General features: G+C 68.5%; 50 protein-coding genes (1 of these 50 running past the window's edge). 24 read left to right on the top strand and 26 right to left on the bottom strand.

What is annotated here, in order from left to right; all coding sequences use genetic code 11:
• The 7 genes from CFP71_RS05770 to CFP71_RS05740 form a co-directional block, all read right to left on the bottom strand.
• A protein-coding gene (locus CFP71_RS05770; RefSeq protein ID WP_167406008.1) for an SDR family NAD(P)-dependent oxidoreductase crosses the window boundary here: on the bottom strand, window positions 1-612 show its 5' portion. It extends 177 nt beyond the left edge of the window; only the first 612 of its 789 coding nucleotides appear in the window; its start codon is at window positions 610-612; its stop codon lies beyond the left edge, outside the window.
• A gap of 2 nt (window positions 613-614) precedes the next feature.
• Window positions 615-2324, bottom strand: a complete 1710-nt coding sequence (locus CFP71_RS05765; RefSeq protein ID WP_093932787.1) for a hydantoinase B/oxoprolinase family protein — start codon at window positions 2322-2324, stop codon at window positions 615-617.
• Window positions 2321-4381 (bottom strand): hydantoinase/oxoprolinase family protein, encoded by a 2061-nt coding sequence (locus CFP71_RS05760; RefSeq protein ID WP_093932786.1) that lies wholly within the window; start codon window positions 4379-4381, stop codon window positions 2321-2323. The genes CFP71_RS05765 and CFP71_RS05760 overlap by 4 nt, the downstream gene beginning before the upstream one ends.
• A complete protein-coding gene (locus tag CFP71_RS05755; RefSeq protein WP_167406007.1) occupies window positions 4378-6009 on the bottom strand; it encodes a thiamine pyrophosphate-binding protein in 1632 nt (543 codons plus the stop codon). Before CFP71_RS05755 ends, CFP71_RS05760 begins: the two co-directional genes overlap by 4 nt.
• 100 nt (window positions 6010-6109) lie before the next feature.
• Window positions 6110-6736: a pyridoxamine 5'-phosphate oxidase family protein gene (locus tag CFP71_RS05750; protein WP_093932785.1), complete on the bottom strand. Its 627-nt coding sequence runs from the start codon at window positions 6734-6736 to the stop codon at window positions 6110-6112.
• A complete protein-coding gene (locus CFP71_RS05745) occupies window positions 6729-7886 on the bottom strand; it encodes an NAD(P)/FAD-dependent oxidoreductase (protein ID WP_093932784.1) in 1158 nt (385 codons plus the stop codon). Before CFP71_RS05745 ends, CFP71_RS05750 begins: the two co-directional genes overlap by 8 nt.
• Entirely contained in the window at window positions 7870-8883 is a 1014-nt protein-coding gene (locus tag CFP71_RS05740) for a glutathione S-transferase family protein (RefSeq protein WP_093932783.1), read from the bottom strand. The genes CFP71_RS05745 and CFP71_RS05740 overlap by 17 nt, the downstream gene beginning before the upstream one ends.
• A 96-nt stretch (window positions 8884-8979) precedes the next feature.
• On the opposite strand from CFP71_RS05740, the gene CFP71_RS05735 reads away from it, so the two are divergent.
• On the top strand, window positions 8980-10356 hold the full coding sequence (locus CFP71_RS05735) for a WS/DGAT/MGAT family O-acyltransferase (protein WP_093932782.1): 1377 nt from the start codon (window positions 8980-8982) through the stop codon (window positions 10354-10356).
• Window positions 10357-10433: 77 nt separating this feature from the next.
• Here the strand turns inward: CFP71_RS05735 and CFP71_RS05730 are convergent, their stop codons facing one another.
• On the bottom strand, window positions 10434-11420 hold the full coding sequence (locus tag CFP71_RS05730; RefSeq protein WP_093932781.1) for a PQQ-dependent sugar dehydrogenase: 987 nt from the start codon (window positions 11418-11420) through the stop codon (window positions 10434-10436).
• A 315-nt stretch (window positions 11421-11735) separates the two neighbouring features.
• Between CFP71_RS05730 and pqqA the strand changes: the two genes are divergently transcribed.
• From pqqA to pqqB, 5 genes are all read left to right on the top strand, one after another.
• Window positions 11736-11831, top strand: coding sequence for a pyrroloquinoline quinone precursor peptide PqqA (pqqA, locus tag CFP71_RS05725; RefSeq protein WP_007033797.1), 96 nt, complete (start codon window positions 11736-11738; stop codon window positions 11829-11831).
• 103 nt (window positions 11832-11934) lie between these two features.
• Entirely contained in the window at window positions 11935-12615 is a 681-nt protein-coding gene (gene pqqC / locus CFP71_RS05720; RefSeq protein WP_093932780.1) for a pyrroloquinoline-quinone synthase PqqC, read from the top strand.
• A 2-nt stretch (window positions 12616-12617) separates the two neighbouring features.
• Window positions 12618-12890, top strand: a complete 273-nt coding sequence (gene pqqD / locus CFP71_RS05715; protein ID WP_093932779.1) for a pyrroloquinoline quinone biosynthesis peptide chaperone PqqD — start codon at window positions 12618-12620, stop codon at window positions 12888-12890.
• On the top strand, window positions 12881-13969 hold the full coding sequence (pqqE, locus tag CFP71_RS05710; RefSeq protein ID WP_093932778.1) for a pyrroloquinoline quinone biosynthesis protein PqqE: 1089 nt from the start codon (window positions 12881-12883) through the stop codon (window positions 13967-13969). Before pqqD ends, pqqE begins: the two co-directional genes overlap by 10 nt.
• A complete protein-coding gene (pqqB, locus tag CFP71_RS05705) occupies window positions 13966-14829 on the top strand; it encodes a pyrroloquinoline quinone biosynthesis protein PqqB (RefSeq protein ID WP_093932777.1) in 864 nt (287 codons plus the stop codon). Before pqqE ends, pqqB begins: the two co-directional genes overlap by 4 nt.
• Here the strand turns inward: pqqB and CFP71_RS05700 are convergent.
• Window positions 14826-15800: an aldo/keto reductase gene (locus CFP71_RS05700; protein WP_167406006.1), complete on the bottom strand. Its 975-nt coding sequence runs from the start codon at window positions 15798-15800 to the stop codon at window positions 14826-14828. The genes pqqB and CFP71_RS05700 overlap by 4 nt on opposite strands.
• A gap of 109 nt (window positions 15801-15909) precedes the next feature.
• Here CFP71_RS05700 and CFP71_RS05695 point away from each other — a divergent pair, with 109 nt between their 5' ends.
• Window positions 15910-16428 carry an ArsR/SmtB family transcription factor gene (locus CFP71_RS05695; RefSeq protein ID WP_093932775.1) on the top strand — a complete coding sequence of 173 codons (519 nt, stop codon included), beginning with the start codon at window positions 15910-15912 and terminating at the stop codon, window positions 16426-16428.
• On the top strand, window positions 16425-17645 hold the full coding sequence (locus CFP71_RS05690) for an MFS transporter (RefSeq protein WP_093932774.1): 1221 nt from the start codon (window positions 16425-16427) through the stop codon (window positions 17643-17645). Before CFP71_RS05695 ends, CFP71_RS05690 begins: the two co-directional genes overlap by 4 nt.
• Before the next feature lie 49 nt (window positions 17646-17694).
• Here CFP71_RS05690 and CFP71_RS05685 read toward each other — a convergent pair whose 3' ends face one another.
• Entirely contained in the window at window positions 17695-19071 is a 1377-nt protein-coding gene (locus CFP71_RS05685) for an amidase (protein WP_093932773.1), read from the bottom strand.
• A 7-nt stretch (window positions 19072-19078) separates the two neighbouring features.
• Entirely contained in the window at window positions 19079-20068 is a 990-nt protein-coding gene (locus CFP71_RS05680; protein ID WP_093932772.1) for a D-2-hydroxyacid dehydrogenase, read from the bottom strand.
• 100 nt (window positions 20069-20168) lie between these two features.
• Between CFP71_RS05680 and CFP71_RS05675 the strand changes: the two genes are divergently transcribed.
• The 3 genes from CFP71_RS05675 to CFP71_RS05665 are packed head-to-tail and all read left to right on the top strand — an operon-like array spanning window position 20169 to window position 22420.
• A complete protein-coding gene (locus CFP71_RS05675) occupies window positions 20169-20909 on the top strand; it encodes a maleate cis-trans isomerase family protein (protein ID WP_093932771.1) in 741 nt (246 codons plus the stop codon).
• Between the two features lie 44 nt (window positions 20910-20953).
• Window positions 20954-21724: a maleate cis-trans isomerase family protein gene (locus CFP71_RS05670; protein ID WP_093932770.1), complete on the top strand. Its 771-nt coding sequence runs from the start codon at window positions 20954-20956 to the stop codon at window positions 21722-21724.
• A 3-nt stretch (window positions 21725-21727) separates the two neighbouring features.
• Complete coding sequence (locus CFP71_RS05665; protein WP_093932769.1) at window positions 21728-22420, top strand: GntR family transcriptional regulator; 693 nt, start codon at window positions 21728-21730, stop codon at window positions 22418-22420.
• Window positions 22421-22424: 4 nt separating this feature from the next.
• Here the strand turns inward: CFP71_RS05665 and CFP71_RS05660 are convergent, their stop codons facing one another.
• The 3 genes from CFP71_RS05660 to CFP71_RS05650 form a co-directional block, all read right to left on the bottom strand.
• Window positions 22425-22901, bottom strand: a complete 477-nt coding sequence (locus CFP71_RS05660) for a DUF4262 domain-containing protein (protein ID WP_093932768.1) — start codon at window positions 22899-22901, stop codon at window positions 22425-22427.
• A gap of 446 nt (window positions 22902-23347) precedes the next feature.
• Window positions 23348-24439, bottom strand: a complete 1092-nt coding sequence (locus CFP71_RS05655; RefSeq protein WP_093932767.1) for a tartrate dehydrogenase — start codon at window positions 24437-24439, stop codon at window positions 23348-23350.
• A 26-nt stretch (window positions 24440-24465) separates the two neighbouring features.
• Window positions 24466-25929, bottom strand: a complete 1464-nt coding sequence (locus CFP71_RS05650; RefSeq protein ID WP_093932766.1) for an NAD-dependent succinate-semialdehyde dehydrogenase — start codon at window positions 25927-25929, stop codon at window positions 24466-24468.
• An 88-nt stretch (window positions 25930-26017) separates the two neighbouring features.
• Between CFP71_RS05650 and CFP71_RS05645 the strand changes: the two genes are divergently transcribed.
• Window positions 26018-27268 carry an aspartate aminotransferase family protein gene (locus CFP71_RS05645; RefSeq protein WP_093932765.1) on the top strand — a complete coding sequence of 417 codons (1251 nt, stop codon included), beginning with the start codon at window positions 26018-26020 and terminating at the stop codon, window positions 27266-27268.
• Window positions 27268-27765 carry a DUF3830 family protein gene (locus CFP71_RS05640; RefSeq protein ID WP_038508763.1) on the top strand — a complete coding sequence of 166 codons (498 nt, stop codon included), beginning with the start codon at window positions 27268-27270 and terminating at the stop codon, window positions 27763-27765. Before CFP71_RS05645 ends, CFP71_RS05640 begins: the two co-directional genes overlap by 1 nt.
• A gap of 66 nt (window positions 27766-27831) precedes the next feature.
• Here CFP71_RS05640 and CFP71_RS05635 read toward each other — a convergent pair whose 3' ends face one another.
• Window positions 27832-28818 carry a hypothetical protein gene (locus CFP71_RS05635; RefSeq protein WP_093932764.1) on the bottom strand — a complete coding sequence of 329 codons (987 nt, stop codon included), beginning with the start codon at window positions 28816-28818 and terminating at the stop codon, window positions 27832-27834.
• A gap of 149 nt (window positions 28819-28967) precedes the next feature.
• Between CFP71_RS05635 and CFP71_RS05630 the strand changes: the two genes are divergently transcribed.
• Window positions 28968-31955 (top strand): BTAD domain-containing putative transcriptional regulator, encoded by a 2988-nt coding sequence (locus CFP71_RS05630; protein WP_244199562.1) that lies wholly within the window; start codon window positions 28968-28970, stop codon window positions 31953-31955.
• Here the strand turns inward: CFP71_RS05630 and CFP71_RS05625 are convergent.
• Window positions 31939-32727, bottom strand: coding sequence for a Calx-beta domain-containing protein (locus CFP71_RS05625; protein ID WP_093932762.1), 789 nt, complete (start codon window positions 32725-32727; stop codon window positions 31939-31941). The two genes, CFP71_RS05630 and CFP71_RS05625, sit on opposite strands and share 17 nt — an antisense overlap.
• A 190-nt stretch (window positions 32728-32917) precedes the next feature.
• On the opposite strand from CFP71_RS05625, the gene CFP71_RS05620 reads away from it, so the two are divergent.
• Window positions 32918-34300 (top strand): FAD-binding oxidoreductase, encoded by a 1383-nt coding sequence (locus CFP71_RS05620; RefSeq protein WP_093932761.1) that lies wholly within the window; start codon window positions 32918-32920, stop codon window positions 34298-34300.
• A gap of 12 nt (window positions 34301-34312) precedes the next feature.
• Window positions 34313-35866, top strand: a complete 1554-nt coding sequence (locus CFP71_RS05615) for an acetolactate synthase large subunit (RefSeq protein WP_167406013.1) — start codon at window positions 34313-34315, stop codon at window positions 35864-35866.
• A gap of 49 nt (window positions 35867-35915) precedes the next feature.
• Here CFP71_RS05615 and CFP71_RS05610 read toward each other — a convergent pair whose 3' ends face one another.
• From CFP71_RS05610 to CFP71_RS05590, 5 genes are all read right to left on the bottom strand, one after another.
• Complete coding sequence (locus tag CFP71_RS05610) at window positions 35916-37343, bottom strand: MFS transporter (RefSeq protein ID WP_093932759.1); 1428 nt, start codon at window positions 37341-37343, stop codon at window positions 35916-35918.
• Window positions 37344-37400: 57 nt separating this feature from the next.
• Window positions 37401-37895 (bottom strand): DUF3761 domain-containing protein, encoded by a 495-nt coding sequence (locus CFP71_RS05605; protein WP_093932758.1) that lies wholly within the window; start codon window positions 37893-37895, stop codon window positions 37401-37403.
• Window positions 37896-37968: 73 nt separating this feature from the next.
• The gene (locus tag CFP71_RS05600) at window positions 37969-38721 is read right to left on the bottom strand and encodes an SDR family NAD(P)-dependent oxidoreductase (RefSeq protein WP_093932757.1); all 753 of its coding nucleotides are present in this window, start codon (window positions 38719-38721) and stop codon (window positions 37969-37971) included.
• 9 nt (window positions 38722-38730) lie between these two features.
• Entirely contained in the window at window positions 38731-39618 is an 888-nt protein-coding gene (locus CFP71_RS05595) for an SRPBCC family protein (protein ID WP_167406005.1), read from the bottom strand.
• Window positions 39611-40168 carry a helix-turn-helix domain-containing protein gene (locus CFP71_RS05590; protein WP_093932755.1) on the bottom strand — a complete coding sequence of 186 codons (558 nt, stop codon included), beginning with the start codon at window positions 40166-40168 and terminating at the stop codon, window positions 39611-39613. Before CFP71_RS05590 ends, CFP71_RS05595 begins: the two co-directional genes overlap by 8 nt.
• Window positions 40169-40266: 98 nt before the next feature.
• Here CFP71_RS05590 and CFP71_RS05585 point away from each other — a divergent pair, with 98 nt between their 5' ends.
• The 3 genes from CFP71_RS05585 (at window position 40267) to CFP71_RS05575 (ending at window position 44217) form a co-directional block, all read left to right on the top strand.
• The gene (locus CFP71_RS05585) at window positions 40267-41343 is read left to right on the top strand and encodes a sensor histidine kinase (protein WP_093932754.1); all 1077 of its coding nucleotides are present in this window, start codon (window positions 40267-40269) and stop codon (window positions 41341-41343) included.
• Complete coding sequence (locus CFP71_RS05580) at window positions 41340-42008, top strand: response regulator (RefSeq protein WP_093932753.1); 669 nt, start codon at window positions 41340-41342, stop codon at window positions 42006-42008. The genes CFP71_RS05585 and CFP71_RS05580 overlap by 4 nt, the downstream gene beginning before the upstream one ends.
• A gap of 109 nt (window positions 42009-42117) precedes the next feature.
• Entirely contained in the window at window positions 42118-44217 is a 2100-nt protein-coding gene (locus CFP71_RS05575; RefSeq protein WP_093932817.1) for an MMPL family transporter, read from the top strand.
• 83 nt (window positions 44218-44300) lie between these two features.
• Here CFP71_RS05575 and CFP71_RS05570 read toward each other — a convergent pair whose 3' ends face one another.
• On the bottom strand, window positions 44301-46472 hold the full coding sequence (locus CFP71_RS05570; protein WP_093932752.1) for a 3-hydroxyacyl-CoA dehydrogenase NAD-binding domain-containing protein: 2172 nt from the start codon (window positions 46470-46472) through the stop codon (window positions 44301-44303).
• Window positions 46473-46482: 10 nt separating this feature from the next.
• Window positions 46483-47694: an acetyl-CoA C-acetyltransferase gene (locus CFP71_RS05565; protein ID WP_005150611.1), complete on the bottom strand. Its 1212-nt coding sequence runs from the start codon at window positions 47692-47694 to the stop codon at window positions 46483-46485.
• A gap of 146 nt (window positions 47695-47840) precedes the next feature.
• On the opposite strand from CFP71_RS05565, the gene CFP71_RS05560 reads away from it, so the two are divergent.
• The 5 genes from CFP71_RS05560 (at window position 47841) to CFP71_RS05540 (ending at window position 54235) form a co-directional block, all read left to right on the top strand.
• Entirely contained in the window at window positions 47841-49034 is a 1194-nt protein-coding gene (locus CFP71_RS05560) for a TetR/AcrR family transcriptional regulator (protein ID WP_093932751.1), read from the top strand.
• Window positions 49035-49069: 35 nt separating this feature from the next.
• Window positions 49070-50281: a low temperature requirement protein A gene (locus tag CFP71_RS05555; RefSeq protein ID WP_093932750.1), complete on the top strand. Its 1212-nt coding sequence runs from the start codon at window positions 49070-49072 to the stop codon at window positions 50279-50281.
• Between the two features lie 110 nt (window positions 50282-50391).
• Window positions 50392-51687: an acyl-CoA dehydrogenase family protein gene (locus CFP71_RS05550; RefSeq protein WP_093932749.1), complete on the top strand. Its 1296-nt coding sequence runs from the start codon at window positions 50392-50394 to the stop codon at window positions 51685-51687.
• Between the two features lie 181 nt (window positions 51688-51868).
• A complete protein-coding gene (locus tag CFP71_RS05545) occupies window positions 51869-53077 on the top strand; it encodes an acyl-CoA dehydrogenase family protein (RefSeq protein ID WP_005150627.1) in 1209 nt (402 codons plus the stop codon).
• 150 nt (window positions 53078-53227) lie between these two features.
• Window positions 53228-54235, top strand: a complete 1008-nt coding sequence (locus tag CFP71_RS05540; RefSeq protein ID WP_093932748.1) for an MASE1 domain-containing protein — start codon at window positions 53228-53230, stop codon at window positions 54233-54235.
• A gap of 3 nt (window positions 54236-54238) precedes the next feature.
• Here CFP71_RS05540 and CFP71_RS05535 read toward each other — a convergent pair whose 3' ends face one another.
• From CFP71_RS05535 to CFP71_RS05525, 3 genes are all read right to left on the bottom strand, one after another.
• Complete coding sequence (locus CFP71_RS05535) at window positions 54239-55294, bottom strand: alpha/beta fold hydrolase (RefSeq protein ID WP_093932747.1); 1056 nt, start codon at window positions 55292-55294, stop codon at window positions 54239-54241.
• A 117-nt stretch (window positions 55295-55411) separates the two neighbouring features.
• A complete protein-coding gene (locus CFP71_RS05530; RefSeq protein WP_093932746.1) occupies window positions 55412-56275 on the bottom strand; it encodes an SDR family oxidoreductase in 864 nt (287 codons plus the stop codon).
• Between the two features lie 129 nt (window positions 56276-56404).
• A complete protein-coding gene (locus CFP71_RS05525) occupies window positions 56405-56917 on the bottom strand; it encodes a GNAT family N-acetyltransferase (protein ID WP_093932745.1) in 513 nt (170 codons plus the stop codon).
• Window positions 56918-57359 lie beyond the last annotated feature (442 nt).

Here is a 57359-nt window from a genome sequence, read left to right as displayed (position 1 = left end):
CGCGGTCAACTGGTGTTGCTTGGCTTCGAAATCCTCCGGTGACATGAGCGTGCCGCGCAGCATGTCGGTGTCGATGGCGCCCGGGTTGACCGTGTTCGCGCGGATCCCCTGGTGCGCGTGCGCGACGGCGATCGACTTCGTCAGGCCGACCAGCGCGTGCTTGGTCGCGTTGTACACCGGGTCGGCGGGGCGGCCCATCACCCCGCCGTTGGACGACGTCGTGATGATGCTGCCCGCCTTGTTCGCGATCATGTGCGGCAGCACCGCGCGCGTGCCGAGGAAGGCCGCCCGCACGTTCAGCGCGAAGATGTTGTCGAACTCCGCCAGTGTCGTGTCGGACAGGGGTTTCCCGAGGTGGATGCCGACGTTGTTGAACAGCACGTCGATCCGGCCGCCGGTTTCGGCGAGCACTCCGCGCACGAACTCGTCGACCTGGTCTTCGTCGGTGGCGTCCACAAGGGAGTGCGCGGCGCCCTCGACCGTTTCGGCGGTTTCGCGGATGTCGCTGGAGAACACGGTCGCGCCTTCGGCGACGAACTCCTTCACGGTGGCGAGCCCGATGCCCCTCGCCCCACCGAAGACCACCGCGACCTTGCCTGCCAGCCGGCCCATGCTCATTTCCTCCCTCTCAGCGAAACCGCCGTGTAGTCCTCCGGAAGCCGCACGAGCGCCTCGGGATCTCCGTGGTAGGTGACTTCGACGCCGTAAAGTTCACGCGCCGCTCTCGGCGTGATGTACCTGTCGACGACGTCGGCGAGCACGGCCTCCGGATCCCGCTCGAACGGGTCGCCGTAACCACCGCCGCCCGGGAGGAACACGTCCACCACGTCGAACGGCTTCAAGTCCACCCTGCTCTTCGATGGCAACGGGCCACGAGTCAGCTCGAAACGGCCGACGGCTCCATCATGCCCCGAGTCCACACCGGACGCAGGGCGAAGCACGCGATCGACGTTCCCGTTGACACTCCAGGAAATCTCGCCGCGCGCCGCCATCGTGGTGCACTGGCCCAGGCCGCCACGCCACTTCCCGGCACCACCGGAGTCCGAGCGCAGCACTCGCTCGCCCTGGATCAGCGGGGCCATCGTCTCGATGACCTCCGTCGGCGTCGACCGCAACCCGCTCGGGAATCCGGTGGTGCTGAGACCATCCTTTGTGGACCGTGCGCCGATTCCGCCGGTCTGGAAGACGTTGAGCATGAACTCGCGGCCTTCGGCGTCGGTGCCGCGCCAGATCGTCATCCACAACGCGTCCGCGCTGTGCGCCAAAGCGTTGCCTGGCAAAGCTTCTCGCAGCGCGGTGATCAGCAGCGAGGGCAGGAAGTGCCCGATCAGATGCCGCGACGCGACCGGCGCGGGCGGCGTGCAGTTGAGCACCGATCCCTCCGGCGCGGTGACGTGCACCGGCCGGAACGAACCCGCGTTGTGCGGCACTTCCGGCGAAATGGCCGCCTTGACCGCGAACGAGGCATACGCCCTGGTGTAGTTCAGGACGACGTTGATCCCACGACGGCTCTGCGGCGAAGACCCGGCGAAGTCGAGGTGGATCTCGTCGCCGTCGATGGTCACGGTGACCTTGAGGACGACTTCCTCGTCGTCGAACCCGTCGGTCGCCAATTCGCTGGTGTAGGTGCCGTCCGGTAGTTTCGCCAGCGCGTCCCGCAGCGCGCGCTCGGACCGGTTCATGATCTCCGCGGCGACGTCGTCGAGGGTGTCGAGAGCGAATTCCTCCAGCAGCCGCACCAGACTCGCGGCGCCGACCTCGTTCCCGGTGACCTGCGCGTACAGATCGCCGATGGTCTCCTCCGGGGTGCGGACGTTCGCGCGGATCAGCAGTTCGAGATCCGCGTTGACCTCGCCCGCGCGCAGGAACTTCATGATCGGCAGGCGCAGGCCCTCTTCGAACACCTCGGTGGCCTCGGCCGAGACCAGCCGTCCGCCGATGTCCGGGGCGTGGCAACAGGAAGCGAACCACGCGACCAGCCGTCCCCGCAGGAACACCGGCGTCGCGACGGTGATGTCGTTGATCTGCCCGGCCGTCTGCCAAGGATCGTTGGTGAGCAGGACGTCGCCGGGTTCCAGGGTCTCCGGCGGGTACGCGGCGACGAAGTGCCGCATCCCGGTCGCCATCGCGTTGATGTGGCCGGGGGTTCCGCCGACGGACTGGCCGATCATCTCGCCGCGCGAGTCGAACACCGCGCAGGCGAGGTCCAGTGATTCCCGCACTACGGACGAGAATGCCGTGTTGACGAGGGCGTTCTGCTGTTCGGCCAGGATCGAGTGCAGCCGGTTTCCCAGCACTCCCACCAGGATCGGGTCCACGCTCACACCGTCACCACCAGACTGGCGTCTTCGCCGACCACGCAGTGAGCATCCGGAGGAACGACCACAGTGGACTCTCGCTCCTCCACGATGGCCGGTCCCTCGACGCGATCGCCTGGTTTGAGCCGGTACCGGTCGAACACCGCCGTGTCGACAAAGCCACCCTCGGCGGGAAAGTACGCCGGACGAGTTCCCTTGCGCGCGTCGCCTTCCGCCTCGGCGCCCGCGAGTTTCAATGTGACTTCGGGTGCCGGACCGCTGGAAACGACGCGCCAGTTGAGCACCTCGACTCCGACGTCCGGCCCGATCCGCCGGTACAGCGTCCGATAGGTCGCGGTGAACGCGTCGACCAGCGACTCCGGCCACTTCCCCGGCTCGACCGGCACGCGGATCTCATAGCCCTGTCCGGAGTACCTCATCTCGGCGATCCGGCGATGCGTCACCCGAGCACCGTCCACACCGGACTTCTCCAGCAGTTCCCTGCCTTCGGCCTCCATCTCGGCGAACAAGGCGTCGACCTGTTCCCACGAGAGATCGAGAACCGCCGAACGAGCGGAGCGCACGAAGTCGAAGGCCAGCGGCGCGGTGAGGAATCCCGCCGCGCTCAGCACCCCGGCCGCCGGCGGGGCGACCACTTCGGGTGCGCCGAGTGCGCGCGCGACGCCGACCCCGTGCACCGGTCCGGCGCCGCCGAAGGTGAACATCGGCAGCTTCGCCGGATCCTTGCCGCGCTCGACGGCGTGGACGCGGGCGGCGTTGGCCATGTCCTCGTTGACGCTGGTGTGGATGCCCCAAGCGGCCTCTTCGACGCTGACGCCGAGCGGTCCGGCGATCTTCGAGCGGATCGCCTCTCGCGCGCCCTCGGCGTCCAAAGTCATTCCGCCGCCGAGGAAATACCCGGGATCCAGGTAGCCGAGCACGAGGTCGGCGTCGGTCACGGTGGGCTCGGTGCCGCCGCGCCCGTAGCAGACCGGGCCGGGCTCGGACCCCGCCGAATCCGGGCCGACGGTGAGCAGGCCGAGCGCGTCGATGCGGGCGATCGAGCCGCCGCCGACGCCGATCTCGATCATGTCGGTGACCGGGACCTTGACCGGCAGCCCGGATCCCGGCAGCAGCCGGTACTTCCGGTCCACTTCGAACTCGTGCGTGACCAGTGGCGCGCCGCCGGAGATCATGCACAGTTTCGCCGTGGTGCCGCCCATGTCGAAGGCCAGCAGATCCTCGATCCCGGCCGCGGACCCGATCGCGGACGCGGCCAGCGCCCCGCCCGCCGGACCGGATTCGAGGATACGGATCGGGTACCGCGCGGCCGTGTCGACGGTCGCGATGCCGCCGTTGGACAGCATGATGTGCGGCGACGGCCGCACCCCGGCCTCGTGCAGGCGCCGTTCCAGGTCACGCAGATAGCGTTCGGTGAGGTCCTGGACGTAGACGTTGGCGACCGTGGTGGACGTGCGTTCGAACTCGCGGATCTCGGGGACGACCTCGCTCGACAGCGCGACCCGCAGCCTCGGCGCGACGTCCGCGAGCACCTCGGCGGCTCGCCGTTCGTGCGCGGGATTGGTGAAGGCGTGCAGGAAACAGATCGCCACGGCGTCGATCCCGCGAGCGTCGAGCTCGCGACCGAGCCGCGCGACGTACTCCTCGTCCAGTCCTTTGTGGACTGTCCCGTCGGCGAGGATCCGCTCGGGGACGTCGAAGCGCAGGTGACGCGGGACCAGCGGCGTCGGCAATTCGATGAGCAGGTCGTACAGTTCGTAGCGATGTTCGCGCCGCATCTCCAGGACGTCACGGAAACCGGCGGTCGCCAGCAGCGCCGTGCGCGCCCCTTTACGTTCGATGAGCGCGTTCGTGACCAGCGTCGTGCCGTGCACGAACTGCTCGACGTCGCCCGCGTCCAGCCCGGCACCGGCGAGTGTCCTCTTGAGACCTTCCTCGACGGCGCGAGCGGGTTCGTCGTGCGTCGTCAGCACCTTGCCGACGGCGACGACCCCGGTCTCGTCGAGGACGCAGAGGTCGGTGAACGTGCCACCGATGTCCACACCGACGCGGAGCCCGGTCACGAAGACCCCTTGCGATACCACCGCGGCGAGGTGTTGAGCGGCGGCGCCATCTTCGCGCGGACGACCAGCACGTTCGGTTCGTCGGACTCGACGAACTCACCGAGCAGCCGCCGGAACGCGCGTCCGAATCCGGAGACCCGGTCCGCGTGCACGCCGAAAGACCTCGCGAGGCCGACGAAATCGGGGCTGTCCCAGTCGACGCCACGGCGCGGCAGCCCCGCGCGATCCTGGTCGTAGCGAAGCATCCCGTAGCCGCCGTCGTCGACGACGATCGTGGTGACCGGCAGCTGTTCCTGCGCCAGCGTGTGGAGATCGCCGCAGCCGAACAGGAAACCACCGTCACCGGTGACACAGATCGCGCGGCCGCCGCCCGCGGCCCCCGCGCCGAGCGCGGCGGGGAAACCGTAGCCGAGCGTGCCCCAGCCCATCGGGTACGCGAGCTTGCGCGGGGCCCGGACGCGGTGGAACCCGCCGATCCAGTACCCGGCCACGCACATGTCCGCGACCACGACGGCGTCGGGCGGCAGCACTTCGTCCAAAGTGGACAAGAGGTCCGCGGCTTGCGGCTCCTCTTCCTTGATCCGCTGCCGGACCCGGGCGGAGACCTTGGCGAGCCTGCCGACGAGCGCCGCGATCCCGGACCGTTCCTCGACTTTCAGCGCCTCGGTGAGCACGCGGGCGTCCCCGACCAGCGTGATGTCCGGCTGGTAGTTCTTGGCCGCGTCGTCCGGGTCGACGTTGATCGCGATGAGCTTCTTCGGCTGCGGCATCAGCCAGTTCTGCGTCATCAGCCCGTCGAAGTCGGTGCCGATGGCGAGGACGACGTCGGCCTCGTCCCACAGCGCGCCGACCTCGGGCGCGTGCACCGGGTTCGGGGCGAGACAGGGGTGGTCGACCGACAGGAGCCCGCGCGCGCCGAACGTGGTGAGCACCGGAGCGGCCAGCCGTTCGGCGAGCTTCCCGATCGCCTCGCCCGCCTCGGCGCGCAGCGCGCCGCCTCCCGCCCAGATCAGCGGCTTGTCGGCGGCCGCGAGCAGCGCCTCGGCCTCGGTGAGATCCGGGATCTCGGCCGGCCGGGCGTGCGACCTCGGCGGACGGCGGGCCGGCGTCCGTTCCGACAGGAAGTCGGTGGGGATGCCGAGGTAGACCGGCCCGCTCTGCGGCTGGAGCGCGAGCCGGGCCGCGCGGTGGAGGGTGGCGGCGACCTGGTCTGCGCTCGGGACGGTGAACCCGGCCTTCGTGACCGGCGCGAACATCGCCTGCTGGTCCGACGTCTCGTGCAGCACTCCGCGGACCACGCCGGGCCGCCGCAGCGTGGACGGGATGTCGGTCGCGATGATCAGGACGGGCGCGGCCGAAGCCATCGCCTCGCCGGCGGCGGCGAGCGTGTTCGCCGCGCCGGGTCCCGTGGTCACCAGCGCGACGCCGAGCTTGCCCGTCGCGCGGGCGTATCCGTCGGCCGCGTACCCGGCGGTCTGTTCATGCCGCACCCCGACGAGCCGGATGTCCGTATCGGCCAGCGCCTCCCATAACGGCAGGTTGTGCACCCCGGGGAGACCGAAGACGACTTCGGTCCCCAGAGCGGTCAGCGCGTCGGCCAGATGCTGGGCTCCGGTGGGTGAAGGCACCCCGCCGATAGTGCCAGATCGTTCAACGATCCAGCAACCGTCAGCCACTGACCTCGTGAGTGGTTAAGGACGGTTCTAACCATCCTTACCACTCACGAGGTCAGTACAGGCTGGCCGCGTACCGGTCCGGCGCGTAGTACGCCTCAAGGTCGGCCATGCTCTCCTCCGGCCGCTCGAAGGTCTTCGCGATCTCCGCGCGCGAAGGCATCGCCTCGGGCGTCCAGCTCTCCGGCGACCAGAGCTTCGACCGCATGAACGCCTTCTGGCAGTGGTGGAAGACCTCGTCGATGTCCACCACCAGCGCGAGCTTCGGCCTGCTGCCCTTCACGATCATGTCGTCGAAGAACGGCGCCTCCCTCACGAGCCGCGCGCGGCCGTTGACGCGCAGCGTGTCGCCGCGGCCGGGGATCAGGTAGATCAGCCCGACGTGCGGGTTCGACAGCACGTTGTGGAAACCGTCGGCGCGCCGGTTGCCCGGCCGCTCCGGGATGGCGATCCGGGTATCGCTCAGCACCAGCGTGAACCCGGCGGGGTCGCCCTTCGGCGAGACGTCGCAGGTGCCGTCCGCCGCCGACGTCGCGATGAGCACGAACGGTGACTCCGCGAGCCACTGACGGTCCATTTCGTGCAGCTTCGGGCGCGCCTTGTTCGCGGTGCGCTCCAGTGGCGGCGGCAGGATCTCGCGCAGCTCGGCGGTGGTGGTGATCTCGACGAAGTCCTCAGACAATGTTGTGCTCCCTCGTCACGGCCCGGTCGCCGGCGAACCGGCGGACGTCGAGCCCGGTGATGTCGATGGCCGGGACCCGCCCCAGGTAGAGGTCCCGGACGAGCTCCCCCACGGCGGGGCCCATCTGGAACCCGTGTCCCGAAAACCCGGTCGCGTAGAAGAACCGCGAAAGGTGGACGCTTTCCCCCACGATCTGGTTGCGGTCGGGCGTGACCTCGTACAGCCCGGCCCACCCGCCGCGGATCCCCGCGTCGAGCACCGCGGGCACCCGCCGGGCGGCGATCTCGGCGAGCTTCGGCAGCCAGTCGCCCGGCTGGTACCGGGTGTCGAAGCCGGGGTCGCCGTCTCCGTCGCAGAAGGACATCGCCAGGCCGAGGCCCTCGCGGTGGAAGTAGAAGGCCGAGGGCATCTCGATGGTCAGCGGCACCGATTCGGGCAGGTCCGCGACCGGTCCGGTGAACACCACCTGCCGCCGGTACGGCCGCACCGGGAGGTCGACACCGGCGAACTCGCCGATCCGTCCCGACCACGCGCCCGCCGCGCAGACCACCGCGTTCGTCCGCACGAAACCGTCGCCGGTCCGGACGCCGGTGATCTCGTCGCCGTCGCGTTCGATCCCGACGACCTCGACGCCGGTCTTCAGCACCGCGCCATGCCCGCGGGCGGCCCGCGCGTAGCCCTGGACCGCCGAGTCCGGGGTGGCCTTGGCGTCGTCCGGCGACCACAGCGCCGCGACCACGCCTTCGGTGTCGATCAGCGGGGAGAACCGCCGCGCTTCGGCGGGCTCGACGAGCCGGCTTCGGACGCCGTAGGAGTTCTGCAACGCGGCACAGTGCTCGAACTCGGGCAGGTCCGCGGGGTCGGTGACCAGGTACAGGTAACCGTCGCGGCGGAAGTCGATCTCGGTCCCGTACGTCTGCGCGAACGAGGCGTACTCGGCCAGCCCGCGCAGCCCGATCTCGATGTTGACGCGTGTGGTGAACGACGACCTGATCCCGCCCGCCGCCTTCGCCGTCGAGCCCGCGCCCAGCGTGTCGCGTTCGAGCAGCAGCACCGAGACCCCGGCGGCGGCGAGCCGGTACGCGCAGCTGACCCCGATGATGCCGCCGCCGATCACGACGACGTCGGTACGTTCAGGAATTGGCTCCATCCGTGTCCTCGATCCGTTCGTCCTCGGGCGGCGGTCCCGGCGGCGTGCCGTCGCCGAACGGGCGCCCGCCCAGCTGCTCCCGGTGATGCGGCGTCGTCCAGCCGGACAGCTCCGGTCCCAAAGGGACGATCCGCGTCGGGTTCACCTGCTCGTGCACCTCGTGGTAATGCCGCTTGATGTGGTCGAAATCGACGGTGTCACCGAAACCCGGCGTTTGGAAGAGGTCGCGGGCGTAGGCCCACAGCACCGGCTGCTCGGTCAGCTTGTTCCGGTTGCACTTGAAGTGTCCGTGGTAGACGGAGTCGAATCGGACGAGCGTGGTGAACAACCGGATGTCCGCTTCGGTGATCGTGTCGCCGACGAGGTAACGCTGCCTTTCGAGCCGGTCGGAAAGCGCGTCCAGCATGGCGAAGAGCCGGTGGTACGCGTCGTCGTACGCGCTCTGCTTGGTCGCGAACCCGGCCTGGTAGACGGCGGCGTTCACGTCGGCGAAGACACCCACGTTGACGTCGTCGATCTCGCCGCGCAGCCGCTCCGGGTAGAGGTCGGGCGCGCCGGGGCGGTGGTGGCTGGTCCATTCGGTGGAAAAATCGAGCGTGATCTGTGGATAGTCGTTGCTCACCAGCCGCTTGCTCGGAATGTCCACAATGGCCGGAACGCTGATCCCGCCCATGTAGTGCGGATCGGCCGCGTGATAGGCCTCGGCCAGGTACTTGATGCCGAGCACCGGATCCCGGTCATCGGGATCGAGGGTGAACCGCCAGCTCTTGTCGTCCTGGATCGGATCGGCCACGGCCACGCTCAGCGCGGACTCGAGCCCGAGCAGCCGCCGGACGATCAGCCCCCGGCTCGCCCAGGGGCAGGCCCGGCTGACCACCAGCCGGTACCTTCCCGCCTCCACCGGCCAGCCGTCGCGGCCGTCCGCGGTGATACGCGCGTCGAAATGGTTGGCGGACCGACGGAACTCACCTGTCCGCGGATCGGTCGGGATCGTCATGTGAGCCACCCTAAAGCGTGAGAAGGTGGTTTCGGTGTGCGTAGACTCTGGCACCCGGCGTGCTCGCACGCCGCCGCGCGGAAGGTGGTCCCCACGATGCCGTTCATGCCCGTCACCGACTCGATGTTCCTCCTCGTGGAAACGCGCGAGCATCCGATGCACGTCGGCGGTCTGCAACTGTTCAAGAAACCCGAGGACGCCGGACCGGACTACCTGCGGGACCTTCGCCGGAAACTGCTCGATTCCGACAACATGCGCGACGTGTTCCGCCGTCGTCCCGCCCGGCCGGTCAACACCGCGGGCCACGTCGCCTGGGCGACGGACAGCGATCTCGAACTCGACTACCACTTCCGCCATTCGGCGCTGCCCCAGCCAGGCCGGATCCGCGAGCTGCTGGAGCTGACCGGGCGCTGGCACAGCACCCTGCTCGACAGGCACCGCCCGCTGTGGGAGATCCACCTGGTCGAGGGCCTCCAGGACGGCCGGTTCGCGATCTACAGCAAGATCCACCACGCGCTGATGGACGGCGTCTCGGCGCTGCGTCATCTGCAAGGCACGCTGTCGGACGACCCGGCCGACCTCGACTGCCCGCCGCCGTGGGGCCGTCGGCCCAAACCGGACGGCGGTCGTAACGGCAAGGCGTCACCCTCGGTGCTCAGTACCTTCGGCAAGACGGTCAACCAGCTCGCCGGCATCGCCCCCGCCGCGATGAAGGTGGCGCGGGAGGCGTTCCAGGAACACACCCTCACGCTGCCGGCGCAGGCGCCGAAGACGATGCTGAACGTGCCGATCGGCGGGGCCCGCCGGTTCGCCGCGCAGTCCTGGTCACTGGACCGGGTGCGCAAGGTGGCGACCGCCGCCGGGGTGTCGCGCAACGACGTCGTCCTCGCGATGTGCTCGGGCGCGCTACGGGACTACCTCATGGAACAGAACGCGCTCCCCGACGCGCCGCTGACCGCGATGGTCCCGGTTTCCCTGCGGCGCAAGGACAGCGGGGACGCGGCGGGCAACAACATCGGCGCGCTGCTGTGCAACCTCGCCACCCACCTGACCGACCCGGCTGCCCGGCTCGCCACGATCAACGCGTCCATGCGCAATGGCAAGAAGCTGTTCTCGGAGCTGACCCCGTTGCAGACGCTGCTGCTGTCCGGGATCAACGTCGCCCAGCTCGGCGTGTCGCCGATCCCTGGTTTCGTGAACAACACAAAACCGCCGTTCAACCTGGTGATCTCCAATGTGCCGGGGCCGCGCAAGCAGATGTACTGGAACGGCGCGTCGCTCGACGGCATCTACCCGGCGTCCGTGCTGCTCGACGGTCAGGCGCTGAACATCACGCTGACCAGCAACGGGGACAACCTGGACTTCGGCGTCACCGGCTGCCGCCGGAGCGTGCCGCATCTCCAGCGCATCCTGACCCATCTGGACACCGCGCTCGCCGAACTGGAACACGCCGCGTCCGTGGGGCGCGCCTGACCCCTCCCGCATTTCGTCCTCTGGATGCGTTACTTGCACACACAAGTACCGCATCCAGAGGACTAAACGCGTCGGGGCTAGCTGCCGTCGGAGACGTAGATGGCGCCCGGGGTGATCGTGTACAGCTGTCCGTCCGGACCGGCGGTCGCGTCACGCGTGCGGCCGAGGTCGGTCCACAGCTTGCCGCCGTTTCCGTTCAGATCGAGCTTGAATGTGCCGCCCTTGAGCGAGGCCATGTACAGCGATCCCTTGTACGCCGCCAGCCCGCTCGGCGTCGCCGAAGACGTCGGCCACGCCTTGACCGGGTTGGTCATCCCCGCCGTGTTGCACGGGCCTTCGCAGGTCGGCCAGCCGTAGTTCTTGCCCGGTTCGACCTTGTTCAGCTCGTCGAGCTTGTTCGCACCGATGTCGGAGACGTACAGCTGCCCGTTCGCCCAGGTCAGGCCCTGGACGTTGCGGTGACCGTAGGAGTAGACGCGGCTGTTGAACGGGTTGCCCGGCGCGGGCGCGCCGTCGGTGGTGACCCGCAGGACCTTGCCGCCGAGGGAGTTCTTGTTCTGCGCGTTGGCGCCGTTCTGGCCGTCGCCGGTACCCGCGTAGAGGTAGCCGTCGGGGCCGAACCTGATCCGCCCGCCGTGGTGGAAGTTCGCGCCACGCGGGATACCGGTGACGATCGGCGTCGGCGCCTGGCCCAGCTTCAGCTTGGCGATCCGGTTGTCGGAACTGGTCGTGTAGTAGATGAAGACCGTCTGGTCAGTGGCGTATTTCGGCGAGACGGCGATGCCGAGCAGGCCGGCCTCCGGGGTGACGCTCACCCCGGGGATGGTCTGGACCGTGGTGACCTTGCCCGCCTTGTCGATCTTGCTGATCGTCTTGGCGTCCTTCTGCGTGAAGACGCCGGTGCCGTCGGGCAGGAAATCGATCGACCAGGCCTGGTTGAGGCCGCTCGCGATCTGTTTGATCGCCTGGACCGACGGCGCTTCGGCGGCTGCGGCCGGGACGGCCACGGCAGACGCGGCCGTCGCGGCGGCGAACGCGCAGGTGAGAGTACGACGTAAGGACATGAGACGCCTCCTTCAGCTACACCCCTGGAGCTCGGATGGCGGCGGAAGACGGGTGGTCGGGGTGCACCCGTCGAGTTGGATAGAAACACACCGTGGATTGAAACGGACACCACTGGACGGGCTATCACAGATGAGTCCGGTTAACCGTTGTATGTGCCGAGGGTGACGATCGGGCCAGCTCGATCGGCCATAGGAAGGAAACTTTACAAAATGGCTCGAGAACTTGGACCTTGCGTCTGGTCAGAATCGGCGGCCCGCTTCTAGGGTGACGGGGCTCGTCCCCGTTCGATCCCATGTGGACGTTAGGAGCAGAAGATGATCGAAACCATCGAGGTATGGACCACGCCGGACTTCGTCGAGTACGAAACTCCCATGGAGGTCACCGCTTACGCGGCCCGTATGGAGGACTGATTTCCCACTCGGTGGTGGGGGCCGTCCCCCACCACCGTGCCGCCGTCCCGATCAGCGAGCCGTTGGAGGCAGCATCGTGGCTCTTTCCCCTTCCGCCACGCCGATGTCGCCGTCGGAATTCGTCGCGGCCCTGCGTGGACTTTCCCACCGCTATTGGGGTACTCATCCCTTCCACCGGCGGATGCACGACGGCGAACTGTCCGAGCACGAACTGAAGATCTGGGCCGCGAACCGCTGGTACTACCAATACGTGCTCCCGCAGAAGGACGCCGCGATCATCAGCAACTGCCCGGTGCCGGAAATCCGCCGGGAATGGCTCGACCGCGTCGTCTATCACGACGGGACGAAAGCCGGGGACGGTGGAATCGAGCGGTGGCTCCGTTTGTGCGCCGCAGTCGGGCTCGACCGCGACGAGGTTCTCGATCAGCGGCACCTCGCCCCCGGCGTACGTTTCGCCGTCGACGCCTATGTGAATTTCGCCCGCACGAAACCTTGGCTCGAAGCTGTCGCTTCGGGCCTGACCGAAATGTTCGCCGGCCATCTCATGCAGCGACGTGTCGCCGACATGCTGGCGAACTATTCGTGGATCGCGCGGGAAGACCTCGACTACTTCACCAACCGGATCGACAAGGTCTCCGGCGAGGGCAAGGGAACGCTCGACATCGTCGTACGGCACGCCGTCACCCGCGAGCAGCAGGAGAAGGCGATCGCCGCGTTGTCGTTCAAGACCGACGTGCTCTGGTCCATGCTCGACGCCATCGAGCGCGCCGCGGCCGAGGAGTAGCGATGACCACCCTCGAAATGGACTCGGTGCCGCGGCTTCGGCGCGGAGTCCGGCTGAGCTATGACCAGACCAGGGAAACGCACGTCCTCCTGTTCCCCGAAGGCGTGCTCGTCCCGAATCCGACCGCGGCGGCCGTGCTCTCGCTCTGCGATGGTGTCGAGGACGTCGCGGCGATCGCTTCGGCTTTGCGCGAACGCTACGCCGGGGTCCGCGAGGAAGAGATCCTGGAAGTCCTGTCCCGGCTGGGAGATCGGCGGATCGTCGAATGGACCTGAACACCTCCACCGCGGCGCCGCCTCTGGGCATGCTCGCCGAGCTGACCCATCGCTGCCCGCTGCACTGCCCGTACTGCTCGAACCCGGTCGAGCTGATCGCCCGTGACGGCGAACTGTCCACAGAGGAATGGCTGTCCGTGCTCACGCAAGCACGGGAACTCGGCGTGCTCCAGGTGCACATGTCCGGCGGCGAACCGCTCGCCCGGCCGGACCTGCCCATCCTGGTCGAGCACGCCACGAAACTGGGTTGCTACGTCAATCTGGTGACGTCCGGGCTGGGGCTGACCGGGTCCAGATTGGACGATCTCGTCGAACGCGGCATCGCCCACATCCAGCTGTCCGTCCAGGGCGCGACCGCCGCACGCGCGGACCGGCTCGCCGGCGCACGGGCCCACGACCGGAAACTGGTCGCCGCCGAACTGATCAAGAAGGCCGGGCTGCCGCTTTCGGTGAACGTCGTGCTGCACCGGCAGAACCACGATCAGCTCGCCGGGATCATCGACCTGGCCGAGGAAATGGGCGCGGACCGGCTCGAACTGGCCAACACGCAGTACTACGGCTGGGCCCTGCGGAATCGCGACGCCCTGATGCCCACCCGGCGGCAGCTCGACGAGGCCGAGCCGATCGTGCGCGCGGCCACCGATCGGCTGCGTGGCCGGATGGAGATCATCTACGTCGTCGCCGACTACTACGAGCAATACCCGAAGCCGTGCATGTACGGTTGGGGCGCGCGGCAATTGACCGTGGCGCCCGACGGGAACGTGCTGCCGTGTCCCGCGTCGACGGCGATCGAGACACTGGAGTTCGACAACGTCCGCGACAAGCCGCTGGCGCGGATCTGGTACGAATCCAGTTCCTTCAACGCCTTCCGCGGTGAGGACTGGATGCCGGACACTTGCGGCACCTGCGATCGGCGGTCGATCGACTTCGGCGGCTGCCGATGCCAGGCGTTCCAGCTCACCGGTGACGCCTCGGCTACGGACCCGGTGTGCTCACGTTCGCCGGATCGCGGCGTCGTCGATCTCATCCTCTCCACACCGCCGAAGGCGGACGAGCTCGTGATGCGGGGGCCGCGATGAGGGTGATCCTGCTCGGGACAGCGGCGGGCGGTGGCTTCCCGCAATGGAACTGCGCCTGCGCGCTGTGCGTTTCGGGCGCGCCGCCGCGGACGCAGGACTGTGTCGCGGTGAGCGCGGACGGCGAGAGCTGGTACCTGCTCAACGCGTCACCGGACATCCGCGCGCAGATCCTCGCCACGCCACCGCTACGGGCCGGCCCGGGGCCGAGAGAGATCCCGCTGCGCGGGGTGCTGCTCACCGACGCCGAGCTCGATCATTCACTCGGCCTGCTCCTGCTGCGGGAGGCCGGTGGGCTACCGGTCTGGGCACCGGAGGCCGTTCTGGGCGCGCTGTCCGAGCAGTTCCCCGCACGGTCGATCATCGACGGTTACGGCGGCTGGGAGTGGCTGCCGTCGTCGGAGGTCTCCATCGACGGGCTCCGGGTGAGCACGCTTCCCGTGAGCGACAAGCGGCCGAAGTATGCGCGTTCGTCCACTGAGGACGGTCCGTGGGTGGTCGCGTACCGGATCGAAGACGTCGAGACCGGCGGTGTCTTCGTCTACGCGCCTTGCCTGAAGAGCTGGCCGGACGGGTTCGACGACTTCACTCGCGACGCCGATCTGGTGTTGCTGGACGGGACCTTCCACGCGCCGGACGAGATGTCGGGCGCCACCGCGGCCGAAGTCGGTGACGGTGCCCAGCTGGCGATGGGCCATCTGCCGATCACCGGCAGTCTCGCGAAGCTCCGGCCCGGCCCGCGTTGGGCCTATACACATCTGAACAACACGAATCCGGTGGTCGATCCCGCCTCGCCGGAACACGCCGCCGTACTGGACGGCGGCGCCTCACTTCCTTTGGACGGCACCGAGTTCAAGCTTTAGGCGACACCTTCGGGGCTCGCGCCCGAAACGGGGACGGCGTCGGCGGTGAGGCGGTCGATCTCCGCTAGTTCGTCCGCGGAGAGGTCGACGTCGGCCGCCGCGAGACTGGCTTCGATGTTGGCCGCCTTGCGCGCGCCCACGATCGCGACGTGCACACCCGGCCGGGCGAGCGTCCAGGCGATGGCGAGCTGGCTGACCGAGATCCCTTTGCCCGCGGCGAATTCCTTGAGCCTGTCGACGATGGCGAGGTTGCGCCGGAAGGTCTCCCCGGTGAACGCCGACGATCGCGAACGCCAGTCGGTTTTCTCGAACGTCGTCTCCGGCGTGAAGGCTCCGGTCAGCAGGCCGCTGCCCAGTGGGCTGTACACGAGCACGCCGATGTCGTTCTCCCGTGCGTACGGCAGAGGATCGGTTTCGAGGTCGCGGCGGAACAGGTGATACGGCGGCTGAAGGGTTTCCACCGGGCGGGTCCTGTCGAAGTCGGCCAGCCCCGCGGCGTCGTAGTTCGAGACACCGACATGCCGGATCTTCCCGGCGTCGACGAACTCTTGCAGGATCCCCGCGGTCTCCTCGGCGGGCGCGTCGGAATCGGGCCAGTGGATCTGATAGAGGTCGATGTGGTCGACGTCGAGGTACCGAAGGCTGTCCTCGATCCCCTGTGCCAGCCACTCGCGCCGGGAGTCACGCGGCCGTTCGGAACGCGGCTTGATGCCGCCTTTCGTCGCTATGACGAGGTTGTCGCGGTCGCGCTTGAGTTCTTCGCGCAACGCCTTCCCGAGCATCGCTTCGGATTTCCCGAAACCGTAGGCCTGAGCGGTGTCGAAGAAGGTGACCCCGAGTTCGCGGGCGTGGTGGATCGCGGCGATCGCCGCGTCCTCGTCGAACGAACCCCAGTCCCCGCCGAGCTGCCAGGTGCCGAAGGCGATCCTCGACACCTCGAGACCGCTCCTGCCCAATGTCGTCGTACGCATGCCCTCCAGCAGAGCACAGACATCGGATCAGTGCACCGGATCTCCCGGCCAACGAAACCCCCAAATAACTGTTTGACGGTCAGCGTCCCGGCAGTCGATACTCGGCCGCATGCCCGAATCCCCCGGCCTCGACGGATTGCGCGTCCTCGCCCATCCCGTCCGGCTGCGTATTCTGTCGCTTTTGACCGGTGCCGCGATGAGTGCGGCCGAGGCCGCGCGCGAACTCGGTGAGACACAAGCGAATGTCAGCTATCACCTGCGGCGGCTGCACGAGGCCGGACTGCTCGACGTCGTCGAGGAGGTCCGGATCCGGGGCGGGCTGGCGAAACGCTACCGGCACGATCCGGAGTCCGGGACGCGGTTCACGTCGACGAATCCGGAAGAAGACCGGCTTCTCATCACGACGATGGCCTCCGAACTCGAACGCCGCAGCGAGTTCCACGTCCGCGGCGAACACGGGCTGACGGCCGACGTGGAGATGTGGGTCGACCGTGAGACCTGGAAGAAGGCGCTCGCCCACGCTCACGAACTGAGCGAGCTTCTGCACTCGGCCGCGAAACCGCCCCGCACCCGGGGGACGATCCCGGTCAGCGCGACGGTCGCGATGTTCGAGATGAGGCGACCGTGACCTCTTTGCGTGAACCGCTGCGTCACCACAACTTCCGGTGGCTGATCGGCGGCCGCACGTTCGGGGAGTTCGGCAACGCCGTCGCCCCGCTCGCGCTGGCTTTCGCGGTGATCGACCTGACCGGCTCGGCCGTCGACATCGGCATCGTCGTCGGGGCACGGTCGGTGGCGAGCGTCGTCCTGCTGCTGTTCGGCGGGGTGCTGGCGGATCGGCTGCCACGCTCGGTGATCCTGCAAGGCACCGAAGTCGCCGCCACGCTGACCCAGGCGCTCATCGCGGCGAGCGTCCTTTGTGGATTCGCTTCGATCCCGCTGCTGGTCGGCTTGAGCGTGGTCAACGGCGCGGTGGCCGCGATCTCGGCGCCCGCCTCGGCGTCGCTGACCCCGTTGACGGTGCCCGCCGCCCTGCTGGCGCAGGCCAACGCCCTGGCCAGGCTGCTCTCGAACTCCGGCCGGATCGCCGGCGCCGGACTCGGCGGCGTCCTGGTCACCGCGGTCGGCCCCGGCTGGGCGCTCGGCGGCAACGCGCTGCTGTTCCTCGGCTCCGCCCTGTCCTACCGGCGCATCCGCCTCAACCGCCGGGAGCGGGTCCCCGGCAGCCGTCCACTGGCGGAACTCGCCGAAGGCTGGCGCGAGTTCCGGTCACGGACCTGGGTGTGGGTCGTGGTCGTGCAGTTCATGGTGGTGAACGCCGTCATCGCCGGCGGGATCGGGGTGCTCGGCCCGCTCGTCGCCGACGGCAGTTTCGGGCGCACCGGCTGGGGGTTCGCCCTCGCCGCGCAGACGATCGGCTCGCTCGCCGGCGGGATCCTCGTGGCCCGCTGGCAGCCGCGGCGCGCGTTGTTCGTCGGGGTCGCGGTGATCCTTTTCGAAGCGCCGCCGTTGATCCTCCTCGGCCAGGCGCCGTTGCTGCCGCTGCTGCTGGCTGCCATGTTCGTCTCGGGCCTGGCGATCGAGCAGTTCGTGGTGGCGTGGGACGTCTCACTGCAGGAGAACGTGCCCGAGGACAAACTCGCGCGCGTCTACTCCTACGACATGCTCGGTTCGTTCATCGCCCTGCCCCTCGGGCAGATGGCGGCGGGGCCCGCCGCGCAGCACTTCGGCGTCGGCACGACCCTGCTCGCGTGCGCCGCGCTGGTCGTGGCCGCCACCTGTCTCGCGCTGTGCAGCGGCCAGGTGCGCGGCCTCGTCCGGAAGACCCACGCCACCCGGCCCTGACCCCGCCCCGAGAAGCGATAGCAAAGGTCCCTTGCTCCCTTTCCGCTGGTCACGGCCAGGGACGGACCTCTTCGAGGAGTTTCGCGACCGCGAGCACCAAGTCGTCGGAGTGCCGCGGGCCGACGATCTGGAGACCGACCGGGAGCCCGCCGGAGGTGCGGCCCGCCGGGACGCTGATGGCGGGCTGCTGGGTCATGTTGAACGGATAGGTGAACGGCGTCCAGTCCGGCCAGCCGCTCAGCCCGCTGCCCGGCGGCACCTCGTGCCCGGCCTCGAAGGCGGCGATCGGGAGGGTCGGCGTGATCAGCACGTCGTGGCGCGTGTGGAACTCGCCCATCAGGATGCCCAGCGCGGCCCGCTCGGCGTTAGCGCCGAGATAGTCGCTCGCCGAGAAGGTCTTGCCGAGCTCCCACACCTTCCGCAGCCCGGGATCGACCTTGGTCTCCGAACCGGCGGGGAAGGTGTCCAGCCACTTGGCCGCCCCCGTCGACCACAGGATGTCGAAGGCGGCTTTGGGGTCGCCGAAGCCGGGGTCGGTCTCTTCGATGTGCAGGCCCGCGTCGCCCAGCGCCTGGACAGCCGACTTGACGATCGCCGCGACCTCCGGGTCGACGTCGACGTAGCCGAGCGTCGACGAGTAGGCGGCGTTCAATCCGCGCACGTCACGTCGGACGGCTTCGCGGAAGGTCGAGACGGGCGGGGCGAGCGCCGCCGGGTCGCGGTAGTCGGGCATCGCGAGGACGTCGAGGAGCAGTGCCGTGTCGTCCACCGAACGCGCCATCGGGCCGGCGTGCGAGAGCGGTCCGAACGGGCTCGCCGGGAACAGCGGGATCCGGCCGTGTGTCGGCTTGAGACCGACGATCCCGCAGAACGAAGCCGGAATCCGGATCGAGCCGCCGCCGTCCGTGCCGACGGAGAGCTCGCCCATCCCCGCCGCGACCGCCGCGGCGCTCCCACCGCTGGACCCGCCCGCCGTCGTCGACGGGTCGTGCGGGTTGCGGGTGATGCCGGTCAGCGTGTTGTCGGTGACCCCCTTCCACGCGAGTTCCGGCGTCGTGGTCTTTCCCAGCAGCACCAAGCCGTTCTCACGCAGCCGCGCGGTGACCGGGCTGTCGACGTCCCACGGCTGGTCGGGATCGATGCACCGCGAACCGCGCAGCGTCGGCCAGCCCTGCGTCAGGAACATGTCCTTGATCGAGGCCGGGACGCCGTCGAGCCAGCCGATCGGATTGCCGTCCCGCCAGCGGATCTCGGACGCTTTCGCCTGTTCGAGCGCTCCATCCGCGTCGACGAGGCAATAGGCGTTGGTCTCGCCGTCGCGTTCTTCGATGACCCGCAACGCGTTCTGGGTGGCCTCGACCGGCGACAGCTCCCCGGTGGCATACGCGGAGACGAGCTCACTCGCGGTCAACTTGGTGTCGTTCATCCGGCCCCTAACCTTGGCGAAGCGTCTCCGACGGCACGTATCCGAGCTGCTTGTCCACGACGTTGCGCAGCGGCTCCCCCGCGCGCCAGCGACGGAAGTTGTCCGCGAACACCTCTACCAGAGTATTACGCCAGCCGACGAAGTCGCCCGACATGTGCGGCGAGATCAGCACGTTCTCCATAGTCCACAAAGGACTCTCGGCGGGCAGCGGCTCGGTGTCGAAGACGTCGAGCGCGGCACCCCCGAGCGAGCCGTCCCGCAGAGCGCCGACCAGGTCCGAAGTGACGACCAGTTCCCCGCGGCCGACGTTGACGAACCGGGCGCCGGGCTTCATCGCGGCGAAGGCTTCGGCGTCGAACATGCCCTTTGTCTGCCCGGTCAGCGGCGCGACCGCGACGACATAGTCCGCCTCGGGAAGGTGGCGAGTCAGGTTCGAAGAGGAATACACGTCCCCGAAGTCCGGATCGCCCTCACGAGGACGGCGGCCGACACCCGCCACCGACATCCCGGCCGCCCGCAGCATCCGCGCGATCGACCGGCCGATCGGCCCGGTGCCGACCACGAGGACCCGGCGGCCGGAGATCCGTTCACTCTCCCGGTGCTTCCACCGCCCTTGCCGCTGGAGGTCCCACGAACGGACGAAATCCTTGGCGAACGTGAGGACGACTCCGAGGACGTACTCGGCTATCGCCCCGTCGAACACGCCACGCGAGTTGGTGAGCACGACGTCGCTCTCCTGCAGCCCTGGGAAGAGCACGGGGTCGACGCCCGCGCTGGCGATGTGCAGCCAGCGCAGCCGGTCGGCCGCGTGCCAGGCACCCGGGACGGCGGTCGAAAGGAAGTCGTAGACGAAGAGCGCGTCCGCTCCGGATAACGCGTCGGCCAAGCCGGCCTCGTCGGTGTAACGAACCACCGCTTCGTCTTCGATAGCGCGCATGTCCGGTGGGCGTGTGTCTCCGCAGAGCACCGCCAGCACAGGGGTCTCCGAGGCGATCACGTTGACACCGTAAAAGTGGCTCGTATGATTGTCAACAATCCGAGGAACGACCCCCGGAGCACCGGACCTGTGACAGCAGAAGCTTTCCGGAGGCTGAGACTTGGATTTCGACTTACTGGAGTTCGAAGGCCCGTTGGCGCAGCGCGGTATCGGCGTGATCGCTCCCTTCGACCTTGCCCTGGAACGCGAACTGTGGCGCTGGGTGCCCATGGAGGTCTCCCTCCATCTGGCGCGGACGCCGTACGAGCCCGTGCCCGTCAGCATGGAGATGGCCCAGCTCGTCAGTGACAGCAGGCATCTCGCCGCCGCCACGAGAGACGTGCTCCACGTGGAGCCCGAAGTCGTCGCCTATCTGTGCACCTCCGGCAGTTTCGTCAACGGTGTGGACTACGAACGCTCTCTGACCAAGGCGATCTGCGACGCGGGCGCGCTGGACGCCGTCACCACCTCCGGCGCCCTGGCCGAGGTCCTGCACCAGCTCGACCTCCACCGCGTCTCGGTACTGACGCCCTACGACGGCGACCTGACCGGGAAGCTGCACGACTTCCTGGACGAACTCGGCGTGCGTACCGTCTCGAGCGACCACCTCGGCCTGGGCGGCGGCATCTGGAAGGTCAGCTACCGGACCATCGCCGAGCGCATCCTTGCCGCGGATCACGCCGACGCCGAAGCCATTTTCGTCAGTTGCACCAACCTCCCCACCTACGATCTGATCGAGCCGCTCGAAAGCGCGCTCGGCAAGCCCGTCCTCACCGCGAACCAGCTCACGATGTGGGCCTGCCTCCGGCGGATGAACCTGCCGATCGTCGGGCCCGGCAAGTGGCTCCGGGAGGTCGACTGACCTCTTCGCCTACGATTGTCGACAATCTGTCCTCCGGAGGTCCCGTGCCCATCAGCCCGTTCAGCCCACCCGAGCCGCCGTCCGAGACGACCACGATCGGATTCATCTATCCCGATCACGCGGCCGAAGACGACTACCCGCTCGCGGAGCAGCTCCTCGGCGGCGACATGGCCGGGATCAAGCTGCCCGTCGAGCACATCTACGGGACCGATCTGCACGCCGTGCCCGAGCTACTGGACCTCGGCAGCGAAAGCCGTCTAGCCGACGGCGCCGCGCTGCTGGCCAAGCACGAGCCGGACGCGGTGGTCTGGGCGTGCACCAGTGGCAGCTTCGTCTACGGCTGGGATGGCGCCCGCGACCAGGCCGACCGGCTGGCCGCCGTCGCCGGCGTCCCGGCGTCGAGCACCTCCTTCGCCTTCGTCCACGCCGCTCACGCCCTCCGCGTCCGGCGGGTCGCGGTCGCCGCCAGCTATCCGGACGACGTCGCCCGGCTGTTCGTCGAGTTCCTCGGCGCGGGTGGGATCGAGGTGGTCTCGATGGGCAGCGCGGACATCGACACCGCCGCCGAGGTCGGCGAACTCAGCCCGGAGGCCGTCATCGAGCTCGCGGCGAGCGGCGATCACCCGGCCGCCGACGCGCTCCTCGTACCCGACACCGCCATGCGGACACTCGGCGAGATCAACACTCTCGAGACCCGGCTCGGCAAGCCGGTGCTGACCGCCAATCAGGTCACCGTCTGGGAGGGCCTGCGGCTGACCGGGAAGTCCCCGCTCGTCCGCACACTGGGCGCGCTGTTCGGGCAGAGGGGCAGCTGAACCATGTCCTTGCCGGATATCGAGCCGGTCAGCCGGGAATCGACCGCCGGGATCATCGCGCGCCAGTTGCGGGACGCGATCATGACCGGCGCTCTCCCTCCCGGCACCCAGCTCGGTGAAACGGACCTGGCCTCCCGGTTCCAGGTCTCGCGGGGACCGCTGCGAGAGGCGATGCAGCACCTCGTTTCCGAAGGACTCCTGCGCAGCGAGCGCCACCGAGGACTGTTCGTGATCGACCTCGAACCCGGCGACGTCTACGACATCTACTCGGCACGCTCGGCCATCGAGCGCGCCGCGATGCTGCGGGCACTGCGCGGCGACCGGGAACGGGTCGCCACCGAACTCGAACAGGCCGTGGCCGCCATGGCCGCCGCCGCGGACGACGACGATCCCACCGCGCTCTCCTGGGCGGACCTCCGTTTCCACGAGGCGCTGATCGCCGCCTCCGGCAGCAAACGGCTCGTGCGCATGGCCCGGACCCTGCTGATCGAGACCCGGATGTGCCTCACCGCGTTGCAGGGGACCTACCAGCGGGTCGAGGAGCGGGTCACCGAGCACACCCGGATCATCGAGGCCCTGCGGGCCGGCGACGAAGAGACCGCGCTGTCGTTGCTGGAAGCCCACATGGAGGACGCCGTCCAGCGGCTGGCCCCGGGGACCAGCCTGCGGGAGGGCGAGGCTCCCGCGGTTCCGTAGGGATTCAGGCACGGCGCCGCGCCCCGAGCACCGGCTGCCCACCCGTCCCGCCGCGGAACTCCCTGTCCCACGGCCAATTGCCGTGCTCGTCCTCATAGACCAGTTGCAGGGCACGGAATTCTTCGCCGTACATCAGCACAGCGGTGAGCAGGTGCGCCGACGGCGTATCGAGTGGAACGACCTCGAACGCGGGCCATCCGACCGCGGCGGGCAGCACCTCACCCGGCTCCGGCGGCCCCGACCGGACCACCCGCCGGGCGAAATAGTTCAGCAGCTGACCGGATCTTCGCTCTCTCAGGCCGGTGACGGCGAGCTCCGGCAGCCCGGCGTCGGTGAGCCCGACGGTGTACGCGAGAGCGGGTTGAGCGATTCCGCTCTCGACCGTCTGCACCATCCAGCCGTGCTTCCGGATCAGTGGACGGACCTCCTCCACGAGGTAGTCGTCGCGGGTCTTCCCGGGGTTGTCGCAATGCCAGCACATCGGTGCTCCTCCAGTCGTCGAATCCGATGATCGACACTGTGCACCGGGGCACCGACAAAAACTCACACCCAGGATCGAAACGTGTTCGCCGAATGGAAATACTGCGCCGAGTTTTCCTTGTACAGCAACGCTTATCTCGCTCCAGAAGAAAGTTGCCTCATGACTTACCGACTTCGAATGCCACGAAGAACCGGGCGGCGTGGTGATTCGTGTGGCGCCACGTCGCGGTGTCCCGAATGTGGCATTGGGGACACTGAGCGTCTCCAATGCCACATTGGCGGCATCGGTTTCCGCCAGGCACGTTCACCACTCGCGACCCAAGTACATGAAGGCCCCCTGCCTTGCGCTTGACGCAAGGAAGGGGGCCTTTATGTACTACCGCCCCCCGAAATCATGAATGGACCGTTCATGACTTCCCGGACTTGACAAGCCACTGGGCGGATGGTTCAAGATAGAGTGGCGACCACCGCGGACCCGAGTTCGGCGGTGGTGGACTTCCCGCCGAGGTCAGGGGTCTGCACGGCACCCTCCTCGAGAACCTTCTCCACCGCAGCGTGAACATCTTGTGCCGCAACGGTTTCACCGAGATGGTCGAGCATCATCGCACCCGCCAGGATCTGCGCCACCGGATTCGCGATGCCCTGTCCGGCGATGTCGGGAGCGCTGCCGTGCACGGCCTCGAACATGGAAGGGAACTCGCCGGTCGGATTGATGTTGCCCGAAGGCGCCATCCCGAGCCCGCCCGTCACGGCCGCCGCCAGGTCGCTCAGGATGTCGCCGAAGAGATTGGAAGCGACCACGACGTCGAGCCGGTCCGGCGCCTGGACCATTCGCGCGGCGAGCGCGTCGACATGGCACTGTTCGGCGTGCACGTCCGGATATTCCGACGAGATCTCCGCGAAGATCTCGTCCCAGAACGGCATCGAGTGAATGAGCCCGTTGGACTTGGTCGCCGAGCAGACCCGCCCCGTCCGCGTTTTCGCCAGTTCGAAGGCGTAGCGGATGATCCGCTCCACCCCGACCCGCGTGAAAACGGATTCCTGTAAGACGACCTCGTTCGCCTGCCCCCGATTGTGCCTGCCGCCGATCTCCGAGTACTCGCCCTCGGAGTTCTCCCGGACGATCACCATCTCCAGCTCGTCGGCGCTACGGCCGGCCAGTGCCGATGTCGTGCCCGGAAGCAGCCGGACCGGCCGGAGGTTGACGTATTGCGTGAACGCGCGCCGCACCGGAATGAGGAGACCCCACAACGACACATGGTCCGGGACACCGGGAAACCCGACGGCACCGAGGAAGATCCCGTCGAACCGGGAAAGCTGCTCGATACCGTCGTCCGGCATCATCGAACCGGTCTTGGTGTACCGCTCACAGCTCCAGTCGAACTCCTGCCAGGACAAGGAGAAGCCATGCGACGCCGCCGCGCGGTCGAGGACCTTGCGGGCCTCGACCGTCACGTCGACACCGATCCCGTCGCCGGGAATGCTGGCGATCCGATAAGAAGGCGTCCCTGTTCGAGAGGTCCCTGCTTCAGGATTCACCGCTTGAGGATTCACGGCTTGAGAATTCACAGAGCCACCGCGATGTACTTGGTCTCGAGGAACTCGTCGATGCCGACGGTGCCACCTTCACGGCCGAGCCCGGACTGCTTGATCCCGCCGAACGGCGCCGCCGGATTCGAAACCAGTCCTTGGTTGAGGCCGATCATGCCGGCTTCCAGCCGTTCCGAGACCCGCAGCGCCCGCTTGAGATCGGAGGTGTACACATAGGACACGAGACCGAATTCGGTGTCGTTCGCCGCCGCGATGGCCTCGTCCTCGCTGTCGAACGGAGTGATCGGGGCGACCGGCCCGAAGATCTCCTCCGAAGCGAGCCTGGCGTCCTTGGGTACGTCGGTGAGCACTGTCGCCTGATAGAAGTTGCCCGGTCCGTCCACTGTGGACCCTCCGGTGAGGACGCGCGCTCCTCGCCCGGTGGCGTCCGAGACCAGGCTACTGACCTTCTCGACGGCGGCTTCGTCGATGAGGGGGCCGACGACGACACCTTCCTCGGTGCCGCGCCCCATCGGCAGGGCCTCCATGCGCTCGGTGAGACGCCGGGAGAACTCGTCGACGATGCCCCGCTGGACATAGAAGCGGTTCGCGGCCGTGCAGGCTTCACCGATGTTGCGCATCTTCGCCGTCATCGCGCCTTCGACAGCCGCGTCGAGGTCGGCGTCCTCGAAGACAAGGAAAGGAGCGTTGCCACCGAGTTCCATCGAGGTGCGGAGCACCTTGTCCGCGCACTGTTCCAGCAGTTTCCGCCCGACGCCGGTCGAACCGGTGAAGGACAGCTTCCGGGCACGGCCGTCGCGGATCAGCGGCTCCATCACACCGCCGGAGTCCGACGTCGTGAGGACGTTCAGCACACCTTCCGGCAATCCCGCCTCGGCGAGGATCGCCGCGAGGGCCAGCATCGAAAGGGGGGTCTGGGCGGCGGGCTTGATGATCATCGTGCAACCGGCCGCGACCGCGGGCCCGATCTTGCGGGTGCCCATCGCCATGGGGAAGTTCCACGGCGTGATCAGCAGGCACGGTCCGACGGGCTGCTTCGTCACCAGGAACCGGCCCGTCCCGTTGGGCGCGACGGCGTAGCCACCGTCGATCCGGACGGCCTCCTCCGCGAACCAGCGGAAGAACTCGGCCGCGTAGGTGATCTCACCCTTCGATTCCGCGAGCGGCTTGCCCATCTCGAGGGTCATCAACAGCGCGAGTTCGTCGGCGCGTTTGATGAGCAGTTCGTAGGCGCGGCGCAGGATCTCGCCGCGTTCGCGCGGGGCGACGTTCGCCCAGTCGGCCTGCGCGGCGACCGCGGCGTCGAGTGCTCCGACACCGTCCGCCGGTGACGCGTCGGCCACCTCGCACAGGGCTTCACCCGTCGAGGGGTCGAGAACAGGGAAGGTCTTCCCACCCGCGGCGGGCACCCACTTGCCGCCGATGAACAGTTCCTTGTCGACCGCCGCGACTACGCCGGCCTCACTGATCGAGCTCATCCCAACGCTCCTCCATGTTGTCCCGAACGCCATGCTATGGATATTGTCAACAATCGACAACAGCTCAGCCGACCTAGGAGCGCAGCCCATGGCCCAGCTATCACCGCTGCTCAAGCAGGCAACGCCGGTCGTGGTCGACCACGGTGAAGGGGTGTACCTCTACGACACCGATGGCAAACGTCACCTGGATTTCACCGCCGGTATCGGCGTGACCAGCACCGGCCACTGTCACCCGCATGTGGTGAGCGCCGCGCGGGAACAGGTCGGCAAGCTCATCCACGGGCAGTACACGACGGTCATGCACAAGCCGATGCTGGAACTGACCGAGAAGCTGGGCGGCGTCCTGCCGGAAGGCCTGGACTCCCTCTTCTACTCGAACTCGGGCAGCGAAGCGGTCGAGGCGGCGCTCCGGCTGTCGCGGCAGGCGACCAAGCGGCCCAACGTCATCGTCTTCCAGGGCGGATTCCACGGCCGGACCGTCGCGGCGGCGACGATGACGACGTCGGGCACCCGGTTCAGCGCCGGGATCTCGCCGCTCATGTCCGGTGTGCACGTCGCGCCCTTCCCCTACGCCTTCCACTACGGCTGGGACGAAGAGACCGCGACGAAGTTCGCCCTGCGCGAGCTCGACTACCTGTTCGCGACGGTCTGCGCGCCGAACGAGACGGCCGCGTTCTTCATCGAGCCGGTGCTCGGCGAGGGCGGGTACGTCCCGGCGAACCCGGCGTTCCTGGCAGGCCTGCGGGAGCGCGCCGACAAGCACGGGATCCTGCTGGTGATGGACGAGATTCAGACCGGCTTCGGCCGGACAGGCAGGTTCTGGGGGCACGAGCACTTCGGGGTGCGCCCGGACATCGTGCTCATCGCGAAGGGACTCGCGAGCGGGTTCCCGATCTCGGGTATCGCCGCGTCGGAGGAGCTGATGGCGAAGGCGCTCCCCGGCTCCCAGGGCGGGACTTATGGCGGGAACGCGGTGGCCTGTGCGGCGGCGATCGCCACGCTCGAAGTGATCCAACAGGAGGGCCTCGTCGAGAACGCCGCCGAACGCGGACGCCAGTTGCTCGAAGGTGTCCGGGTGATCGCGGACAAATCGCCGTCGATCGGCGACGTCCGCGGCTTGGGGCTGCTGGTCGGTTCCGAGTTCACCACGCCGGACGGTGAGCCGGACACCGCGAAGGCCCAGGCGGCGCAGAAAGCCGCGTCCGCCAACGGGTTGCTGCTGCTGACGTGCGGGGCGTACATGAACGTCGTCCGGATGGTGCCGCCGTTGATCGTCGACACCGAGCAGGTCGACGAAGCGCTGCGGATCTGGGGTGACGTCGTGGCGGGGGTCGAGTGATGGCCCGCTACATCACGATCACGCTCGACAAGCGCGGGGTCTCTTGCCGGGCACGCCTGCTCGACGCCGAAGCCCCGCGGACCTGCCGCGCCGTCTGGGACGCGTTGCCGCAAAGCGGTTCGGCCTATCACGCGAAGTACGCGCGGAACGAGGTCTACACCCTCGTGCCGCCCTTCGCCGAACCGAAACCGGGCCGCGAAAACCCCACGGTGACACCGATTCCGGGCGATGTCGTGTACTTCGGGTTCGAGGCGTGGGAAATCGGCAATCCGGCGTACGGCTACGACGAGGACAGTGAGGCGCACAGCGACCAGGGCGCGACGGATCTCGCGATCTTCTACGGCCGCAACAACCTGCTGATCAACGGCGACGCGGGCTGGGTGCCCGGCAACGTGTTCGCGACGATCGAAGAAGGACTGGCCGAGATGGCGGAAGCCGCGCAGGATCTCTGGCTGCGAGGTGTCGAGGGCGAGACGCTTTCGTTCGCACGCGCGTGAAAAACCCGTGGGCGGCGAGGGTTCCCCACCCTCGCCGCCCACGGGCCGGCACCCCTCCCTGGCTTCTTACTGCCGTTCGGCCGCGAGCCGGTATTCGACGCCACCGACCTCTTCGCCGCGCTGGTCGACCTGGGTCACGTGGACGGTGTACTGCCCACCGGCCGCCTCGGCACCGGCGGTGAAGCTCAGCTTGGCGTCGATCTGTTCGCCCGCCTTGAACGCCAGCCCGCTGATCCGGGCCCGCTGCGGGTTCACGATGGCCAGCTCGGTCTCGCCGACCCGTTCGATGCCTTCACCCTTCGCTCCGCCTGCCCGCCAACGCGCGGCGAGATCAGGACCGAGGTCGATGGTGATCCGTCCCGGGCCGGTGAACGGCCTGCCCGGCTGGGTGAAGACGATGTCGCCGACCGTCGCCGGGTCAGGACCGTGCCAGCCGAACACGATGGGCCGGATCACCGGGACCTTGATCTTGAACGGGACCGCGTTCACGTTGTGCCAGGCGATGTTGTTGTTGTTCCGCGTGTTGAGGGACGTGCTGACGCCTTCCGTCGGCAGGTCGGTCGGCGACAGCCACCGGGCCAGCAGGCAGAAGTGCGAGCCGATCGGGACCTTCCACGGGATCACGACCGTCTTGGTGCCGTAAGGCACGTCCACGTCGAGCTTCGAGCCGATGTAGTTCCACTGGTTCGGCCACTGGGCCACGGTGCCCTGTTTGGTGTACCAGACCTGGAGGTTCCCCTTCTCGTACCCATCCCCGTACGGGCCGGGACGATTCAGCGTGACATGGATGTAGGCGGTGCTCCCCTGGACGATCGGGTCGTCGGTGGCGCAAAGCACCGTCGCCGAGAAACACACCCGGATGTCGGGGCTGGAGTAGAGCGAACCGGACGACGCCTCGTACCCGTAGTCGGATCCGTTGTCCCGGATGAAGACGTCGCTACGAGCCTCCGGTGCGGCCTGCACCGCCGGTGCGACACCCGCGAACAGTGTCGCGACGGCCAGGACGGCCGAGGCGAGCAGCGTTCGACGGCGCCGCGGATGACTGCTGATCATGTTCCCCTCCTTGGGCGAAACATTCGACCCGTTGACGATCAGTCAGGCCGGTTGTGGCGGGGTTGTGGAGATCGTGTGCCCTAATTGGCCGATTTCGGTGAGTCTTCGCCCGGATACGCTCACCGAGGTCACATGCCGGAGGGAGCAGAGTGCCCGGGCCAGGGGAATTACGGGTGCTGGGCCCGGTCGAAGCGATCGGCCCCACCGGGCGGGCGGAGCTGCACGGCGCCCGCCAGCGAGCCGTGCTCGGCGTTCTCGCCCTGCACGCGGGTTCTGTCGTCCCGATCCCCCGGCTGGTCGACGTGCTGTGGGGCGAGAATCCGCCCCGTACCGCCGTGAAGACCCTGCACAGTCACGTCGCCAGGATCCGGCAGGCGCTGGAGGATTGCGGATTCCCGCCGGTCCTGCTGACGCGCAAACCCGGGTACGTCCTGACCGTCGCACCGTCCTCAGTCGACGCTCTCCGCTTCGAGGAAGACCTTCGTGCCGCCAAGCGGAGCAATCCCGGCCAAGCGGTGACGGCGTTGCGCGAGGCTCTACGGCTCTGGCGCGGCCAAGCCTTCGCGGACGCCGAACTCGACGGCTGGGGGCTACGCGAAGTCGAACGACTTCAAGAACTGCGGCTGTCCGCCTGGGAAGAACTCTGGGACGCCGAACTCAGGCTCGGCGATCACGAGGAGGTCCTCCGGGAACTCCCGCGGCTCCGTGCCGAGCAGCCGTATCGAGAACGGCTCGCCGCACTGCACATGCTCGCCCTGCATCGCTGCGGAAGACACGCCGAGGCGCTGGAGACGTTCCAGGCGGTGCGCCGGGGACTCGCCGACGAGTTCGGCGTCGATCCCGGCCCGGACCTGGTCGAACTGCATACGGCGATCCTGCGCCGCGCCCCCGAACTCGACGTGCCGGTGCGGGGCACCGCGCCCGCGCAACTCCCCGCCCGGGTCGGGTACTTCACCGGACGGCAGCAGGAACTCGCTTCGCTCGACAGGCTTCTCGACGCACCCGAGCCGCCGGTCGTGGTCATCTCCGGCGCGGCGGGGATGGGCAAATCCGCGCTCGCCGTGCAGTGGGCGCATCTCATCGCGGACCGCTTTCCCGACGGCCAACTCTTCCTCGACCTCGCCGGGCACGACCCGCACGAAGCGATCTCGCCGGGCGACGCGCTCGCGCATCTGTCACGCGGACTCGGCCTCCCCGACGATCGGCTGCCCGACGCGACGGCCGAACGCGCGGCGCTCTACCGCTCGCTGCTGCACGGGAGGCGGTGCGTGATCGTCGCCGACAACGCGGGCAGTGTGGACCAGATCCTTCCTCTGGTCCCCGGGACGGCGAAGGCGCTGCTGATCGTGACCAGCAGGCAGACCCTTGCCGCGCTCGGCAGCAGGCACGCCGTCCGCGTGTTCGCCCTCGACGCGCTGGCCGACACGGAATCGATGACCCTGCTCACCCGGGTACTGGGCACCGACCGGGTCGCCCGCGAACCCGCGCAGGCCGCGCGGCTGGCCAGGCTGTGCGACGGGATGCCGCTGGCGCTGCGGATCGCCGCCGCGCGCCTCAGCGGCGAGCCGGGCCGTCCGATCGCGGAACTCACCCGCGAGCTGACCGGCGCCGGCCGACTCGAAACCCTTGCGGTGCAGGGAGATTCCCGGACGGTCAAGACTGTCCTCGCGAGCGCCTACCTCCCGCTGGACCACGCCCCGGCACAGCTGTTCCGGCTGGCCGGGCTGATCCCGGGGACGTCGTTCAGCTCGGCGCTGGGCAGCGCGTTGTGCGGGGTGCCCGCCGAGGCGGGCCGGACCGCGGTCGCCGCGTTGTCCGCGGCGCACCTGATCACCCCGGCGGGACCGGATCGCCATCGTCTCCACGATCTGATCCGGGAGTTCGCCATCGCGTGCGCCCGCGCCGACGAAACGGCGGCGAGCCGAGCCGAGGCGGCGGACCGGCTGATCGACTGGTATCTGCACGTCGCCGCCGAGGCGAACCGGATCATCGACCCGAACCGCGATCTGGTCACCCCGGCGCTGCGGCACCCGCCGCCCGAACGTCCGTTCCCGGTGGACCGGCGAGCCGCGCTGGCGTTCCTGGGCGCCGAGCGCGCGAACCTGCTGCCGGTGGTGCGGTTCGCGCGCGAACACGGCCGCAACACCGCCGCCTGGCAGCTCACCTACCTGCTGACCAGCTTCTACGACACCACGGGCGGCTGGAACGAGCGGATCGGGCTCTGCCGGGAAGGGGCCGCGGCGGCGGCCGAACTCGACGATCCCTTGGCCGAAGCGGAAATGCTGCGTGCGCTGGGCGCGGCCTACTTCATGACCCGCCGGCTGACGGACGCGCTCGACACGAACGCCCGCGCGCTGAAGGCCGCCCGCGCCGCGGGTGATCTCGAAGGCGAAGGGCACATCTACAACAACACCGCGAACGCCTACGCCGCGCTGCGCCGGTTCGACGAGGCGATCACCGCGTACCGGCTCGCGGTGGAGCGGTGCACCTCGGCGGGCAACCGGCTCGGGCGCGCGCTGTCCCAGCGCAACCTCGGCCACGCCTACATCCGCCGCGGCCAGCCGATGGACGGTCTCAGTCCGCTGACGGCCGCGCTGGAGACGTTCCGTGAACTCGGCAACGCCCGGCTGGAAGCCGCCACTCTGGACACCCTCGGCGAGGCTTACGAAGAACTCGGCGATCACGACGTCGCGCTGGACCATCTCGGCAAGGCGCTGGCCGCGTCACGGGCGATCGGCGACCGGTGGCAGGAGTGGGAATCGCTGCTGCACGCCGGCCAGGTCCACCTCGCCCGCCGCGACTTCCGGGCCGCGCGGGACGACTTCGACCAGGCGCTGCTGATCAGCCGCGACGTCGGGAACCGGCACAGCGAGGCGGCCGCGCTCGACCGGCTCGGCCGTGCCCACCTCGGACTCGGCGACCTGGCCGCGGCGCGGGAGAACCTCGAGCGCGGCCTCGCGGTCCGCGAAGGCGTCCCGGACCCGTACGAGGAGGCTCACCTGCACCGCGACCTGGGCGACCTCGAAGCGCGCTGTGGCGTCACGGCCGCCGCGGCCGCCCACTGGGCTCGAGCGATCGAGCTGTACCGGCGGGCGAACGCGACGGCCGACGCCGATCTCGTCACCGGGCGGGGCTGATCACCACGGTCGAGGTCGCGTACACGAGCTTGCCCTGCGACGGCTCGAAGAACTCGACTCGCGCCTTCCCCGTTTGCCCCGGCGAGGGCGTGATTTCGGCGTAAGCCCTGGTCTCACCGCGCTGGAAGGTGACGACACCGTCCTTCACCGGCACGTGAGCGGACCCTTCGGTGCGGTAGCGGATCGTGAGCGGCCCCGGCCACGGCCGGGAGAGCACGATGGGCACCTTGCAGCTCGCGCCCTGGGCGAAGTTGGGCGGGATCGACCAGCAGATCTCACCGTCCTGGGTGGTGGCGATCGGGGAGGTTTTCGTCGCGTCGTCGTCGGCCACCCACGCGACGCCGACACTGTGCCCGATCCGCAGCCCCTTCTCGCCGTACAGGCGCAAGGAGAACATCTCGTCGTTCTCCACGAGGGAGTCGGCGCGGACCCTGACCGCGACGGTCTGCGGGGCCGCCCCGCCCGACCAGGTCAGCGTGCCCGCGCTCGGCAGGTAGTCGGCCCCTTCCTTCGCGATGAACGCCGGATCGACCGGCGACCCGTTGCCTTCGATCGTCCGGTACTCGACCGAACCCTGCGGCGCGCAGCCACCGTCGTCGAGGGAAACGGTGAAGAGAAGAGTGGTGTACCCGGCGCTCGTCCCCTCGGCCTGGCTGACGCCGCTGACGTTCACCACGGGCGCCGTGCAGCCCTCTTCCCCGCCTTCGGCCACCGGTACCGCGAGTCCGAACGTGACCGCGAGCGCCGCCCCCAGCGTCGCGGCCCGTCTCATCCTTGATCCCATCGAGCGTCCCACCCCTTCCGGCGGGCCGCCGCGGCCCGCTGCGACATGGGTAACCGAGTGAGGTTGTCGTGAGGTTGTGGCCGCCCGAAGCAAACATGAAAATGATTCATGGCCATCGCCGCCCGCGACGTACTACGCTTCGGTAACCAGGCAAAGACGCGTGAGGAAAGGGCAGTCGATGGGCGATGTTGCGGCACGGTTCGCCGAGATCGTCGGGGACACGAATCTGCTTTCAGGCGAAGCGATCCCCGAGGACTACGCACACGACGAGGCTTTGACCGTCGGCCCACAGCAACCCGCCTACCTGGCGAAACCGGGAAGCGCGGAGGAGGTCGCGGAGCTGCTCAAGGCCGCGAGCGAACACGGCGTGCCGGTGACCGCCAGAGGATCGGGAACCGGGCTTTCGGGTGGTGCGCAGCCTCGCGAAGACGGCTTGGTGATCTCTTTCGAGCGCATGAACGCGGTGCTGGAAGTCGACACGGAAAACCACGTCGCCGTCGTCCAGCCGGGCGTCACACTGTCCGAATTGGACGAAAAGACCACGGCGGCGGGCCTCGGCTACACCGTCCACCCGGGCGAATTGAGCGCGAGCGTCGGCGGCAACGTCGGAACGAACGCGGGCGGGATGCGCGCGGTCAAGTACGGCGTCACGCGGCACAACGTCGTGGGCTTGCAGGCGGTGCTGCCGACCGGCGAGATCATCCGGACCGGCGGAAAGACCTCGAAGGTGTCGACCGGGTACGACCTGACGCAGCTGATCATCGGTTCCGAGGGCACCCTCGCGATCGCGACCGAGGTCATCGTGAAGCTGTACCCGCGCCTGCCCCACGGTGCCACGGTGTTCGCCCCGTTCGAGACCTTCGACGAAGTGATGACCGTCGTTCCGAAGATCATCTCCAGCGGGCTCTCGCCGCACATCCTCGAATACATCGACAACCTGACGCTCGCCGCGATCAGCTACAACGAGAAGCTCAGCCTCGGCGTCCCGGACGCCATCCGCGACACCGCGCAGGCGTATCTGGTGGTGGCGCTGGAAAACCGGGACAACGACCGGCTCCACGCCGACATCGAGGAACTCGGCGGCATGCTGGGCGACCTCGGCGCGATGGACGTGTACGTGCTCGAAGGCGGTTCGGCACGCAAGCTCATCGAAGCCCGCGAGAAGGCGTTCTGGACGGCCAAGGCCGCCGGAGCCGACGACGTCATCGACGTGGTGGTCCCGAGGTCCGCCATGCCGGAGTTCCTGCGCCGGAGCAGGGAAATGGCGCTCTCGCGCGAGGCAGGCGCGCTCGGCTGCGGGCACGCCGGCGACGGCAACGTGCACCTCGCCATCTTCTGCAAGGACCCGGAGAAACGGAAGCAACTGCTGACCGACGTCTTCGCGCTCGGCATGGAACTCGGTGGCGCGATCTCCGGCGAGCACGGCCTTGGGAAGGCCAAGTCCGGCTACTTCCTCGATCTGGAGGACCCGGCGAAGATCGCGCTGATGCGCCGGATCAAGGAGACCTTCGACCCGGCCGGGATCCTCAACCCCGGCGTTCTTTTCGCTGAGAGGGCTTGAAAAGTGAGTGAGATGAACGGCGCCCAGTCCCTGATCCGCACGCTCGTCGACAGTGGTGTCGACGTGTGCTTCTCGAATCCGGGCACCTCGGAGATGCACTTCGTGGCCGCGCTCGACACCGTGCCCGAGATGCGCGGCGTGCTCGGCCTGTTCGAAGGCGTCGTCACCGGCGCGGCGGACGGTTACGCGCGGATCGCCGACAAACCGGCGGCCACGCTGCTGCACCTCGGCCCGGGTCTCGGGAACGGGCTGGCGAACCTGCACAACGCGCGCCGCGCGCACACCCCGATCGTCAACGTGATCGGCGATCACGCGACCTACCACAAGCAGTACGACGCCCCGCTCGAATCGGACATCGAAGCCGTCGCCGGCTCGCTTCAGGGCTGGGTCCGCCGCTCCGAGCACACTAAGGACGTCGGTGCCGACGCCGCCGCGGCGGTCGCGGCCTCTCAGGACGCCCCCGGCCAGGTGGCGACGCTGATCCTTCCCGCCGACGCGTCCTGGGGTGAGGGCGGCGAGACCTGCGCGCCCATCCCGCCGCGGATCCCGCAGGTCGTCGACGCGACGAAGGTGAAGAACATCGCCGAAGTGCTGGCCGGCGGTGAACCGGTCGCCCTGCTCGTCGGCGGCGGTGGCTGTCGCGAGGCCGGTCTGCGCGCGACCAGCCGGATCGCCGCCGCGACCGGGGTGAAGGCGTTCGTCGAGACGTTCCCCGCTCGCATCGAGCGCGGCGAAGGCCTGCCGACGATCGAGCGGCTCGGCTACCTCGCCGAGCAGGTCGCGTACCAGCTCGACGGGATCAAGCACGTGATCGTCGCCGGGACGAAGGCGCCCGTTTCGTTCTTCGCCTACCCCGGCAAGGCGAGTGACCTGGTGCCCGAAGGCGCGCAGGTCCACGTGCTGGCCGAAGTCGGGCAGGACGTCACGCGGGCCCTGAACGACGTCGCCGACCTGGTCGCCGCCGAGACGGAACCCGTGCTGCAAGAGGCCTCGCGGCCCGCGCTGCCGTCCGGACCGCTGACGCCGCAGAACTGGGTCGAGGTGATCGGCGCGCTCCTTCCCGAGCGCGCGATCATCGCCGACGAGGCGAACACCTCCGGTCTCCTGCTGCCCGCCGCGACCGCGGGCGCGCCGCGGCACGACGTGCTGACCCTGACCGGCGGCGCGATCGGATACGGCATGCCCGTCGCGACCGGGGCGGCCGTCGCCGCGCCGGACCGGCCGGTGATCAACCTGCAGTCCGACGGCAGCGCGCTGTACACGATTTCGGCGCTGTGGACGCAGGCGCGGGAGAACCTCGACGTCACCACGGTCCTGCTGAACAACCGCGCGTACGCCATCCTGCGACTGGAGTTGCAGCGTGTCGGCGCGGACGCCAGCGGGCCCAAGGCGAACGAGCTGCTCGATCTTTCCCGGCCGGACATGGACTTCGTCAAGATCGCCGAAGGCATGGGTGTCCCGGCGACCCGGGCGACGACAGCGGAGGAGCTGGCCGAGCAGTTCCAGCGCGCCCTCGCCGAGCCGGGACCGCACCTGATCGACGCGATCGTTCCGACGCTGTTCTGAGCGAAGCACCCTACGTGCGACGAAGTAGCTTTCGTCGCACGTAGGGGCGCTAGTGGACTGACGCGACCAGCGGTTCGGGCTGGCGTTGCTTCGGAACGAAAACGGTCAGCACGAGCCCCAGGAGCGCCGCGCCGGCGGCGACCACGAAGCTCAGCCGGAACCCTGTCGCGGACGGGACGGAAACCCCGCCGACGGTGATCGCCAGCGACGCCAGCATGGTCGCCATCACCGCGCTGGACGTCGACGTGCCGACGGAGCGCATCAGCGAGTTCAGCCCGTTCGCGGAAGCGGTTTCGGTGACCGGGACCGAACCCATGATGAGCGCGGGCATGGCCGCGTAAGCGATGCCGACGCCGCCACCGATGATGATCGACGCCGTGATCAGCTCGAAAGCGTTGTCCATCAGCACGGTCGCGAAGACATACCCCGCCGCGATGGTGGCAGCACCGACCATCAGCGTCGTACGCGGGCCGTAGCGCTCGATGAGCCGGGCCGAAACCGGCGACAGCAGGAACATGACCACCCCGTTGGGCGCCAGGCAGAGCCCGGCCTGAACCATCGTCAGGCCGAGGCCGTAACCGGTCGAACCGGGCGCCTGCAGCAATTGCGGGAACGACAACGCCATCGAGTACAGCGCGAACCCGATCATGATCGACGCGAGGTTGGTGAACAGCACCGGACGCCGGGCGGACACCCGCAGGTCCACGAGTGGATCGCGGCGCCGCAGCTGATAGGCGCCCCACACCAGCAGGATCAGCGCCGCGGCCCCGGCGAAGCCGAGGGTGCGGCCGCTACCCCAGCCCCATCCGCTGCCCTTGACGATCGGCAGCAGCAGGCAGACGAGCCCGGCCGTCAGCCCCAGCGCGCCTAGGTAGTCGAACGGCGCTGGTGTCTTCACCGGCGACTCCGGCACCACGAACACGATCAGCAGGCCACAGACGAGCCCGAGCCCCGCCGACGCCCAGAAGAGGACGTGCCAGTCGGCGTTCTGCGCGACCAGCGCCGAGACCGGGAGCCCGATGGCGCCGCCGACGCCGAGCGTCGAACTCATCACCGAGATCGCGGCACCGACCCGTTCCGGCGCCAGTTCGTCGCGCATGATGCTGATCCCCAGCGGGATCGCGCCCATCGCGCAGCCCTGCAGACCCCGGCCGACGACCATCAGCGCGAGCGAACTGGTCAACGCGGACACCACCGAGCCGGCGACCAGGAAGCCCAGGCTGATCAGCAGCAACCGGCGTTTGCCGTAGAGGTCGCCGAGCCTGCCGCTCACCGGCATCACCACGGCTCCGGCGACCAGGGTCACCGTCACCACCCACGACGCGTCCGACGGGGTCGCGTTGAGCAGCCGGGGGAACGCCGGAATGAGCGGGACGACGAGCGTCTGCATGAACGAGGCCACCAAACCGCAGGTGGCGAGCACGACGACGAAGATCCGGGGCGAAGGTGCCCGTCCGACCGGTTTCACCATGCGCATCCCATGATCCGACCTTACACAGCACCACCCTTCCGAGTGAACGATTGACCGACGGGATCACAACCAGGTGCGGACCCCACCGTGCCCGGAACACGTACCGCGGCGATTCTGGCTGTAGCTATAGGAACCGTCCTTGCAGAGGGCCGTCGCGCCGTTGGCCGCGCCGGGTCCGGTCGCCGGCCGGTGGACGCAGACACCGTCGGTGTTGCGGTAGTAGTCGCTCCCGCACTCCGCCAGATTCGGCGCCTTCGCCGTGGGCGTCGTCTTCGGGCGGGTCTTCGACGGTGTCGGATCGACCTGCTTCGGCACCGCGACCGCGGTCGTGGTCGGCGGCACGAACTGCTGAGGTGCCGGCGTGGGTGTGTCCGTGGTCGTCGGCGCTGCCCAGCTACTTGTCGGCGGCGGCGTCGACACTGTCGGCACCGTCGTTGTCGTCGACGTCGAACTCTGCGTCGTGACCCGTCCGGTGGGCACGGTCTCCACACCGCAGCCTCCGGCGGCCAGCAGCCCGATCGCCAGCGCGATGCCCAGTTTCGTCGTTCTCCTCGGCATAACGACCTCCCCAGCACGTGGTAGTGCCGCGTAGTCGGGAGATCGTTCGCCGGTGTTACTTCCGGCGGGAAGGTCAGTCGACCATCGTGCCGCAACTGATATTCAGCGCCGTCGCCGTCATGCTGCGCGCATGGTCCGAAGCGGCGAAGGCGGCCACCCGGGCGACGTCTTCGAGTGAAGCCGTTCGCTTGAGCATCGTCGCCTCGTTCATGTCACGGATCGCGTCTTCCAGTCCGGCGTCCGCCGGGATCGTCTCCGGGATGCCGCCGGTACGCAGGGTCACGACGCGGATGCCGTTCGGTCCGAGCTCGCACGCCAGCCCTCGTCGCAGCGCCTCCATCGCACTGAACGCGACCTGCAAACCACCGAGGTGGTATCCCGGCAACGGATCGCCGTCGCCACCGAACATCAGGATCACCCCGGAGCCCTGTCCGATCATGTGCCGGGCGGCCGCCCGCGCCGTCAGGAAGTTGGTCCGAACCGCCGTGTGTACCGGGCTTTCGAAGTCCGCCAACGACATCTCGACCAGCGGGGTGCCCTGGACGTCGTTGTGCGTGACGACATTCATTGATATGTCGACGCTTCCCGCCGAGGACGCCACCGAAGCGGCGTGCTCGTCGATAGCCGCTTCGTCGAGCGCGTCGAACTCCGTCGTTTCGGCTTTCCCGCCCGCTGCCCGGATTTCGTCGGCCAGCGCGTCGAGTTTCTTCAGCGTGCGGCCGGTGAGGTGGACGGTCGCGCCCTCCCGGGCGAATCCGCGAGCCACCGCGCTCCCGATCCCGCCCGCCGCCCCGTAGATGATCGCGTTCCTGCCTTCGAGCAACATCGGATCCTCCTATTTCCCGTCCAGTGTGATGAGTCCCTCGGGCATTCCTTCCAAATGGACGTCGGCCCACAGCGGGAGCCAGCTGTCGATCTCGTGGAACCGCCGCAGTTCGGCCAGGCCGCTGAGCCAGCCCATCCACGACCCGTAGGGCGGGTTCTCCTCCGAAAATCCACTTTGGACGAACGTCAGCCTGGTACCGCCGCCGGAGTCCTCGAGTTCCCAGGTGGCGACGACGCCGTCCTGGTACGCGAGCGACATCCTGGAGTCGGGTTCCAGGTCGACGATCTTCGCCGGATCCGGATCCTTCTCCAGCGATCCCATCGCCCACCGGCCGCCGACACGCGGCTCCGCCTCGATCCGGGCGCCGAACCAGCGGGTGAACACGGCGGGGTCGGCGATCGAGGCGTAGACCTCGCCACGCGGCGCGCCGATCCGCAGTTCTTCGCTCATCAGCGGGGAAGTGAGGTCGCAGCGGGCGGTGATCGGGCGCCCCTCGACGTGATCGACGAGGTTCGCCACGGACAGCGCCCAGAACGTGTACATCATGCCGAGTGACGAATCCGGGTCGGCGAGCATCGCGCCGTAGTCCGGCAGACCGCTCTGACTGAAGGACAAGGACGTCGAGTCCCCGTCCTCCGCCAGCTTGAACTCGACGACGGTCTCCGTCCCGGCGACGGTCCACGCGAACCGCAGGACGTGGTCCTCGGCCACCAGCAGACGCTGACGGGGAACGTCCCCGTCCGGCGTGTAGCGGCCCCAGAACTCGTACCGGGACGGCAGTTCGACTTCCGCGTACTCGGAAAGCCACGTGCGCAGCGTCCCGGGGTCGAGCAGCGCGTGCCAGACCTCGTCGATCGGCGCGCGCACGCGCACCTGGAATCTCGTCGGTTCAGTCACGGGTATCTCCCTTCGGGTAACAGGCCACGGCGAGCTTGAAGGCGTCGCCTTCCGCTCCGCCGTAGCGGGTGAACAGATCCTGCAAAGTCGTCTTCAGCTCGTCGAGGAACTCCTGGCGCCGCTCGGGCTCCACCCGGATCTCGCCCGAGACCCCGATCGACGGCAACTCCGGCGCGGTCCTGTCGAGCGCGGCGACGTCCGACTGGACCTCCTCCATGAGGTCCACCAGGTAGCCGAGGCTCAGTTCGTCCCGTGCCGCCCGCGGGCCGATCCGGCCGACCAGCCCGGGCGACAGCCAGTACGAACGCGCTGTCGCCTGGTACACGCCCTCGCTTACGGCGCGCACCTTCCGCTCCGACACCTGCTTCACGAGCCCGGCTTCCACCAGGCGTTTCACGTGGTAATAGACCCGCTGTGGCGTCTGGTCCAGCACCGCCGCCACTTCGGTGCAGGACCGCGGCTCCGCCAACTGCCGCAGGACGTCCACTCGCTGCGGCTTCAGCAAGGCCTCGGCCTGCTCCAGCCGCTCCAGGTACTCCACGTCTTTCACTGCACGTCCTTCACGGCGCCACGTCCTCGATCACAAAAACCAGTTTGAACGTAAAAAAATATTTTGTCAATCGAGGCGGATCGCGCTACTCTCGTCCTGTGGCGATCCTGCGGCAGTACGCGGCGGAACTCGCGGTCACCGTGGCGGTGATCGCGAGTTCCGTCGCGGTCTCGCTCGGCGCGAGCGCGGAACCGCCGCGGAACGCGGTCCTCGGCTGGATCTGCGTGGTGCTCGCGTGCGCCGCGTTGTTCCTGCGCCGCCGGTACCCGCTCCCGGTCGCGATCTTCACCGCGGTCTGCTGCGCGATCTACTACCCGCGAACCGATCCGGACGGGTTCGTCCTGCTCGCGTTCGCCTTCGCGCTGTACAACAACGCCTCCACCGGGCGGATCCGCAGCGCGGCGGTCGTCGCGGCGGCCTCGATGGGCGGAGTCGCGATCGGCGAGGCGCAGACCGGTGCCGCACGGCAGGTCGACAACTTCGCGTTCCTGCTGATGACGGGCTGGTTCATCGCGCTGATCGCGGTCGGAGCCGTGACCTTCTACCGCCGTGAGGCCGAGCGCACCAAGGAATCCGAAGCACAGCGCAGGGCCGCGGACGAACGGCTCCGGATCGCGCGTGAGCTGCACGACGCCCTCGGCCACAACCTGGCGCTCATCAACGTCCAGGCGGGCGCGGCGCTGCACGGCAAGGATCCGGCGAAATCCGAGGAGGCCCTGGCCACGATCAAACAGACCAGCAAGGACGCGTTGCGTGAACTCCGCGCCACACTGGGAATGCTGCGGCAGGTCGATACACCGAGCCTGGCCAGGGTCGCCGAACTGGCCGAATCGGCGGGCGCGCACGGCCTGACCGTCCGGACCGAGATCGACGGCACGGCGCGGGACCTGCCGCCCGAAGTCGAACACGCCGCCTTCCGCGTCGTCCAGGAGGCGCTGACCAACGTCGCGCGCCACGCCGCCGCGGACACCGTCGTGGTGCGGATCGGCTACACACAGCATGATGTGTCCGTGCAGATCGACGACGACGGCCGGGGAGGCAAGGCGAAACCCGGCAACGGGATCCGCGGGATGACCGAACGGGCCGAGGCACTCGGTGGCGAGCTGACCGCGACCGACCGCGAGGACGGCGGCTTCCGCGTCCGCGCACGGCTTCCGTTACGGGTGAAGAAATGATCCGGGTCCTGCTCGTCGACGACCAGCGGCTGGTCCGCGCCGGGTTCAAGTCCATTTTGGACGGCGAGGACGACATCATCGTCGTCGCCGAAGCGGCGAACGGGCGTGAATCGCTCGAAGCCGCGCGCGAGCACGAACCCGACGTGGTCCTGATGGATATCCGGATGCCCGAGATGGACGGGCTCACCGCGACCCGCCATCTGCTCGGAGATCCGGCGCTGACCGGGCTCAAGGTCGTCATCCTCACCACCTTCGACCTCGACGAGGACGTCTACGGCGCGTTGCGCGCGGGCGCCAGCGGGTTCCTGGTCAAGGACACCGAGCCGGAGGAACTGATCCACGGTGTCCGGGTGGTCGCCCGGGGTGACGCGCTGCTCGCGCCGTCGATCACCCGTCGCCTGATCTCGGAGTTCGCCGGCCGGGTGGCCCGCCCGGCGCCTTCACCGGTGCTGAACCGGCTGACCGAACGGGAACGCGAGGTGATGAGCCTCGTCGCGGCCGGTCTGTCCAACGACGAAATCGCGAAGGAGCTCGTGCTCAGCCCGGCGACGGCGAAGACGCACGTCAGCCGCATCATGACCAAAGTGGACGTCCGCGACCGCGCGCAACTCGTCGTCCTGGCCTACGAATCGGGCATGATCACCCCTCGCTGGTTGACCCCGTGACCACAACCCCGGTAGTACGGGAAGCTCCTTAGGGGTATCCGGAAGTTGTGGCCCGAGTGTCCGCCGGAGCCCGACGATTCGTGGCGGGGAAAAGCCGATGCTTTCCGCCATGGACACCACAACTCTCTCCGACAGGCTGCCTGGGGGCGGCCTGTCGAAGCTGGCGGGCTGGTCGCAGCGCCACCGCTGGCTCGCCGTTTCGCTCTGGCTGCTCACCCTCATCGGTGTCACGCTGGGTTCACAGCTGGCGGGCAGCGCCTACCACGACGACCATTCCTTGCCGGGCACCGAATCCCAGCAGATCATGGACCTGTTCAAGGCGCAGGCGCCCGCGCGGACCGGCGCGACCGCCGAGATCGTCTTCAAAACCGAAAGCGGGCTCGCGACCGCGCGCGGGCCGATCGACTCGATGCTCGCCGAAGTTCGTACCCAGCCCCATGTGAAGGCGGTGACGAGCCCTTACGACAACCCGTCCGCGATCTCCCGCGAGGGCACGATCGGTTACGCCGCCATCGCTTTCGACCTCGAGTCGAAAGATCTTCCGTACGACGACATCGTGCGCGTCGTCGACACCGCGAAGAAGGCCGAGTCGGCAGGGCTCCAGGTCGAGCTCGGCGGCGAGCCGATCCAGCGGACGACCGAGAGCGGCGGCCCGTCGGAAGGTGTCGGGTTGCTGGCCGCGCTGGTGATCCTCGTCTTCCTGTTCCGCTCGATCCTCGCCGCCGGGCTCCCGGTGATCACGGCGATCTTCGCCGTCGGCAGCACACTCGGCGTGATCGTGCTGGTCAGCAGGTTCGTCGACATCGCGAGTTACACGGCGCCGCTGATGATGCTGGTCGGGTTCGGTGTCGGCGTGGACTACGCGCTGCTCATCTTTTCCCGGTATCGCAGCGAAATCCTGGGTGGTCTCGACCGTGAACAGGCGGCACGGCGGGCGCTCGACACCGCGGGCCGGTCGGTGCTGTTCGCGGGTGGCACGGTGATCATCGCGCTGCTCGGCCTGCTCGCGCTGGGCCTCGGTTCGCTGCGCGGGGTCGCTCTCGCGGTGGCGCTGACCGTGCTCGTGACTATGCTCGCGTCGGTCACCCTGCTGCCCGCGTTGCTCTCCCTTTTCGGCCGCCGCCTGGAAAAGGGCATTCGTAAGCACGCCGCCAAGCGAGAGCACGGCAAGGCCTGGGGCAAGCTCGGGGACGCGGTCCAGCGGCGGCCGATGGTGCCGCTCGCGCTCGGCTTGCTCGTCCTCATCGGACTCTCCTTGCCCGCGCTCGGCATGCGTCTCGGGTTCGCCGACGCGGGCACGGATCCCGAAACGTCGACCACGCGACAGGCGTACGACCTGATGTCCGAAGGCTTCGGCCCCGGGTTCAGCGAGCCGCTGATCGTGGTCACCGAGAACGGCGATGGCGCCGCGCTGCGAAGGAAACTCGAAGCCACACCGGGAATCGCCGAAGTCACGCCGCCGATAGGGCAAGGCGTCACGACGGTCCTCGCCTTCCCCACGTCTTCGCCGCAGGACGAAGCGACCGCCGACCTGGTGGAACGGCTGCGGACCGACGTGCTGCCGACGCTGCCTGGCGAGTATCTGGTCGGTGGGAGCGTCGCGGCCGCGGTGGACTTCGCGGACGCCGTCGGCGACCGGCTGCCGCTGTTCGTCCTGGTGGTCGTCGGATTGTCGGCGTTGCTGCTGATGGTCGTGTTCCGCTCGATCCTGATCCCGCTCAAGGCGGCCGTGCTGAACCTGCTCAGCATCGGCGCCGCGCTCGGCGTGATGACCGCGGTGTTCGGCGACGGCCTGTTCGGGGCACAACCGGGACCGATCGAGGCGTTCGTGCCGGTGCTGATCTTCGCGATCGTGTTCGGGCTTTCCATGGACTACGAGGTGTTCCTGGTGTCCCGGATGCACGAGGAATGGCGGCGCACCGGCGACGCGCGCCACGCCGTCCGCGAAGGGCTCGCCTCCACCGGCGGGGTGATCACGGCCGCGGCGGTGATCATGATCCTGGTGTTCGGGGCGTTCCTGCTCAATCCCGATCGGATGCTGGCGCAGTTCGGCCTGGGGCTGGCGGTCGCGGTGCTGGTGGACGCGTTCGTGATCCGCTGTCTCGTGGTGCCCGCGGTGATGCGGCTGCTCGGGGAACGCGCCTGGTGGCTGCCCCGCCGGCTGGACCGGCGGCTGCCGCACGTGGCCTTGGAACCGTCTTCCCACTAGACCTGAACGACATGAAAGGCCCCTTCATCGCAAATTTTGCGATGAAGGGGCCTTTCATTGCACGCTAAGACAGGCGAAGCGGCTTACTCGTAGATCTCGCCCTTCGCGGCCTTCTCGACCAGCGAAGCGGGCGGGTTGAAGTGGTCGCCGTAGCGCTCGGCCAGCTGACGCGAGCGGTCGACGAAGCCCTGCAGGCCACCCTCGTACTGGTTGATGTACTGGATGACACCACCGGTCCACGCCGGGAAACCGATACCGAAGATCGAGCCGATGTTGGCGTCCGCGACGGTGGTGAGCACACCTTCGTCGAAGCACTTCACGGTTTCGAGCGCCTCGGCGAACAGCATGCGCTCCTTGAGGTCCTCGAACGGGACCTCGGCGCTGCCCGACTTGAACGCGTCGCGCAGGCCCGGCCACAGACCGGTCCGCTTGCCCGCCTCGTCGTAGTCGTAGAAGCCCGAGCCGGTGGAGCGGCCCTTGCGGTCGAACTCCTCCACCATGCGATCGATGACACCCTCGGACGCGTGCGCGTTCCAGGTGCCACCGGCGGCCTCGATCGCTTCGCGGGTCTCCTTGCGGATCTTGCGCGGCAGCGTCAGGGTCAGCTCGTCCATCAGCTGCAGCGGCGGCGCCGGGTACCCGGCCTGCGAACCGGCCTGCTCGATCGACGCGGGCTCGACACCCTCGCCCAGCGCGGCGACGGCCTCGTTGATGAACGTGCCGATGACGCGCGAGGTGAAGAAGCCGCGGCTGTCGTTGACGACGATCGGGGTCTTCTTGATCTGGAGCGTGTAGTCGAAGACCTTCGCCAGCGTGGCGGGCGAGGTCTTCTCACCGCAGATGATCTCGACCAGCGGCATCTTGTCCACCGGCGAGAAGAAGTGGATCCCGATGAAGTCCTCGGTCCGCTGCACGCCCTCGGCCAGCGAGGTGATCGGCAGCGTGGAGGTGTTGGAACCGAGCACCGCGTCGGGGTTGACGAAGCCCTCGATCTCCTGGAACACCTTGTGCTTCAGCTCGACGCTCTCGAAGACGGCCTCGATCACGAAGTCGACGCCGGCGAAGTCCTCCGCCTTGTCGGTCGGCTTGATCTTGGCGAGCAGCGCGTCGGACTTCTCCTGCGTGGTCTTGCCGCGGGAGAGTGCCTTCTCCTCCAGCTTGACCGCGTAGCCCTTGCCCTTTTCGGCGCCTTCGAGGGTGACGTCCTTGAGCACGACGTCGATGCCGGCCTTCGCCGAGACGTACGCGATCGCGGCGCCCATCATGCCCGCGCCGACGACGCCGACCTTCTTGGCGGTGTACTTCTCGAAGCCGTCCGGCCGCGAACCGCCGGAGTTGATGCTCTGCAGGTCGAAGAAGAACGCCTTCGTCATGTTCTTCGAGACCTGGCCGGTGGCGAGGTGCACGAAGTAGCGGGTCTCGACGGTGATCGCGGTGTCGAAGTCGACGGTCGAACCCTCGATGGCCGCGGCCAGGATCGCCCGCGGGGCGGGCATGTTGGCGCCCTTGATCTGCTTGCGCAGGTTCGCCGGGAACGCGGGAAGGTTCGCCGCGAAGCTCGGGTTCGACGGGGTGCCGCCCGGGATCTTGAAGCCCTTGACGTCCCACGGCTGCACGCCGCCCTCGGGGTTGGCCTTGATCCACGCCTTCGCGGCCGGGACCAGTTCCTCGACGGTGCCGACGAGCTCGTGCACGAGACCGAGTTCCTTGGCCTTGGCCGGGCGGTGCCGCTGGCCCTGGAGAAGCACGTTCAGCAGCGCGCTCTGGATGCCCAGCAGGCGTACGGTGCGGACCACGCCACCGCCACCAGGGAGCAGGCCGAGGGTGACCTCGGGCAGACCGATCTGGCTGCCCTTGACGTCGGCCGCGATGCGGTAGTGCGTCGCGAGCGCGATTTCGAGGCCGCCGCCGAGCGCGGCGCCGTTGATGGCGGCCACGACCGGCTTGCCCAGCTGCTCGAGCCGGCGCATCTGGCCCTTCATCAGGGCGCTGCTCTCGGTGATCTCGGCCGCGTTCTCCGGCTTGGCCTGGATCAGGTCGTTGAGGTCGCCACCGGCGAAGAAGGTCTTCTTGGCCGAGGTGAGGACGACACCGGTGATGCTGTCCTTCTCCGCCTCCAGCCGGTCGACGACCACGCCGAGCGACTCGCGGAAGTCGGCGTTCATCGTGTTGGCGGACTGCTTCGGGTCGTCCAGGGTGAGCACGACGATGCCGTCGGCGTCCTGCTCCCAGCGGATGGTCTTCGCTTCAGTCATTGTCTCTTCCTCAGACCCGCTCGATGATGGTCGCGACGCCCATGCCGCCGCCGATGCACAGGGTGACCAGGGCGCGGCGCGCCTGACGACGCTCCAGCTCGTCGACGACGGTGCCGACCAGCATCGCGCCGGTGGCGCCCAGCGGGTGACCCATCGCGATGGCGCCGCCGTTGACGTTGACCTTCTCCTCGTCGAGGCGCAGGTCCTTGATCCACTTGAGGACGACCGAGGCGAAGGCCTCGTTCAGCTCCCACAGGTCGATGTCGTCCGGGGTGAGGCCGGCGATCTTGAGGACCTTCTCGGTGGCCGGGGTCGGGCCGGTGAGCATGATCGTGGGCTCGGAGCCGACGGTCGCGGTCGCCACGATGCGGGCGCGCGGGGTCAGGCCGAAGTCCTTGCCGATCTGCTCGTTGCCGACCAGGACGACGGCGGCGCCGTCGACGATGCCGGACGAGTTGCCGCCGGTGTGGACGTGGTTGATCTTCTCGACCGAGTGGTACTTCTGGAGCGCGACGGCGTCGAAGCCGCCCAGCTCGCCGATGCCGGCGAAGGCGGGCTTGAGCTTGCCGAGGCCCTCGACGGTGCTACCCGGACGACGGTGCTCGTCGTGGTCGAGGATCGTGACGCCGTTGATGTCCTTCACCGGGACGACGGACTTCGCGAAGTAGCCGCCGGACCAGGCCGCTTCGGCCTTCTCCTGCGAGCGCACGGCCCACGCGTCGACGTCCTCGCGGGAGAAGCCCTCGATGGTCGCGATCAGGTCGGCGCCGGTGCCCTGCGGGACGATGTAGTTGTCGTACGCGGTGGCGGGGTCCATGAACAGCGCGCCGCCGTCGGAGCCCATCGGCACGCGCGACATCGACTCGACACCGCCGGCGATGATCAGCTGGTCCCAGCCGGAGCGCACCTTCTGCGCGGCGGTGTTGGTGGCTTCGAGGCCGGAGGCGCAGAAGCGGTTCAGCTGTACGCCCGCGACGGATTCGGGAAGACCCGCGTTCAAGGCCGCGGTGCGCGCGATCACGGCGCCCTGCTCGCCGACCGGGGACACGACGCCGAGGACGATGTCGTCGATCACGGCGGGGTCGAGGTTCGGGTGCCGGACCTTCAGTTCCTCGATGAGGCCGACCACGAGATCGACCGGCTTGGTGCCGTGGAGGGCACCGCCCTTGTTCTTGCCGCGAGGCGTACGGATCGCCTCGTAGATGTAGGCCTCGCTACTCACAGAAAAACTCCTCCGCAGTACGGCGCTGTAACAGGACGGATCGTACCGACCAGTAGCCATGCTAATGGCCATTAACATAAACCGCGATAACCCCATGGTGTCAATGGGTTGCGATGCACGCAACCAGCGCTATCGTGTGTTCACCTATGGATCACCCGACCGAGCGTTCCCCGCGACCGCGCGACCGCAAGGCCCAGCTGGCCGGCCTCGCCGCGGAGCTCTTTCGCGCCCGCGGGTTCCACGGCGTCGGCATCAACGACATCGCCGCCGCGGCCGGGATCACCGGACCCGCGCTGTACCGGCATTTCGCGGACAAGCAGGCGGTGCTGTCCTACGTCGTGCTCTCCGGGATCGACGACATGGAGAAGGCCACCACCGAGACCCTCTCCGACGTCGACCTTCCGGCTCCCGCCCAGGTCAACGCCCTGTTGGGCACCCTCGCCGCACAGGCCGTGGAGCGGCGCGAGGTCGCCGCGCTGTGGCGCTGGGAGGGCAGGCACCTGCCCCGGGAGGGCCGCCGGGAGATCCGCCGCCGGTCGGGCGCGGTCCTCGAAGCGTGGTCCAAGGCCCTGCTCGCGCTGCGTCCCGAACTGACCCCCGACGACGCCGAACTGCTGTGCTGGGCGGGACTGAGCGTCTTCGGCAGCGTGTCCGTCCATCACACGTCCGTGGCGAAGAAACGCTTCGCGCAGATCCTCGTGCAGCTGGCCGAGTCGGTGCTGCATGTCACACTGCCCGAGCCCCTGGAGCCCGCGGACGAGACGCCGCCGATCGCGCTCGGCGAACCGTCCCGCCGCGAGCAGATCCTCGCCGCCGCGACAGAGCTTTTCGGGCAGCGCGGCTTCCGCGCGGTGAGCATGGAGGAGATCGGCGCGGCGGCCGGGATCGCCGGGCCCAGCGTGTACCGGCACTTCCCCAGCAAGGCCGCGCTGATGGTGGCGATCGGGCACCGCGCGGCCGACAGGCTGGCGCTCGCGGCGGAACGCGCGCTGCGGACCGACGACGAACGCGACGCGCTGCGCAGGCTGGCGGCGTCCTATGTGCACACGCTGCTCCACACGCCCGAGCTGCTGGTGTCCTTTTCCGGCAGCCCCATGGAATTGCCGGAGCGTGACAAGGCGGACCTGATCCGGGTCCAGCGGGACTACGTCGCGCGCTGGATCGCGCTCGCTTCCGAAGTCCGTCCGGAGCTGAGCCTGCGCGAAGTGAAGATCACCGTGCACGCGGCGCTGACCATCGCGAACGACCTCGCGCGCACCCGGCGGGTCAACGGCCGCCCGGACATCGAAGCCGAACTGACGGCGTTGATGCACGCGGTGCTGAAAGTCAGCTCTCAGTAAACTCGCGTGTCCCGCAAAGGAGTGCCGGGCACGATGTGCGCGTGCCCCTGCATCTGGTGACCCGGGACGAAGACCACAAGGTCTCCCCGCTCGAGCTCTTCTTCGACCTCGTCTTCGTCTATGCCATCACCCAGACCACCCAGCTGATGGCCGACCATCTCTCCCCGCTCGGCATCGGGCAGGGCGTGGCCACGATCGCCGTGCTGTGGTGGTGCTGGTGCGCCTACGCGTGGCTGGCCAACACCCTGCACGTCGACCGGGGCATCGCCCAGCTGGCGATGTTCGCCGCGATGGGGACGATGTTCCTGGTCTCGCTGACGATCCCGGAGGCGTTCACCGATCTGCCCGGCGGCCTGTACGCGCCGCTGATGTTCGTTGGCTGCTACTTCGTCGTGCGGCTGCTGCACCTGACCGCCTACTTCGGCGCGGCCCGGACCGATCCGGGACTGCGCAAGGTGATCATGAGGATGTTCGTCGGGCTGCTGCCGAGCGTCGCGCTGCTGACCGTCGCGGCCTTCTTCTCCGGCTGGGTCCAGCTCGGCATCTGGGCGGTCGCGATGCTGGCCGACTACGTCAACGTCTTCCGGACCCGGTCTTCGGACTGGCGGCTGCACCAGCCCGGCCATTTCGCCGAGCGGTTCGGGTTGATCGTGATCATCGCGCTCGGCGAGTCGATCGTGGCGATCGGCATCGGGATCAGCTCGTACCCGATGTCGTGGCCGATCACGCTGGCCGCCGCCTTCGGGCTCATGCTGGCTTCGGCGATGTGGTGGATGTACTTCGCCGTCGTCGCGCACGTCTCCGAACACAACCTGAAGCGCGCGGAGGGCGTGGAGCGGGTGCAGATCGGCACGGACACCTACACGTTCCTGCACCTCCCGCTCATCGCCGGGATCGTGCTCGTGGCGCTGGGCTTGAAGAAGTCGCTGCTGTACGTGTCCGACACCGAACACCACAGCCTCGCCGACGGCCTGCACGGGACGCCGATCTGGGCGCTGACCGGCGGTTTCGCGCTCTACTTGGTCGCGTTGAGCGGGTTGCGGCGGCGGAACCTGGGCGCGTGGAACGTCCAGCGGCTGGTGCTCGCGGTGGTCCTGCTCGCGGCGACCCCGCTGCTGGAGCTGGTGCCGGCGATCGTGCTGGTCGGCGTGGTGGCGACGGCGGCGGTGGGACTGGCGCTGTTCGAGAGGCGCAAGATCGTGAGTAATCCGGCCCTGCCCGGCCACCCGAATCACTCACCAGCGTGACGTTCACCTCCCCCCTGGTGGCGCATCGGCCCCCGGCGAGTTAACCTACTCACGAGTAGGTAAGCGAGGCAGGGAGACTCACCGTGGGTGCGCCTAGGAAACGAGACGCGATGGGCCTTGGCCTGTCCGCGCTCACCCGGCTGGCCGGGAGCAAGGTCATTGAACGGGCCGGACTTCGGAAGCCCGTGCAGAACCTGGTCAGTGCCGGGACGCGCAACGGCTTCCGGGTCGCGGGCGCGGCGGGACGGACGTTCAAATCCGCCCAGAAGCTCGGCAAGCCCGCGCGGCTCGCGCCGGCCGAGGACACGGGACTGTTCGATCTCACCCCGAGTGAGGACCAGCAGCTCATCGTCGAGACCGTGACGGAGTTCGCGGCCGAACAGTTGCGGCCCGCAGCGGCCGACGCCGACGCCAAGCTCCAGGCCCCCGAAGGCCTGTTGAGCCGCGCCGCCGAACTCGGCATCACGCTCGTCGGCATCCCCGAGGAGCTGGGCGGGGTCGGCACCGAGCGGTCAGTCGTCACGAACGCGCTGGTCGCCGAGGCCCTCGCGTACGGCGACCTCGGACTGGCCGTCGCGGTGCTCGCGCCGTCCGCGGTCAGCACCGCGCTGGTGGCCTACGGCGACGAGCAGCAGCAGGCGGACTACCTGCCCGCGTTCGTCGGCGAGAACGTCCCGGCCGCGGCGCTCGCGCTCCAGGAGCGCACGGCGTTGTTCGACCCGTTCAAGCCCGCCACCAAGGCCCGCCGCACGCCGAAGGGCTACCAGCTCGACGGCGTGAAGTCGCTGGTCCCGAGGGCCGCGGACGCCGAACTGTTCATCGTGTCGGCCGATCTCGAAGGGCGCGGTCCGGCGCTGTTCCTCGTGGAGTCGTCGAACTCCGGCGTCACCATCGAGACCGAACCGGCGATGGGCCTGCGCGGCGCGGCGACCGGCAAGCTGCACCTGGAGAAGGTCGCGCTGCCCGCCGGAGCGCTGCTCGGCGGCGGGAAGGCCGAGGTCTTCACCGAGGTCGTCCGGCTCTCGCGGCTCGGCTGGGCCGCGCTGGCCGCCGGTACCGCGAAGGCCGTCCTCGACTACGTGGTTCCTTACGTCAACGAGCGCAAAGCGTTCGGTGAACCAGTGAGCCACCGCCAAGCCGTCGCGTTCTCAGTGGCCGACATCGCCATCGAGCTGGAAGGACTGCGGCTGGTCGCGCTGCGCGCCGCCGCCCGCGCCGAACAGGGCAAGCCGTACGCCCGCGAGGTCGCGCTGGCCCGGAAACTGGCCACCGACAAGGGAATGCAGATCGGCAGCGCCGGGGTGCAGTTGCTCGGCGGACACGGGTTCGTCAAGGAACACCCGGTCGAACGCTGGTACCGCGACCTCCGTGCCATCGGCGTGATGGAAGGCGCCGTCCTTCTGTAGGTCGTGCCCTGCAAGTCATGTCCGCGGTCTTCGCGCCCAGGCGGCCCCTGACGGCACGGGCGGTCCAGCTGAGTACAACCCGGTACGAGGCCGAACCGCCCGCACCGCCAGGAACCACCTGGATCACGAAGCCCATCGAACGGACTCACAGGACACGACCTAGGACTTTCGAAAGGCAATCATGATCAACCTTGAGGTTCCGAAGAAGGCCGGCACGCTGATCAACCAGGCGTACCAGGCCGCGGCCGAGGTGTTCCGGCCGATCTCGCGCAAGTACGACCGCGCCGAGCACACCTATCCGGCCGAACTCGACATGTTCGCCGCGCTGCTGGACGGGCTGAACTCCTCCGGCGAGGGCGGCGCGGGCGCGGCGGGCGTCCGCCGCTCCGAGAAGAACGAGAAACCGGGCAACCGCAACGGTTCCAACCTCAACATCGTGCTCGGCACGATCGAGATGTGCTGGGGCGACGTCGGCCTGCTGCTGTCCATGCCGCGGCAGGGGCTCGGCAACGCCGCGATCGGCTCGGTCGCCACGGACGAACAGCTCAAGAAGTTCTCCGGGCTGTGGGCCGCGATGGCGATCACCGAACCGGACTGCGGCTCGGACTCGGCCGCGATCACCGCCACCGCGCGCCTGGACGGCGACGAGTACGTGATCAACGGCGAGAAGATCTTCGTGACCGCGGGCGAACGCGCCGACGCCGTCGTCGTCTGGGCCACCCTGGACAAGACGAAGGGCCGCGCGGCGATCAAGTCGTTCGTCGTGGAGAAGGGCACGCCCGGCTTCGAGGTGGTGCGTGTCGAGCACAAGCTCGGCATCCGCGCCTCCGACACCGCCGTGCTGCGCTTCGAGAACGTCCGCGTGCCCAAGGAGAACCTCCTCGGCACGCCGGAGATCGACACCGCCAAGGGTTTCGCCGGGGTCATGCAGACCTTCGACAACACCCGTCCGCTGGTCGCCGCGATGGCCATCGGCGTCGCCCGCGCGGCGCTGGAGGAGACCCGGAAGATCCTCACCGGCGCCGGGGTGACCATCGACTACGACAAGCCCGTCCACAGCCAGCACGCGGCGGCCGCCACGTTCTTGCAACTGGAGGCCGACTACGAATCGGCGTACCTGCTGACCATGGAGTCGGCGTGGATGGCCGACAACCGCAAGCCGAACTCGCTCCAGGCCTCGATGGCCAAGGCGAAGGCCGGCCGGTCGGTCGTCGAGATCACGCTGAAATGCGTCGAGCTGGCCGGGACCCTTGGCTACACCGAGGAATCGCTGCTGGAGAAGTGGAGCCGGGACGCGAAGATCCTGGACATCTTCGAAGGCACGCAACAGATCCAGCAGCTGATCGTGGCGCGCCGGATCCTGGGCAAGACGTCGGCCGAGCTCAAGTAGCGCCGAAGTGCCGTGAAGGGGCCCGTGCAGCTGCACGGGCCCCTTTTTTGTTTATTCCCAACAGAATGACAACACCATCAAGTGAACCGCCGCGGCGGCCGAACAGAGGTACTCTCTTAGCCTTCCCAGACCGCGAAGGCCGGAGTCGCGATGAGACTCGCCGCTCGACAGCTCTCCCCTGCCGCACGCTGGTGCCTCATCGTCCTCGGCGTCACGGTCTGCTACTTCGCGGCGGGCCAGATCGGCATCCAATGGGCGATCGTGCGGGACCAGATCTCACCGCTGTGGCCGGCGGCGGGAGTCGCGCTGGCGGTGCCGATGCTGCTGGGGCCGAAGTACTGGCCGGGGATCTTCCTCGGCGCCCTTCTGACGAACATCGCCCTCGGGCCTTCCCTGGTCACGGTCCTGGTGATCTCCGCGGGGAACACGATCGGCCCGATGCTGGCCTACGCGGTGATGCGGCGGGCGGGCTTCCGCAACCAGCTCGACCGCCTTCCCGACGCCGTCCTCCTGGTGGTGGTCGGGGCGGCCGGAGGCACGGCCGTCAGCGCAGCGCTGGGGACCGGCGTGCTGGTCCTCGACGGCGCGCTGGGCACGGGCGACTTCTGTGCCACGGCCCTCGTGTGGTGGACCGGCGACGCGATGGGCGTCCTGACGGTCACACCCTTGCTGCTCCTGGCGCCGAGGTTCCGCCTGCCGACCCGGGTTTCGCTCGCCCGCTGGGCCGAGGCGGTGGCGCTGGCGGTCTGCGCCCTCGGCACGTCGATCCTCGCGTCCGCCACCACGGCCAAGCTGTTCCTGGTTTTCCCGGTGCTCGTCTGGGCGGCTTTGCGCTTCCGCCAGGCCGGGGCCATGCTGTGCGTTCTGTGCGTCTGCGCCATCACGATCTTCGCCGCCATACACGGAGCCGGCCCCTACGGCTCCTACGAGCTGGCCACCCGGATGCTGCACGTCCAGGCCTTCGACGCCACCGTGGGGATGACGGCGCTGGCGTTGTCGACGATCGTCCTGCAACGCGACCGCGCGACCGCCGAGATCACCGACGCCTGGCGCCAGATCACCGAAATGGTCGATCTCATCGCGCCACGCCAGTCACTGCGCAGCGCGATGACGCCGCCTCAGCGCGAACCGGATACGGGCGACGAACTCGCCGGTTGAGGCTCAGGCGGCCTGCTCGTCGAGGAACCGGTCGAGGTAACGCCACGTGGTGTCGCGCGCCTTCCGGCCCGTGAGGACGCCGAGGTGCCCGCCGGGCGCGGTCTCGAAGGTCACCGACGGCGAGTTGTCCAGCAGTTCGGTGAGCCGTTCGACGGCCGCGCGCGGGGCGATCGTGTCGTTCTGCCCGGCGATGACCAGGGTGGGCACCTTGACGCCGGACAGCGCGATGATGCGGCCGTTGAGGTCGACCGTGCCCTCGGCGAGGTCGTTGGCGCGGAAGAACCGGTGGTAGATCTGGCCGAACGTCCGGCCGGGGTAGGCGATCATGTTGTCCATGAAGTGGTCGACGGCCTCTATCTGCGCCAGGTAGTCCCGGTCGTCGAGGTTCTTCAGGATCGCCAGCGGTTTGGTGATCTCCTTGCTGATCCCGGTGGCGCGGAAGACACGGCTGACCAAATAGGACGGTGCGCCGCCGAGCACACGGTAGATCGGGGTCAGCAGGTGGCCGCCGGTGAGGTCCACCAGCGGACGGAACGGGGCGATCAGCGGGATCGCGGTGAAGTCGAAGGGCGACGCGATGGTCGCGATCGACTCGATCGGCAGATCGGGCTGGTCGGCGGTGGTCAGCAGGGAGAAGATCCCGCCGAGGCACCAGGCGACGACGTGCACGCCCTGGCCGCCGGAGTCCTCGCTGACCTTGCGGATCGCGCGCGGGAGGACCTCTTCGATCCAGTGCTCGATGCCGAGGCGCCGGTCGGAGAAGGCGACGTTCCCGTAGTCGACCAGGTAGGTGTTGCGGCCGCCGTCGACCAGGTGCTCGGCGAGGCTGCACCCGCGGCGCAGGTCGAAGCACAGCGCGGGCGCGGCCAGCGGCGGCACCAGCAGCACCGGCGGCCCGTCCACCGGTTTCCCGTTGGTGCGGAGCCGGTAGACCGACCGGTTGGGGCCCTGGTCGATCAGGACGCGCGGAACCGGGCGGAGATCGGCGACACCACCGTGCAGCACCTTCCCGACGACGTTCGACGCGGCGGCGGCGAGCCGTGCCGGGGGTGTGGCCATGGTGTGCCTCCTGGGGATTCAACGCGGTAAGACGTAATCTTGCCGGTTGGGGGCGCACGACTCAACACCGCCACCGTCACAGGCCGTCCATTTCGGACAGTGGCTAGGCCGTACGAGTTAAGAACCGGCGTCCTTTTCCGCGGCCGGGGCACTGCGCGCGGCCCGCGATTCGTACTCCGCGCGAGCGCTGGAATGCGTTGCGGAGGACAGAATCTTGTCGCCGCCGAGGGCACGAAGCAGCCCTTCGCCGAGGCGGCGCGGAAGCAGTCGTGTGATCCTGCCCATGGCGTCCAGCGACGCGGGAACGAAGACGTCGAACTTGGGACGGCGTAACGCATCGACGATGGCCTGCGCCACATCTTCGGGCTGCACCGACTTGAAGAATTTCGCCTCGCCGAGCCCGCTGGCCAGTTCCGTGCGCACCACCGCGGGCATCACGCAGGACACCAGCACGCCGGTTCCGTGCAATTCCAGATGCACCGATTCCGACAAACCGACGACGGCGTGTTTCGTGGCGCAGTAGGTGGCGGCGCCGGGGAATCCGGCCTTTCCCGCCATCGAGGCGATGTTGACGATGTGGCCGGTGCCACGCGGGCGCATCCGCTTCACGGCTTCCCTGGTGCCGTGGATGACCGCGTGCAAGTTGATCTCGAGGAGCCTGCGGGTCGCCGCGTCCTCCTCTTCGTCGAGCGGCGCGAGCGGCATGATGCCCGCGTTGTTGATCAGCACGTCGATCGGGCCGACGCGCCGCTCGACCTCGTCGAGGAACTCGGTGAACCCCTTTGTGTCGGTGACGTCGAGCGGCAGCGCCTCCGCGCCGAGTTCGGCCGCGGTCTTCTCCGCGAGCACCTGGTCGAGGTCGCCGATGACCACCTTCGCGCCGAGCCGGGACAGCGCCGTCGCGGTGCTGGCGCCGATGCCCTGCGCCGCTCCGGTGATCACGACGACCTTGCCTGCCAGGGAACGTTCACGCTTGGCCATGGGGGCTCCTCTGCGGGTTCGCTGTCCGGGGCACTGTTGGCTATGTGTCAACTATGGTGCACCCGAAACCGCCCGGACGCCATCCATGCCCCCGCCACCACCCTCAACGGAGGAGCTGCGCTCCCGAGCCTAAATCAGCGGCCGCTGCTCGAACACCTGCCCGATCCAGCCCTTGACGTCGAAGCGCTCCGTCGGCTTGAAGCCCTGGCTTTCGTAGTAACGCTGCAGGTCGCCGTCGCCGCCGGCCCAGCAGTCGACCCGCACCAGCCCGATACCGCGTTCCCGCGCCTCGGCCAGCGCGAACTCGATGAGCCGCGAGCCGACCCGGTGCCCGGTGAACCGGCGCGAGGTCAGCAGCAGACCGAGGTAGATCTCGGGCTCGTCGACCGGCGAGACGTGCGGAAACCGGTCACCGAGGATGATCGCCCCGGCCGCCTCGCCGCCGATCTCGGCGATGTACAGCCCCGGCCCGTCGACCATTCCGCGGACCCGCTCGACCCGCTTCGGGATCGTGGACCACGGCTCGGTGCCCCACTGACCCGCGCTCCCCCGCCCGGCCAGCCACGCGACGACCTCGTCGAACATGTCCAGCAGCGTTTGGAAGTCCCCAGAACCACCCTTGCGGATGATGAAATCGCTCATGCTTCCGTTCTACAACATCGTGACGATGCGGTGGGTCTTCGGTGAAGGTGGTCGTGAGTGGTAAGTGACGTTCTAACGACACTTACCACTCACGACCAACCCGACCCACTCACTACCGGCGCTTACCCGCTTGCTGTACATGAAGGCCCCTTTCTTGCGCCTGGCGCAAGGAAGGGGGCCTTCAGGGGTGCTGTGAAGGTCGAGTCTCCTCGGCTGAGCCGCGTGAAGGAGTCCTTTACGCGCGCCCGCTGTGACTGCAGATGCTTCTGGGGAGGAGGTGGCGATCGCCGAGTCCGTGAAGGCCTCCTTGCCTACCTTGAGGGTAGGCAAGGAGGCCTTCACGGACTTCAGGCAGACGAGGGAGGTGCGGACGCGCCCCGGCCGACCTCGCCTAACTGTTCGGCTGAGGTGGTCGTGAGTGGTAAGTGACGTTCTAACGACA

The organism is Amycolatopsis thailandensis (assembly GCF_002234405.1).
Lineage (GTDB): Bacteria > Actinomycetota > Actinomycetes > Mycobacteriales > Pseudonocardiaceae > Amycolatopsis > Amycolatopsis thailandensis.
This window is presented reverse-complemented; position numbering and strand designations above follow the sequence as displayed.

Excerpts from the sequence above, each read along its gene's own strand:
- CFP71_RS05745 (WP_093932784.1), bottom strand. The coding sequence starts at position 7,886 with ATGGAGCCAATTCCTGAACGTACCGACGTCGTCGTGATCGGCGGCGGC.
- CFP71_RS05740 (WP_093932783.1), bottom strand. The coding sequence starts at position 8,883 with ATGACGATCCCGACCGATCCGCGGACAGGTGAGTTCCGTCGGTCCGCC.
- CFP71_RS05735 (WP_093932782.1), top strand. The coding sequence starts at position 8,980 with ATGCCGTTCATGCCCGTCACCGACTCGATGTTCCTCCTCGTGGAAACG.
- CFP71_RS05730 (WP_093932781.1), bottom strand. The coding sequence starts at position 11,420 with ATGTCCTTACGTCGTACTCTCACCTGCGCGTTCGCCGCCGCGACGGCC.
- pqqA (WP_007033797.1), top strand. The coding sequence starts at position 11,736 with ATGATCGAAACCATCGAGGTATGGACCACGCCGGACTTCGTCGAGTAC.
- pqqC (WP_093932780.1), top strand. The coding sequence starts at position 11,935 with ATGTCGCCGTCGGAATTCGTCGCGGCCCTGCGTGGACTTTCCCACCGC.
- pqqD (WP_093932779.1), top strand. The coding sequence starts at position 12,618 with ATGACCACCCTCGAAATGGACTCGGTGCCGCGGCTTCGGCGCGGAGTC.
- pqqE (WP_093932778.1), top strand. The coding sequence starts at position 12,881 with ATGGACCTGAACACCTCCACCGCGGCGCCGCCTCTGGGCATGCTCGCC.
- pqqB (WP_093932777.1), top strand. The coding sequence starts at position 13,966 with ATGAGGGTGATCCTGCTCGGGACAGCGGCGGGCGGTGGCTTCCCGCAA.
- CFP71_RS05700 (WP_167406006.1), bottom strand. The coding sequence starts at position 15,800 with ATGCGTACGACGACATTGGGCAGGAGCGGTCTCGAGGTGTCGAGGATC.
- CFP71_RS05695 (WP_093932775.1), top strand. The coding sequence starts at position 15,910 with ATGCCCGAATCCCCCGGCCTCGACGGATTGCGCGTCCTCGCCCATCCC.
- CFP71_RS05685 (WP_093932773.1), bottom strand. The coding sequence starts at position 19,071 with ATGAACGACACCAAGTTGACCGCGAGTGAGCTCGTCTCCGCGTATGCC.
- CFP71_RS05665 (WP_093932769.1), top strand. The coding sequence starts at position 21,728 with ATGTCCTTGCCGGATATCGAGCCGGTCAGCCGGGAATCGACCGCCGGG.
- CFP71_RS05660 (WP_093932768.1), bottom strand. The coding sequence starts at position 22,901 with ATGTGCTGGCATTGCGACAACCCCGGGAAGACCCGCGACGACTACCTC.
- CFP71_RS05650 (WP_093932766.1), bottom strand. The coding sequence starts at position 25,929 with ATGAGCTCGATCAGTGAGGCCGGCGTAGTCGCGGCGGTCGACAAGGAA.
- CFP71_RS05645 (WP_093932765.1), top strand. The coding sequence starts at position 26,018 with ATGGCCCAGCTATCACCGCTGCTCAAGCAGGCAACGCCGGTCGTGGTC.
- CFP71_RS05640 (WP_038508763.1), top strand. The coding sequence starts at position 27,268 with ATGGCCCGCTACATCACGATCACGCTCGACAAGCGCGGGGTCTCTTGC.
- CFP71_RS05635 (WP_093932764.1), bottom strand. The coding sequence starts at position 28,818 with ATGATCAGCAGTCATCCGCGGCGCCGTCGAACGCTGCTCGCCTCGGCC.
- CFP71_RS05625 (WP_093932762.1), bottom strand. The coding sequence starts at position 32,727 with ATGAGACGGGCCGCGACGCTGGGGGCGGCGCTCGCGGTCACGTTCGGA.
- CFP71_RS05620 (WP_093932761.1), top strand. The coding sequence starts at position 32,918 with ATGGGCGATGTTGCGGCACGGTTCGCCGAGATCGTCGGGGACACGAAT.
- CFP71_RS05615 (WP_167406013.1), top strand. The coding sequence starts at position 34,313 with ATGAACGGCGCCCAGTCCCTGATCCGCACGCTCGTCGACAGTGGTGTC.
- CFP71_RS05610 (WP_093932759.1), bottom strand. The coding sequence starts at position 37,343 with ATGCGCATGGTGAAACCGGTCGGACGGGCACCTTCGCCCCGGATCTTC.
- CFP71_RS05605 (WP_093932758.1), bottom strand. The coding sequence starts at position 37,895 with ATGCCGAGGAGAACGACGAAACTGGGCATCGCGCTGGCGATCGGGCTG.
- CFP71_RS05600 (WP_093932757.1), bottom strand. The coding sequence starts at position 38,721 with ATGTTGCTCGAAGGCAGGAACGCGATCATCTACGGGGCGGCGGGCGGG.
- CFP71_RS05580 (WP_093932753.1), top strand. The coding sequence starts at position 41,340 with ATGATCCGGGTCCTGCTCGTCGACGACCAGCGGCTGGTCCGCGCCGGG.
- CFP71_RS05575 (WP_093932817.1), top strand. The coding sequence starts at position 42,118 with ATGGACACCACAACTCTCTCCGACAGGCTGCCTGGGGGCGGCCTGTCG.
- CFP71_RS05570 (WP_093932752.1), bottom strand. The coding sequence starts at position 46,472 with ATGACTGAAGCGAAGACCATCCGCTGGGAGCAGGACGCCGACGGCATC.
- CFP71_RS05560 (WP_093932751.1), top strand. The coding sequence starts at position 47,841 with ATGGATCACCCGACCGAGCGTTCCCCGCGACCGCGCGACCGCAAGGCC.
- CFP71_RS05550 (WP_093932749.1), top strand. The coding sequence starts at position 50,392 with ATGGGCCTTGGCCTGTCCGCGCTCACCCGGCTGGCCGGGAGCAAGGTC.
- CFP71_RS05545 (WP_005150627.1), top strand. The coding sequence starts at position 51,869 with ATGATCAACCTTGAGGTTCCGAAGAAGGCCGGCACGCTGATCAACCAG.
- CFP71_RS05540 (WP_093932748.1), top strand. The coding sequence starts at position 53,228 with ATGAGACTCGCCGCTCGACAGCTCTCCCCTGCCGCACGCTGGTGCCTC.
- CFP71_RS05535 (WP_093932747.1), bottom strand. The coding sequence starts at position 55,294 with ATGGCCACACCCCCGGCACGGCTCGCCGCCGCCGCGTCGAACGTCGTC.
- CFP71_RS05530 (WP_093932746.1), bottom strand. The coding sequence starts at position 56,275 with ATGGCCAAGCGTGAACGTTCCCTGGCAGGCAAGGTCGTCGTGATCACC.
- CFP71_RS05525 (WP_093932745.1), bottom strand. The coding sequence starts at position 56,917 with ATGAGCGATTTCATCATCCGCAAGGGTGGTTCTGGGGACTTCCAAACG.